The sequence below is a fragment of the Actinomycetota bacterium genome, from assembly GCA_030774015.1.
In the GTDB taxonomy this organism is placed as follows: Bacteria; Actinomycetota; UBA4738; order UBA4738; family JACQTL01; genus JALYLZ01.
In genome coordinates this window covers 1-40,605 of sequence record JALYLZ010000171.1, presented here as the reverse complement: position 1 = coordinate 40,605, position 40,605 = coordinate 1, and the positions used below count along the sequence as shown (strand labels likewise).

At 69.9% G+C, this 40,605-nt stretch carries 35 protein-coding genes and 3 tRNA genes; 19 read left to right on the top strand and 19 right to left on the bottom strand.

Annotated features, from left to right (window positions below; genetic code table 11):
- Nucleotides 1-95: 95 nt before the first annotated feature.
- The 3 genes from M3Q23_16840 to M3Q23_16830 form a co-directional block, all read right to left on the bottom strand.
- Entirely contained in the window at nucleotides 96-269 is a 174-nt protein-coding gene (locus M3Q23_16840) for a hypothetical protein (GenBank protein MDP9343720.1), read from the bottom strand.
- A gap of 79 nt (nucleotides 270-348) precedes the next feature.
- Entirely contained in the window at nucleotides 349-909 is a 561-nt protein-coding gene (locus tag M3Q23_16835; protein MDP9343719.1) for a hypothetical protein, read from the bottom strand.
- A 287-nt stretch (nucleotides 910-1,196) separates the two neighbouring features.
- A complete protein-coding gene (locus M3Q23_16830) occupies nucleotides 1,197-1,355 on the bottom strand; it encodes a helix-turn-helix domain-containing protein (GenBank protein MDP9343718.1) in 159 nt (52 codons plus the stop codon).
- Between the two features lie 1,307 nt (nucleotides 1,356-2,662).
- Here M3Q23_16830 and M3Q23_16825 point away from each other — a divergent pair.
- Nucleotides 2,663-3,679: a site-specific integrase gene (locus M3Q23_16825; GenBank protein MDP9343717.1), complete on the top strand. Its 1,017-nt coding sequence runs from the start codon at nucleotides 2,663-2,665 to the stop codon at nucleotides 3,677-3,679.
- A gap of 104 nt (nucleotides 3,680-3,783) precedes the next feature.
- Here the strand turns inward: M3Q23_16825 and M3Q23_16820 are convergent.
- The 3 genes from M3Q23_16820 to M3Q23_16810 form a co-directional block, all read right to left on the bottom strand.
- Nucleotides 3,784-3,857, bottom strand: a tRNA-Ile gene (locus M3Q23_16820).
- Between the two features lie 61 nt (nucleotides 3,858-3,918).
- On the bottom strand, nucleotides 3,919-4,428 hold the full coding sequence (locus M3Q23_16815; GenBank protein ID MDP9343716.1) for a peptidylprolyl isomerase: 510 nt from the start codon (nucleotides 4,426-4,428) through the stop codon (nucleotides 3,919-3,921).
- Between the two features lie 57 nt (nucleotides 4,429-4,485).
- A tRNA-Asn gene (locus tag M3Q23_16810) sits at nucleotides 4,486-4,558 on the bottom strand.
- An 86-nt stretch (nucleotides 4,559-4,644) separates the two neighbouring features.
- Between M3Q23_16810 and M3Q23_16805 the strand changes: the two genes are divergently transcribed.
- Nucleotides 4,645-6,156 carry a hypothetical protein gene (locus M3Q23_16805; protein ID MDP9343715.1) on the top strand — a complete coding sequence of 504 codons (1,512 nt, stop codon included), beginning with the start codon at nucleotides 4,645-4,647 and terminating at the stop codon, nucleotides 6,154-6,156.
- Nucleotides 6,157-6,249: 93 nt separating this feature from the next.
- A complete protein-coding gene (locus M3Q23_16800; protein ID MDP9343714.1) occupies nucleotides 6,250-6,558 on the top strand; it encodes a YtxH domain-containing protein in 309 nt (102 codons plus the stop codon).
- A gap of 47 nt (nucleotides 6,559-6,605) precedes the next feature.
- Here the strand turns inward: M3Q23_16800 and rpoD are convergent, their stop codons facing one another.
- The 3 genes from rpoD to M3Q23_16785 form a co-directional block, all read right to left on the bottom strand.
- Nucleotides 6,606-7,913 (bottom strand): RNA polymerase sigma factor RpoD, encoded by a 1,308-nt coding sequence (rpoD, locus tag M3Q23_16795; GenBank protein ID MDP9343713.1) that lies wholly within the window; start codon nucleotides 7,911-7,913, stop codon nucleotides 6,606-6,608.
- Between the two features lie 87 nt (nucleotides 7,914-8,000).
- A complete protein-coding gene (dnaG, locus tag M3Q23_16790) occupies nucleotides 8,001-9,818 on the bottom strand; it encodes a DNA primase (protein ID MDP9343712.1) in 1,818 nt (605 codons plus the stop codon).
- Between the two features lie 49 nt (nucleotides 9,819-9,867).
- Complete coding sequence (locus M3Q23_16785; GenBank protein MDP9343711.1) at nucleotides 9,868-10,869, bottom strand: deoxyguanosinetriphosphate triphosphohydrolase; 1,002 nt, start codon at nucleotides 10,867-10,869, stop codon at nucleotides 9,868-9,870.
- A gap of 107 nt (nucleotides 10,870-10,976) precedes the next feature.
- On the opposite strand from M3Q23_16785, the gene M3Q23_16780 reads away from it, so the two are divergent.
- Nucleotides 10,977-11,450, top strand: a complete 474-nt coding sequence (locus M3Q23_16780) for a cupredoxin domain-containing protein (GenBank protein MDP9343710.1) — start codon at nucleotides 10,977-10,979, stop codon at nucleotides 11,448-11,450.
- Nucleotides 11,451-11,490: 40 nt separating this feature from the next.
- On the opposite strand, the gene M3Q23_16775 is transcribed toward M3Q23_16780, so the two are convergent.
- The 7 genes from M3Q23_16775 to M3Q23_16745 all read right to left on the bottom strand — a co-directional run bounded on the left by M3Q23_16775 (nucleotide 11,491) and on the right by M3Q23_16745 (nucleotide 18,148).
- Nucleotides 11,491-12,099, bottom strand: a complete 609-nt coding sequence (locus tag M3Q23_16775; GenBank protein ID MDP9343709.1) for a YdcF family protein — start codon at nucleotides 12,097-12,099, stop codon at nucleotides 11,491-11,493.
- Nucleotides 12,100-12,180: 81 nt separating this feature from the next.
- Nucleotides 12,181-12,585, bottom strand: coding sequence for a hypothetical protein (locus tag M3Q23_16770; protein MDP9343708.1), 405 nt, complete (start codon nucleotides 12,583-12,585; stop codon nucleotides 12,181-12,183).
- 109 nt (nucleotides 12,586-12,694) lie between these two features.
- Nucleotides 12,695-13,177, bottom strand: a complete 483-nt coding sequence (locus M3Q23_16765) for a hypothetical protein (protein MDP9343707.1) — start codon at nucleotides 13,175-13,177, stop codon at nucleotides 12,695-12,697.
- On the bottom strand, nucleotides 13,174-13,698 hold the full coding sequence (locus M3Q23_16760) for a hypothetical protein (GenBank protein MDP9343706.1): 525 nt from the start codon (nucleotides 13,696-13,698) through the stop codon (nucleotides 13,174-13,176). Before M3Q23_16760 ends, M3Q23_16765 begins: the two co-directional genes overlap by 4 nt.
- 15 nt (nucleotides 13,699-13,713) lie before the next feature.
- The gene (locus M3Q23_16755; GenBank protein MDP9343705.1) at nucleotides 13,714-14,310 is read right to left on the bottom strand and encodes a M15 family metallopeptidase; all 597 of its coding nucleotides are present in this window, start codon (nucleotides 14,308-14,310) and stop codon (nucleotides 13,714-13,716) included.
- 151 nt (nucleotides 14,311-14,461) lie between these two features.
- A complete protein-coding gene (ppdK, locus tag M3Q23_16750; protein MDP9343704.1) occupies nucleotides 14,462-17,194 on the bottom strand; it encodes a pyruvate, phosphate dikinase in 2,733 nt (910 codons plus the stop codon).
- Between the two features lie 96 nt (nucleotides 17,195-17,290).
- Nucleotides 17,291-18,148 (bottom strand): DegV family EDD domain-containing protein, encoded by an 858-nt coding sequence (locus M3Q23_16745; protein MDP9343703.1) that lies wholly within the window; start codon nucleotides 18,146-18,148, stop codon nucleotides 17,291-17,293.
- Between the two features lie 56 nt (nucleotides 18,149-18,204).
- On the opposite strand from M3Q23_16745, the gene M3Q23_16740 reads away from it, so the two are divergent.
- The 11 genes from M3Q23_16740 (at nucleotide 18,205) to M3Q23_16690 (ending at nucleotide 31,293) form a co-directional block, all read left to right on the top strand.
- Nucleotides 18,205-19,017 carry a TetR family transcriptional regulator gene (locus tag M3Q23_16740; protein MDP9343702.1) on the top strand — a complete coding sequence of 271 codons (813 nt, stop codon included), beginning with the start codon at nucleotides 18,205-18,207 and terminating at the stop codon, nucleotides 19,015-19,017.
- A gap of 160 nt (nucleotides 19,018-19,177) precedes the next feature.
- Nucleotides 19,178-19,630, top strand: a complete 453-nt coding sequence (locus tag M3Q23_16735; GenBank protein MDP9343701.1) for a secondary thiamine-phosphate synthase enzyme YjbQ — start codon at nucleotides 19,178-19,180, stop codon at nucleotides 19,628-19,630.
- Nucleotides 19,630-20,583: a squalene synthase HpnC gene (gene hpnC, locus M3Q23_16730; GenBank protein ID MDP9343700.1), complete on the top strand. Its 954-nt coding sequence runs from the start codon at nucleotides 19,630-19,632 to the stop codon at nucleotides 20,581-20,583. The genes M3Q23_16735 and hpnC overlap by 1 nt, the downstream gene beginning before the upstream one ends.
- Nucleotides 20,580-21,425 carry a presqualene diphosphate synthase HpnD gene (gene hpnD, locus M3Q23_16725; protein MDP9343699.1) on the top strand — a complete coding sequence of 282 codons (846 nt, stop codon included), beginning with the start codon at nucleotides 20,580-20,582 and terminating at the stop codon, nucleotides 21,423-21,425. The genes hpnC and hpnD overlap by 4 nt, the downstream gene beginning before the upstream one ends.
- Nucleotides 21,422-22,777, top strand: a complete 1,356-nt coding sequence (hpnE, locus tag M3Q23_16720) for a hydroxysqualene dehydroxylase HpnE (protein ID MDP9343698.1) — start codon at nucleotides 21,422-21,424, stop codon at nucleotides 22,775-22,777. The genes hpnD and hpnE overlap by 4 nt, the downstream gene beginning before the upstream one ends.
- A gap of 22 nt (nucleotides 22,778-22,799) precedes the next feature.
- The gene (locus M3Q23_16715) at nucleotides 22,800-23,810 is read left to right on the top strand and encodes a polyprenyl synthetase family protein (GenBank protein ID MDP9343697.1); all 1,011 of its coding nucleotides are present in this window, start codon (nucleotides 22,800-22,802) and stop codon (nucleotides 23,808-23,810) included.
- A gap of 2 nt (nucleotides 23,811-23,812) precedes the next feature.
- Nucleotides 23,813-25,729 carry a squalene--hopene cyclase gene (gene shc, locus M3Q23_16710; GenBank protein ID MDP9343696.1) on the top strand — a complete coding sequence of 639 codons (1,917 nt, stop codon included), beginning with the start codon at nucleotides 23,813-23,815 and terminating at the stop codon, nucleotides 25,727-25,729.
- Nucleotides 25,726-26,841, top strand: coding sequence for a flavodoxin-dependent (E)-4-hydroxy-3-methylbut-2-enyl-diphosphate synthase (gene ispG / locus M3Q23_16705; GenBank protein MDP9343695.1), 1,116 nt, complete (start codon nucleotides 25,726-25,728; stop codon nucleotides 26,839-26,841). The genes shc and ispG overlap by 4 nt, the downstream gene beginning before the upstream one ends.
- Nucleotides 26,838-28,385 (top strand): 4-hydroxy-3-methylbut-2-enyl diphosphate reductase, encoded by a 1,548-nt coding sequence (locus tag M3Q23_16700; protein MDP9343694.1) that lies wholly within the window; start codon nucleotides 26,838-26,840, stop codon nucleotides 28,383-28,385. Before ispG ends, M3Q23_16700 begins: the two co-directional genes overlap by 4 nt.
- A 40-nt stretch (nucleotides 28,386-28,425) precedes the next feature.
- Nucleotides 28,426-29,433 carry an adenosyl-hopene transferase HpnH gene (hpnH, locus tag M3Q23_16695; protein ID MDP9343693.1) on the top strand — a complete coding sequence of 336 codons (1,008 nt, stop codon included), beginning with the start codon at nucleotides 28,426-28,428 and terminating at the stop codon, nucleotides 29,431-29,433.
- 141 nt (nucleotides 29,434-29,574) lie between these two features.
- The gene (locus M3Q23_16690; protein MDP9343692.1) at nucleotides 29,575-31,293 is read left to right on the top strand and encodes a 3-hydroxybutyryl-CoA dehydrogenase; all 1,719 of its coding nucleotides are present in this window, start codon (nucleotides 29,575-29,577) and stop codon (nucleotides 31,291-31,293) included.
- Nucleotides 31,294-31,305: 12 nt separating this feature from the next.
- Here M3Q23_16690 and M3Q23_16685 read toward each other — a convergent pair whose 3' ends face one another.
- Both M3Q23_16685 and M3Q23_16680 read right to left on the bottom strand, forming a co-directional pair.
- Nucleotides 31,306-32,028: a 5-formyltetrahydrofolate cyclo-ligase gene (locus M3Q23_16685; protein MDP9343691.1), complete on the bottom strand. Its 723-nt coding sequence runs from the start codon at nucleotides 32,026-32,028 to the stop codon at nucleotides 31,306-31,308.
- Between the two features lie 19 nt (nucleotides 32,029-32,047).
- Nucleotides 32,048-33,499 carry a type IV pilus twitching motility protein PilT gene (locus tag M3Q23_16680; GenBank protein ID MDP9343690.1) on the bottom strand — a complete coding sequence of 484 codons (1,452 nt, stop codon included), beginning with the start codon at nucleotides 33,497-33,499 and terminating at the stop codon, nucleotides 32,048-32,050.
- Between the two features lie 174 nt (nucleotides 33,500-33,673).
- On the opposite strand from M3Q23_16680, the gene M3Q23_16675 reads away from it, so the two are divergent.
- Together M3Q23_16675 and M3Q23_16670 are read left to right on the top strand one after the other, a co-directional pair.
- Nucleotides 33,674-35,404 (top strand): LLM class flavin-dependent oxidoreductase, encoded by a 1,731-nt coding sequence (locus M3Q23_16675; GenBank protein MDP9343689.1) that lies wholly within the window; start codon nucleotides 33,674-33,676, stop codon nucleotides 35,402-35,404.
- A gap of 49 nt (nucleotides 35,405-35,453) precedes the next feature.
- Nucleotides 35,454-35,526: transfer RNA gene (locus tag M3Q23_16670), tRNA-Glu, on the top strand.
- Nucleotides 35,527-35,599: 73 nt separating this feature from the next.
- Here the strand turns inward: M3Q23_16670 and M3Q23_16665 are convergent.
- The gene (locus M3Q23_16665; GenBank protein ID MDP9343688.1) at nucleotides 35,600-36,703 is read right to left on the bottom strand and encodes a site-specific integrase; all 1,104 of its coding nucleotides are present in this window, start codon (nucleotides 36,701-36,703) and stop codon (nucleotides 35,600-35,602) included.
- Between the two features lie 1,674 nt (nucleotides 36,704-38,377).
- On the opposite strand from M3Q23_16665, the gene M3Q23_16660 reads away from it, so the two are divergent.
- Entirely contained in the window at nucleotides 38,378-40,120 is a 1,743-nt protein-coding gene (locus tag M3Q23_16660) for a hypothetical protein (protein ID MDP9343687.1), read from the top strand.
- Entirely contained in the window at nucleotides 40,110-40,274 is a 165-nt protein-coding gene (locus tag M3Q23_16655; protein MDP9343686.1) for a hypothetical protein, read from the top strand. The genes M3Q23_16660 and M3Q23_16655 overlap by 11 nt, the downstream gene beginning before the upstream one ends.
- Nucleotides 40,275-40,605: the final 331 nt, after the last annotated feature.

The window sequence follows — 40,605 nt, the reverse complement described above, 5'->3', positions numbered from 1 at the left end:
TACGTTGACAAGGAGCCCAGGTGGTGGACCTCCCGCCTCAGAACTGCGGGATTACGTGAACGCGGGACTGGTGGATAACTTGAACGCGAGCCCTTTCAACTGGTGGTTTCCGTGAACGCCGACACCTCGTCGAGCCAGGCTGGGTCCGCGCCAGCCCCGACCTTCCTCAGGGCCCTCTCCCGGCGCGCGCCGGCATCGGTCGCAGCGTCTGTCTCGGGGAGTCCCTCACGGGCGCCCACGGGGGGCTCCCCCATGGTCACGCCTTCCACCTCGCCTCCTCCCGCTCGAAAGAACCAACGTGGGCTGGCTTCCCAGGTGCCGGCCGAGCCGTCGACTCCACCCAGCAGCTCATAGCCACTGCATCCAGAGCCAGGGCGGACCCCGCCAGTCCGCGATGTCGGCGGACGAGAGCTCGTGCAGCGGCACCTCGCCGTGGGCTAGTCCCATGAACCAGTCCCAGGCCTGGTGGAGCGCCTGGTGCACCATGCGAACGACCCTGGGCAGGAACCCCTTCGCCGTCCCATAGCGGTGGGCGCCGTCCGACACCACGATGCCGCGCTCCCTGAGCCAGTCCTTGTCGGACACGAACTGCTTCGTCACGTAGCTGGCGGCCGCGCGAGCGTTCTCCCGTCTTGACCCGTAACGCCTCCACCGGCGGACGTCCACCATGCCGTAGCCCCACCCCTTGGACAGGAGGGCATGGGGAATGGAGCGGTCGAGGAGCGCATGAACATGGAGCCCGTGACCGCCTGGATGGAGTTCGAGGACCCACACGTAACACAGCCGCTCCTCGGGCCTCAGGATGCCTTGGCGCCGAAGGGTGTAGCTGAGGCGGTCGAAGAACTCCCCGACCTCCCGCACCACGGCGCCCCAGTCGAAGCGCTCGTCGCGGAACGTCAAGGTGATCATGTCGACCAAGCCGTTGGCGGCGGCGACCAGACGGATTCTTTTCCGGGCACGGCGGGCCCACCGTCGGTGGTGGTCTCCATGGTCCTCGGGCAGATCGGAAGGGGGACTCCCCCGAGACGAGGAGGAGGCGGGCCAGGAGGAGGACGTGGCCCTCACCGCCGTGGCCTCGCCGGCGTCGGGATAGTACGTGGCTGACCAGGGCGTTCCGACTTCCGCCCCCTGTGTATCGAGGTCTTCCGGTTGAACTCCGTCGTGTAGGCGATAGCGTCCTCTCTGCCTGCCGAGCATCAGATCTCCCCCTGCTGAAGGCGGGCGACGTATTCGCGGAGAGACGTGACGGGAACTCGCCTCGCCTTCCCGATACGCACGGACTCGATCTCGCCTCTCGCGATCAGCTCGTAGGCGAAGGACCGTGAAATGCCGAGTGCGATCGCTGCTTCGGGCACTCGAAGCAGCAGGCGGTGAGGTGAACCGGTGCCTGACTCGCTCAACCCGTCCACACGGACAGGATGGACCGGTACCAGCACTAGGAGAACAGCTTGAAGTATTATCTATGAATTACGAACGTGCGGAGTGAGCTCGCCCAAACGTGGGACCTATCGGGGTTCACGGGGCCCTTCGGCGCAGGGCTCGAGCGCCCGGTGGAACTTCAGCCTTGGCCGATCCCGGAGACGGTCAAGACCGTAGGGCGGAGTCTCTTCTGGCAACCCCCACCACCCATTGACGTGACCAAGGCTTTCCAGATTGCGGTCGCTGACCTCGATGGGCCGTGGATGGATGAATTCCTAGCCCTTGCCGACGGGTCAACCGAACAGATCCGGGCGTTCGCCTCAAGACGAGGCGTCTTAGGGCTCTGCCGACACAGTCTTCCCTACACCCATTCCTTCGCGGGAGCGTCTGTTCCGGGCCTCGCCATCCAAGCCCTTGGAGTGAGCCGGATTCCGGCAGTGAACTCCGGGCGGGCAATGGGATCCACGTGTCATCCTTGGGGTCAGAACCTCGAGCGTCCGCGTGAGTCATCGGACAGGTGGCGCGACATTGCGCGGCGCATCACAAGCGTCTTGAAGATCGCATCTCGGCTCCAGGCCTCGGGTCTCGGCAACGCTACTCATGGGGACCCAGATGACTGGCGGACGCTGTTTGGAGACGATCCGTGGGAGGGCCAGCCCGTGACGAAGAGCAGCCTGGCATTCGTGAGGGCAAACTTGTCAATGATTCTTGACGGGTGGGTACAAATGGCTGGCCTCCGCCCCTACTTCTGGTGGGCCGAAGGGTCCCCGGAGCTCAGCATGCGGCCGAACTCACTGTTCGGGGGAATCATCATGAATGCGATCCTCGCGGTCGCCAGGGTAGATGGGTTGGCTATTTGCGACGCCTGCCGCCGCGTTTATATCCCGCCGGCCCGGCCGAGGAAGGACCGCAAGAATTACTGCAACAGGCCTAGCTGCGGTGAGAGAAGGGCCTCGCGACGGGCAGCGTCTAGGCGGTTTCGGGAGAAGGACCGTGGGAGAAGGGCAGAGCCCAGTCCGACAGCGAGCACGCGGAGTAACACGTGAGAGATCGACCTTCCCGTCTCGGTGCCATTCGTCTAGGGGTTTCTCGCTTGAATCGGTGTCAATGAGCTTCGGAAGGGGGGAAGAGGTCCGTGAGTAGGCGAGGGCAGGGTGAAGGATCCATTTTCAGGAGGACGGATGGTCGCTGGTGTGCCCAACTCGATCTCGGATGGGACGCCGGCCGCCGACACCGAAAGGCGGTGTATGGAAGAACCCGGGCGGAGGTCGCCCACAAGCTCCGGCTCGCCCAGCAGGCCGCTGCCGAAGGGAGACTCGTCCTCGATGAGAGACGGACACTGGGCGCTTACCTGGATTGGTGGTTGACGGAAGAGGTCGCCCTGCGCGTTCGTGAGTCCACTGCTGTGAGCTACAAGCAGAAGGTCCGACATATCCAACATGCGATCGGGCGGGTGCGGCTGTCGCGCCTCGGCCCTGTCCACGTCGACCACCTGCTCAAGGATCTCCACCAAGCCGGACTCTCACCGAGGGGAGTCCAATACGTACACGCCGTCCTACGGTCGGCTCTTCAGAAGGCCGAGCAGCTCGGACTCATCGGTAGGAACGTCGCAGGGCTGGTAAAGCCCCCGCCGGTCCCCCGGTTCGAGGTCCGGCCGCTCACGGTCGAAGAAGCGAAGGAATTGTTGAAGGCGGTCGATGGTCATCGTCTTTCTGCCTTGTATGCCGTCGCGTTAGCAGTTGGGCTTCGGGCTGGGGAGGCACTTGGTCTCTCGTGGGAAGACATCGACCTCGACGCCGGCACTCTTCGTGTCCGGCGGTCGCTGCAACGTTTGAATGGGCGGCTTGTCTACACACCACCGAAGTCAAAGAACGCCGCGCGCACCATTGCTCTGCCTCCGGCTCTCGTGGCCACCTTGCAGGCGCATCGAACTCGGCAAGCTGCGGAGCGCTTGAGAAGGGGCGACGGCTGGCGGGATCATGGGCTCGTCTTTCCGAGCGAGGTCGGTACGCCTCTCGAACCAAGGAATCTGACGCGACACTTCCACGAGACCTGCAAGAAGGCGGGACTCGACAGAAGAAGGTTCCACGACTTGCGCCACACGTGCGGGTCCCTGCTTGCAGCTCAGGGTGTACACCCGAGGGTGGCCATGGAGATTCTCGGACACAGTCAGATCAGGCTCACGATGGAGGTCTACACACATGTCGCATCAGAGCTTCAGAGGGAGGCGACCGGCCGAGTCCAGGATCTCCTGGGGTGATCGGAAGGGATAGGCTGTCAGTTTGGCTGTCATTAGGCTGGAGCTGCCAGATAAGCGAGACCTTCTCCGGCCGTGCCTGTGCCCGTGACCTGCTATTTCTCCGGTGGGGCGGGATGGACTCGAACCATCGACCGGCGGATTATGAGTCCGCTGCTCTGACCAACTGAGCTACCGCCCCCGGGCGGGTGTCACTGTACCGCCGGCCGGGGCTCGGCTCGCGGGCGCCCGCTTCCTGGCAGTTACTCCTCGATCTCGACGCGTTCCAGGACCACCGGCGTGGCGGGCCGGTCCCGGGAGTCGGTGTCGGTGCTCGCGATGGCCTGCACGACGTCGTAGCCCTCGGTGACCTCACCGAAGATGGTGTGCTTGCCGGTGAGCCAGGGGGTGGCGCCGACCGTGACGAAGAACTGCGACCCGTTCGTGTTCGGACCCGCGTTCGCCATGGCCAGCAGGCCGGGGCGGTCGAACGACGGCGCCCCCGGCGGGACCTCGTCCTCGAAGTTGTAGCCGGGCCCCCCGGTCCCCGTCCCGGCGGGGTCCCCGCCCTGGATCATGAAGCCGGAGATGACGCGGTGGAACACCGTGCCGTCGTACAGGCGGTCGCCCATGCGCTGCCGGTCCCGCGGATCGGTCCACTCGCGAGCGCCCGTGGCCAGCTCGACGAAGTTGGCGACGGTCTTGGGGGCGTGGTCGGGCATCAGGCGGGCCTTGAACGTGCCCAGGGACGTGACGAACGTGGCGGTCGGCATGGGGATCACTCCTTCCGTCGCCCACGGCAGGGCGATCGTCCTGGTGGTGCCACAGGGCTCCGGGGGCGAGACTCGAACTCGCAACCTTCGGCTTAACAGGCCGCCGCTCTGCCGGTTGAGCTACCCCGGAATGGGCCGGCTCGTCAGTGTAGCAGCGGGCTCCCGCGCCCCCGCCTTCAAGGCGGACCAGCCCGAATGCCGATACCTTTCACCTCGATGCGCCGGCCCGTCCTTTGCGTCTCGCTCCTCGCCGTGCTGACCGGCTGCCTGGCCATGGCCCCGCCCGCCCCGGCGCCCGTCGGCACGCCAGAACGGCCGGACACCCCGCCGCCCGGGACCACCTGCTCCGTGTTCCCCTCGGACAGCATCTGGCACGCCGACATCTCCAAGCTTCCGGTCGACGCGCACTCGTCGGCGTGGATCGATTCGATGGGCGGCGGGTCGGTCCACATCCATCCCGACTTCGGTCCCTCCGACGACACGGACACGGGACCGCCGTACGGGATTCCCTACAACGTGGTCGACGGCACCCACCAGAAGGTCTCCGTCAAGTTCCTGTACGCGAGCGAGAGCGACCCCGGCCCGTATCCGTTCGGCCCGGACATCACCATCGAGGCCGGCTCCGACCGGCACGCGATCATGGTGGACAAGGACAGCTGCACGCTGTACGAGCTGTTCGACGCCACGTACAAGTCGTCGGGGTCGACGGCCGGCTCCGGCGCCATCTGGAACCTCGCCTCCGACGCCCTGCGGCCGGCGGGGTGGACGTCGGCGGACGCGGCCGGGCTTCCCATCTTCGCCGGGCTGGTCCGCCTGGACGAGGTGAACGCCGGTCTGGTCGACCACGCCATCCGCGTGACGGCGTCCTGCACGGACACCAGCTACGTCTGGCCGGCCCGCCACCAGGCAGGATGCCGGAGCGACCCCAACCTCCCGCCCATGGGCGCGCGGTTCCGCCTGAAGGCGAACGTGGACATCTCGGGGTTCCGGCCGGACACCCAGGCCATCCTCCAGGCCATGAAGACCTACGGCCTGATCCTGGCGGACAACGGGTCGTCGTGGTTCTTCCAGGGAACGGCGGAGCACGGATGGCCCACGGCGATGCTCGACGAGCTGAAGACCATCCCCGCGTCCGACTTCGAGGCCGTGGACGCCTCCTCGCTCGAGGTAGACCCCAACTCGGGGCAGGCGGCCGCCGGGCCCGTCCCCGGCGCCACCGTCACCGTCTCGGACGCCGCGTTCACGCCGACGCCGGTCACGGTGAAGCAGGGCCAGGCGGTCCTGTGGAACTTCACCGGCTCGGGCCCGCACAGCGTGACCGATCCGACCGGCATGGGCCTGTTCGACTCGGGAACGCACACCGCAGGCGGCTCGTTCTCGTTCACGTTCCTGGGAGCGGGGACCTACCCGTACCGGGACTCGGTGAGCCACTTCTCCGGATCGGTGAAGGTCCCCATCGTCGTGTCTCCCGCCAAGGGAACCACGAGCACCGCATTCGCCGTGACATGGGCCTCCGCCGCGCTCCCGGCAGGGTTCGCGTCCGACGTGCAGGTGATGCGCCCGGGGTCGACGACGTGGACGAGCTGGCTGACCGGACAGACCGCCACCGGCGGGCCGTTCACTCCCGATGCCGGTGCCGGGACGTACCGGTTCCGGGCCCGGGTCCGCAACACCGCCAACGGGAAGGCGGGCGGCTACTCCCCGCCCGCCGCCGTCCGGGTCTCCTGAGGCCGCCGTTTCGCCGGCACGCGGACCGCCTGGTTTGCCACGACCCCCTGGCGGCAATGAGACTTCATGAGACGACGCGAGGAGGGACCGGTCATGGCTGGATTCAGGCGAGGGCTGATCGTGGGATTCGGGGTCGGCTACGTGCTGGGGGCCCGCGCCGGGCGGGAGCGCTACCAGCAGATCGTGACGTGGTGGAGGCGCGTGAGCGGGAATCCCGCCGTGCAGCAGGCCGCCGGGCGCGGCAAGGAGATCGCCGAGACCGCGGGCCGCAAGGGCCTGGGGATGGTCCAGCACGGCGTCCAGCGAGTCGGATCCAGCGTCCGAGGGCGGCTGGGCTCCGATGAGGAGGACGGGCAGTTCATGGCGGAGGGCTCGTTCGGGGCGAGGGGTCCGTCCGCGTAGACCGTGCGGACCCGCGGTTCCGCGGTTCCTGCGGTTCCGCGGCCGGCCTACTCCAGGTAGTCGCGGAGCTTCTGCGACCGGCTGGGGTGGCGGAGCTTCGACAGCGTCTTCGACTCGATCTGCCGGATCCGCTCCCGGGTCACCCCGAACTCCCGGCCCACTTCCTCCAGGGTCCGGGGATGGCCGTCCAGCAGTCCGAACCGCAGCTGGATGACCTTCTTCTCCCGCTCGGACAGCGTGTGCAGCACCGACTCCAGCTGTTCCTGGAGCAGGATGAACGAGGCGGCGTCGATCGGCACCACGGCGTCGGAGTCCTCGATGAAGTCGCCGAGGTGGGAGTCCTCCTCCTCACCGATGGGCGTCTCCAGCGACACGGGCTCCTGGGACACCTTCAGGATCTCCCGGACCTTGTCCGCCGGAATCCCCATCTGCTTGCCGATCTCCTCGGGCAGGGGCTCGCGGCCGAGGTCCTGCAACAGCTGGCGCTGCACCCGCACCAGCTTGTTGATGGTCTCCACCATGTGCACGGGGATCCGGATGGTGCGGGCCTGGTCGGCGATGGCTCGGGTGATGGCCTGGCGGATCCACCACGTGGCGTAGGTGGAGAACTTGTAGCCCTTCGAGTAGTCGAACTTCTCGACCGCCCGGATCAGGCCGAGGTTGCCCTCCTGGATCAGGTCCAGGAACAGCATTCCCCGTCCCACGTAGCGCTTGGCGATGGAGACCACCAGCCGGAGGTTCGCCTCGATGAGCTTCTTCTTGGCGAGCTGGCCGTCCCGCTCCACCTTCCGGAGGAAGTCCACCAGCTGCTCGCGGTTGCGGGACCGCCAGGTGCGGATGACCCGCTCCCGCCCGATCCCCTCCACCTTGCCGAACTTCTCCTCCTGGTGCTCCCGGATGTCGACCACGGCCTCCACCACCCGGCGGAGCCTCTTCTGGTCGACCTTGGACCCGTTGTCGAACACCGGGAGCAGCTCGGTGGAGAACTCCCCCGCCTCGATCCGCCTGGCCAGATCGACCTCCTGAGCGGCATTCAGCAGCGGGACCTTGCCGATCTCCTTGAGGTACATGCGGACGGGGTCGTTGGTGGGGGCCTTGAGGACGTCGTCCTCTCTCACCACCGCCTTCAGGTCCTCAGTCAGGTCGTCGCCGGGGACCTCGATGACCTCGATGCCCTCGCTGCGAAGGTGCTCCTCGACCTGGGTCAGGAAGTCCTCGACCTGCTCGGGCGTCAGGTCGTCGACCGGCAGACCTTCCAATAGGTCCTCTGAGGTGACGAAGCCACGCTCACGGCCGCGAGCCGCGATCGCTTCCTTGGCTTCCTCCAGACCGAGGTCTGTGGCCACTTCGCTCATCTGGCTGTTCCTCGTGTGCGGGGGCTGGGGTGTCCAGAGTGTACGAAACGAGAACGCGAACGACCCCTTTGGGCGGGAGGTTCGGGGTCAGGCCCCCTCGGCCTGGTCGTGGACCTTGCGCCGCTCCTCTTCCCGGGCGATGAGCTCCTCGAACAACGCCTCGTACTCCGGGCTGGTGAGCGGGTTGAGGCGCTGGAGCCGCGTGCGGATCTCGGCGATGCGCCGCTTCAGCAGGTTCTCCTGGAGGCCCAGGGCCAGCCGTCGCGCATGCGACGCGGTGAGCTCGCCCTCCACCGGACCGGTGGCGAGCGCGGCGAGGGCCGCCGACAGGCGCTCGTCGTCGAGCTCCGCCACCAGCGACCGCACGTCGCCGCGGCCCTTGACCAGGAGCTCGAACAGGCGGCGGTGCTGGGCCCGCTCGAAGTGTTCATCGGAGACTTCGCCCGCGACGGCCTCGAAGACCTCCTCGCTCTGGGCCAGCATCCGGAGCATCTGGCGCTCCACCCGGTCCTGCGGCGAGACGCGGGCCGCGGCCGGCGCGTCCGGGTCCGTTCGGGTCGCGGCGCCGGGTCCGGCCATGGGGCCGGCATCGGCCCGCCCGCCGTCCGACTGCTTCAGCTCGAGCATGACCGCCGACGAGCTGACCCCGGCCCGGTCGGCCAGGAGGTGGGCGTACTCCTCCCGCCGGACGGGGTCCGTCAGGCCGGCCACGAATGGCAGGCCCGCCCGGACGCCCCGGGCCCGGCCCTCCACCGAACGGAGGTCGTGGCCCGACAGGCTCCGGTCCAGCATGTACTCGACCAGGGGGATGGCGTCCCCGGCCAGCTCCAGGAACGCCTCCCCGCCCTTCGTTCGCACGAAGTCGGCCGGGTCGAGGCCCTCCGGCAGCACCAGGACCCGGGTCTCCAGCGGATAGGTCTCATGGAACTGGTAGGCGCGCATGGCGGCCCGGGCGCCGGCCTCGTCGGAGTCGAACGCCAGCACCACGCGCTGGGCGAACCGCGACAGCAGATGGAAGTGTTCCTCGCCGAGCGCGGTGCCGCACGTGGCCACCGCCGTCTCCACCCCCGCCCGGGCCAGCGCGATCACGTCCGTGTACCCCTCGACCACGACGGCCTGGCCCGATCTGGTCACGGCGGCCTTGGCCCGGTTCAGGTTGTACAGGACCTTGCCCTTGCGGTAGACGGGCGTCTCGGGCGAGTTCAGGTACTTGGGCTGGCCCTCGACGCTCGCCACCAGGCGGGCCCCGATCCCCACGGCCTGCCCGGACAGGTCGTGGACGGGGAACGTGATCCGGCCCCGGAACCGGTCTCGCACCGCGCCGGACCCGTCCTTCAGGGCCAGCCCCGCCTCGACCAGCGTGTCCGAGCCGAACCGCGGCGACAGCCGCCGCAGCAGGAAGTCCGGATAGCCGGGCGCGTAGCCGATCTGGAACTGGACCACCGCCTCCTGGTCGAACCCCCGGCCGGCAAGGTACGCGCGGGCCTCCGACGCCTCGGGGCCGTCCAGGAGCGTGCGGTGGTACAGCTCGGAGGCCTCCGCGTTTGCCCGGTGCAGCGACTGGCGCCTGGACTGGGCGCGGCGCTCGCCCGGCGACTCGGCCTCGTAGCGCAGGGTGATCCCGGCGTCGCGGGCCAGGCGCTCGATGACCTCGGCGAAGGTGAGGTTCTCGACGTCGCGCAGGAACCGCACCGCGTCGCCGCCGGCCTGGCAACCGAAGCAGTAGTAGACCTGCTTGGTGGGCGACACCGAGAACGAGGGCGTCTTCTCGGTGTGGAAGGGGCACAGCCCGACCAGCGAGTCGTGCCCGGCCTTCCGGAGCGTCAGGTACTGGGAGACGACCTTGACGATGTCGGTCCGGTCCCGGACCGCCTCGATGTCGTCCTGCCTGATCCTTCCCGCCACGTCCTCGTCCTCGTCCGACTCCGACTTCGACTTCGCGGAGCAGGGGCCGTTACAGCAGCCAGCCCTGGGGAAGGAAGAGCTGTTCGTAGATCCGTAGAGCGTACCGGTCCGTCATGCCGGCGATGTAGTCGGCCACGCGGGTCGGCGTGTCTCCCGGAGCGTGATCGTACTCCGGCGGGACCTGTTCGGGGTGGTCCAGGAAGTGCGCGAACAGGGTGCGCACCAGCGCGATGGCCTTCTCTTGCTCGATGCGAGCGTCGTCCCGAAGGTAGACGTGCCCGAACAGGAAGTCGCGGAGCTCATCGAGGGCCAGCGCGGTGGCGTCCGAGAGCCCGACCTCCGCCTGGTCCTCGCTGGAGTTCACGAGGTCGGTCACCAGCGTGTCGATGCGGTCGCCGTGGGTCCGGCCCAGCACGGCGACGGGGCCGGGCGGAAGCTCGCCGGGGTCGAGCACGCCCGCGCGGATGGCGTCGTCGATGTCGTGGTTGACGTAGGCGATCCGATCGGCGAAGCGGACGATCTGGGCCTCCAGCGTGGAGGGCTGGGGCATGGACCAGGTGTGGTTCACGATGCCGTCGCGGACCTCCCAGGTCAGGTTCAGCCCCCGGCCGTCCTTCTCGAGGTAGTCGATCACCCGGAGGCTCTGCTCGTTGTGGCGGAAGGGCCGGCCCAGGAACGGGGACAGGGCCTCCTCGCCGAGGTGGCCGAACGGGGTGTGGCCGAGGTCGTGGCCGAGCGCGATGGCCTCGGTGAGGTCCTCGTTCAGCTGGAGGGCCCGGGCCGCGGTCCGGGCGATCTGGGCGACCTCGAGGGTGTGGGTGAGCCGGACCCGGTAGTGGTCGCCCTCCGGCGCCAGGAACACCTGGGTCTTGTGCTTGAGGCGGCGGAACGCCTTGGAGTGGACGATCCGGTCCCGGTCGCGCTGGAACGCCGTCCGCATGGCGTGCGGTTCCTCGGGGCGCTCCCGGCCCTTGGTGGCGGAGGACAGCGTCGCTCGCGCGGACAGGGTCGCCCGCTCCACGTCCTCGATCCGCTCGCGCGGGGTGGGCACGCCGGTCACACTAGCATCCGAGACGCGCGACACCGCCGGTGACGGGACCGACTCCGCGCCCCGGGCCGAAGTACATGCGTCGGTCCGGACGAGCGAAAGGAGCTGCGATGACGGCTGGGTGGAGACGGGCCACCGTGGGAGGCGCCATGGCCCTGATGCTCGCGGGCACTGCGTGTGGGGGCGGTGGCACGACCACGGCCTCTCCGGCCGCGCCCGGTGGCCTGGCCACCACACCGGGGGGGCCGGCCGGTGGAGGTGGCACCGGTCCCACCGGCACCTCGGGCGCCACCGGGACGTCCGGTGCCACCGGCGCGACCGGGACGAGCGCGCTCTCCGTCACGCAGAACAACTTCCAGTTCGACCCGACCAAGATCAAGGTCAAGAGCGGTTCCACGATCACCGTTCAGAACCTGAACGGGACGACCCCCCACACCTTCACCATCAAGGGCTCGAACATCAACGTGGTGAACGATCACGGGCAGACCTCCCAGGTGAAGATCGACCTCCCGCCGGGGACGTACACGTTCTTCTGCCGGTTCCACGTGAGCCTCGGCATGAAGGGCACGCTCGTCGTCACGTGAGCCCGCTGCGGTGCCACGCCATCCGGCCGCTTCAACGTCCTCAACGACCGAACACGCGGTAGTACAGGTATGCGAACGTCTCCCGGACGTACCCGGCCAGGCGGGTGGCGGTGCTCCGCGCGGCCGAGTGCCACGTGGCGGACGCGTACGCCTGGATCCCCAGGTCGCCGGCCATTCGCTTGATCCGGAGGTTGTGCCACGGGTCGGACACGAGGAACGCCGAATGCAGGTCCATCCCTCGCATGAACCCCGCCGCGGCCTCCAGGCTCTCGAAGGTGGTGTTCCCCCTGGGTTCCGCGAACACATCCGCCGAGGGAAGACCCTCCGCGACCAGGTAGTCGCGGCCGGCCTGGGCCTCGGTGGTGATGTCGCCGGGCCGCTTGCCGCCCAGCACCACGATGGCTCCGGCCCGGCCCTGCTCGAACAGGAGCTTGGCCTGCTCCAGCCGCCCCGCGAACACGGGTGAGGGACGCCCCGAGTACTGCGCCGCCCCCAGCACCAGGATCACGTCGGCGTGGTCGATCCTGCGGGCGTCGTCGGTGTGCGCCGCCTGCCACACGGCCACAGCGGTCGCGAACAGCACCCCCAGGACCAGGACCAGCAGCACCCCGAGCGCCGTGATGACCGGGTGGCGACGAAGGAAGCCCACGCTTCGGCAATCTAGCAGCCGACTCCGCCACGACCCTCCTCCGGTACCGCACCATGACCCACACGCTCGAGACGCTCACCCTCACAGGATCCGGAGCGAGAGCGAGGCTCGATAGGGACCGAACGCGGCGGTGTTCGAGTACACACCCGGCTGACGGGCGACTGCATCGAACGAGTGCGTGCCCGGGAAGACCGTCGAGAAGGACCGGTAGTGCCAGGCCGGGCCGTACCCGGTCTCGGCGGGGCAGCACTCGTAGGACCATGACCCCGCCGGTAGATCACCCAGGGTCGGCTTGTCCAGGGCTCTGGCCGCCACCCAGATCTGCTCCCGGGCTGCCCCGGTGCCCTGCACCGAAACCGTGAACGCCACTCGCTGTCCGATGATGGCGGGATTGGGGCTCGCCTCGAACGTGACGGGCGACAGGGCCCACACCGGGCCCGAGATCAACGCCACCGCGGTGACGGCGGCCACGACGAACGCGCGCATCTGGCTCCTCCCTTCGCCGGGTCGGCGGGGGAGGTGCCTGACCCGCATGCGTGAAACGGTCGATGGAATGCCGACCGGCGAACGCTGACCGGCCCGGTGAGGTCGCGGCTCAGGTCCTCGGGGCGACCACCCCCGATCGTTCCAGCAGTCGCAGGAACCCGGTCCGATCGAGACCCCTGCCCACCACGGCCCGGTTCACGCAGGGAGCCGGGCCGGACCACAACAGGAACCACGCGGAGCCGCGTCCCAGCAGCCGCGCGCGCTCCCCGCTGGTGACCGAGACGGTACCGGCGACGGGCTCGCCCTCACCGAACTCCCCGGTGATGCCGGAGGCGAACACCAGGATCCGGCCGCGCCCGTCGGTGTACGAGATCCGCTTCCCCACGTGATCCGACTCCCGCACAGTGAAGGTTCCCCGGGCCGCGAATCCGGGCGGCGGCCGGAACTCGGGCTCGCATACCGGAACCCCGGTCCCGGCAGTCCGGCCAGGCGCCGTGGGCTCCGGCCCGGCGCCGCCACCACATCCCGATGCGATCAGGCCGAACCCGACCACCACCACCACCAGGACCCCGAGCGCCGGCGAGGACGTCACTGGAGCGCAGCCTGCTCCTCGGGCGACAGTGCGTGCAGGAGCGGTCCCTGGCCACTCGGGTCGGCTTCCTGTCCCAACCCGGCGTAGGGCCCACCCAGCGACGTCACCGGCCCGACGATGCGTGCCGGAGCGCCGGCCGATCCGGCCAGGGCAGCGAACTCCTCGGCGCCCGCTCGGGTCCGAAAGGCCGACGCGAGGACGTAGGAGGCGCCGCTCGGCAGGCTCGCCGACAGGCCGAGGTAGGCACTGGCGGGGACGACGTAGTAGCCCTGGATGTCACCGAACGAGAGCTGGGCGTCGGCGGACTCGGCCTCCTGCTGGGTCGCGAATCCTCCGCCCACCACGAGCAGGAGTTGCTCTCCGGTGCCGCTGTCCTCGGGAATCCTCGGCACGGAGGGGTCGTAGAAGGCCGGCGGCTCGGTCTGGCCTCCAGCGGCGCCATGGCCGGCCACGGCCAGCACCGCCACGCCGACCGCCGCCCCCAGCACCAGGCCGATCCCAATCGCGATTGCGCGTCGCATGGCTCCCTCCTTGCCCTAGTAGTTGGTCGCGTATTGGAAGTGCATGGGGTCACACCAGGCCAGGCCCCAGGTCCACCCGTGCGACTGGAAGATCGAGGAGAAGTTGTAGTTGGTCGTCGAGTAGCACTGGTGATTGGGCTCGTACTGCCACGAGACGTCGATGGCGATGCCCCACGCGTGGGTGCTCCACGCGCTCGATCCGCTCATGGTCCGGCAGGCATAGCTCCCCACGTCCGTCTTCACGTACTGGGTCAGGTGGTTGTTCTTGATGTGGCCGAAGACGTCGTTGTCCAGGTTGGTCGACGAGCCGCCCTTCCCGGACAGCATCTCGGTGGCCATGCCGCCCAGCTTCTTGTGGAACCACACCGTCTTGGTGACACCCGTGTCGGCCAGGGTCACGGCCATCCACACCGCGTGCGCGTTGCTGTTGCAGGGCTGCCCGAACGTGTTGACGATCTGGGTGTAGCCCGACGGCACCGGCGGGTACCCGATGTGATGGTCTCGCCAGCCTTGCTTGGCGTAGTGCCAGCCCGTCAGCGCCGGGAGAGCCAGCAGCACCGCCACCCCCAGGGGGAGGAAACGACCGCCCTTACGGCCGAACCTCACATGCACGTTCCACCTCCTTGGTCTGGAGGGGGAGATGGATTGCCCCGAGGATAGAGGAAACGAACGCGCGTTCGAATCCCCCGTTGGGAGGAAATCCGAGGGGTGGCCGGCGGATTCTCCCTAGCCGGGACGGGCTGGTCCCGCTATCGGTCCCGGCCTACTTCGACGCGGACTCGGCGGTTCCCACGGCGGCCTGCCCGGCCGCCAGCCGGGCCGTCTCCACCCGGAACGGGGAGCACGACACGTAGTCCAGCCCGATCTCGTGGCAGAACACCACGCTGGCGGGGTCGCCCCCGTGCTCGCCGCAGATCCCCAGGTGCAGCGAGGAGTTCCCTTTCCGGCCCTCCTCGACGGCGATCTGCATCAGCCTGCCCACTCCCGGCCGGTCGATGGTCACGAACGGGTTCGCCGGGACCAGCTTGCGCTCCTCGTACATCCCCAGGAACTTCCCGATGTCGTCCCTCGAGAACCCGAACGCGGTCTGCGTGAGGTCGTTCGTACCGAACGAGAAGAACTCGGCCACCTCGGCGATCTCGCCCGCGGTCACCGTTGCCCGGGGGAGCTCGATCATGGTCCCCCACTCGAGGTGCGACAGCGAGACGCCCTCGCGATCCAGCACCTCCCGAGCGACCGGCTCGAGCTCCTCGCGCATCTGGCGGAGCTCCTCCCGGGTCGCCACCAGCGGGATCATGATCTCGACCATGGGGTCGCCCCCTTCTTTCTTCGCGCGGCAGGCGGCCTCCACGATGGCCCGGACCTGCATGGCGTACAGGCCGGGCTTCACGATCCCCAGCCGGACGCCGCGAAGGCCCAGCATGGGGTTGGCCTCGTGGAGCTCCTCGACCTTCGACAGCAGCTCCTTGGCCTCGTCCAGCGACAGCGTCTCGTCCCGGAGCTTCACCTCGCTCTGCCCCGTCGCGTCGGCCACCGCGACCGCCGTGGCCAGGTCGACGTGGTTGGGCAGGAACTCGTGCAGCGGCGGGTCCAGCAGGCGGACCGTCACCGGCAGGCCGTCCATGGCCCGGAAGATCCCGACGAAGTCCTCGCGCTGGAGCGGCAGCAGCGCCTCGTAGGCCTCCTGCTCGTCGTTGCGCGTGGAGGCGAAGATCATCTTGCGGACCGCCGCCACGCGCTCCTCTCCCAGGAACATGTGCTCGGTCCGGCACAGCCCGATGCCCTCCGCGCCGCGCTCGCGTGCGTTCCGGGACTGGTCCGGCGTGTCTGCGTTGGCCCGAACCCGCAGCCGGCGGCCGGAATCGGCGTGCGACATCAGCCGGTCGAACGCCTTCCAGATCCTCTCCTGGCGCGCCTCCTCGTCGCCGGAGCGGGCCTTCTCCAGCCGGGACTCCTCCAGGGGCAGGTCGCCCAGGTAGACCGTGCCGTCGAAGCCGTCGATGGTGATGACGTCGCCCTCCGCGACCTTCGTCCCGTTGGCGGTGAAGGCCCGGGCCTTGACGTCGATGTGGATCGCGTCGGCGCCGCACACGGCGGGGATCCCCTCGCCCCGGGCGACCACCGCGGCGTGCGAGTTCGTGCCGCCGGCCGAGGTCAGGATGCCCTGCGAGCGGATCATGCCGTGGTAGTCGTCGGGCGTGGTCTCCCGGCGGACCAGGATGACGTGCTCCCCTCGCTCCGCCCATTCCTGGGCGTAGTCCGCAGTGAACACGACCTTCCCCGTCGCGGCGCCGGGCGACGCGTTCAGCCCGGTGGCAATGGGCTTCTCGCTGCTCTTCGCATCCTCCGAGACGACCCGCTTGAACAGCTCCTCCAGCCGGTTCGCGTCCACTCGCAGGAGCGCCTCATCCGAGGAGATCAGGCCCTCCTCCAGCATGTCGTAGGCCATGATCCACTCGGCGAAAGCCGTCCTCTTCCCCACCCGGGTCTGGAGGATCCACAGCACGCCCTTCTCGATGGTGAACTCGATGTCGCACATGTCGCGGTAGTGCTTCTCGAGGGTGTCCATGGTCTCGCGAAGCTCGCGGTAGGACTTCGGGTCGAGCTCCTCCAGCTCCGCCAGCCGGAGCGTGTTGCGGATGCCGGCCACCACGTCCTCGCCCTGCGCGTTCGGCAGGTAGTCGCCGTACGGCTCCTGCTCACCCGTCGCCGGGTTGCGGGTGAACGCGACGCCCGTTCCGGAGTCCATCCCCCGGTTCCCGAACACCATGGCCACCACGTTCACCGCGGTCCCGAGGTCGTCGGGGATCTTGTTCTGTCGGCGGTAGTCCCGGGCCCGCCTGCCGTTCCAGGACTTGAAGACGGCCTCCACGGCCAGCCGAAGCTGCCGCCGTGGGTCGGTGGGGAAGTCCTCGCCCACGTGCTCCCGGTAGATGGCCTTGAAGTCCTCCACCAGGGCCTGGAGGTCATCGGCCTCGAGGTCGGTGTCGGTGGCTTTCTCGCCCTTGCGTTCCTTGTGCTCGTCCAGCCTGTGCTCGAACTCGTCGCCGGGGATGCCCATGACGATCTTGCCGAACATCTGGATGAAGCGGCGATAGGCGTCCCACGCGAACCGCCAGTCGCCGTCGGACTGCTTGGCCAGGCCCTGCACCGACTGGTCGTTCAGCCCGAGGTTGAGGACGGTGTCCATCATCCCGGGCATGGAGAACTTCGCCCCGGAGCGGACCGACACCAGCAGGGGATCCTCGGCGTCACCCAGCCGCCTTCCCATGGCCTGCTCGAGGGTCCGCAGATGCTCCTCGAGCTCCGCCTCCAGGCCCTCCGGCCAGGTGTCCTTCTCCAGGTAGGCCAGGCAGGCCTCGGTGGTGATGGTGAAGCCGGGGGGGACGTGCAGGCCCATGTTGGTCATCTCGGCGAGGTTGGCGCCCTTGCCGCCGAGCAGGCCCTTCATGTCCCGGTTGCCCTCGTGGAAGTCGTAGACGTACTTGGTGGCCATGGGTCGCCCTCCCGGACGTTCGGATGGGATCAAGTCTACGGAAGGTGCGGTTGGCGCGGCGGACGAGCGTGTGATTGGCGCGGCGGCGGAGCGGCCCTACAGCTCGGGGGCGTTCGGCCGGTCGCGGAGCCAGGCCACGCCGACCACGCCGGGGCCGGTGTGGATGCCCATCGAGGGGCTGAACTCCACCACCATGGGGTCGCCGCCCAGCGCGGCGCGCAGCTCCTCGGCCCGGGCGGGCGAGGCGGCGTGGAACACCATGCTCGGCGAGGTCGCCGACAGCCCGCGCAGCGTCGCTTCCCTCCGGACCCGGCGAAGCGCGGCCTCGGAGCTCCGGGGCACCCCCAGGCGCTCGACCCGGCCGCCGTCCAGCCGGAACACGGGGCGCACGCCGAGGCGCTCGGCGAGCTCCAGGGCCACGGAGGGAACCCGGCCGCTTCGCCGGATGAACTCCAGGCTGTCCAGGACCCCCACCAGCTCGGCCCGGCGGGAGGCGTCCTCGGCCGCGCGGACCACCTCGGCCTCGCTCCCTCCGTCCGCCGCCACCTGCGCCGCGGCCATGACCACCAACCCGTGCGCCGCGGCCGCCGCGCGGGAGTCCACCACCGAGACGGAGCGCCCCGCCACCTCGGCGGCCAGCACGGCGTTCCGGTACATCACGGTGAACTCGATGGCCGGCGTGATGACGACGACCGACGGGGCGTCGGCTTCCTCGATCGCGGAGAGGTACTCCACCGTGGCCGGCGCGCTCGACTTCACGGGATCACCGGCCGCGAGCGCCTCGTACACCAGCTGAGGGGCCCGGGGCACGCCGTCGTGGATGTCCCCGGAGGGAAGGTGGATGGCGATGGGGAGGACCCGCAGGCCGAGGCGATCGGTCAGGTCGGGTGGGAGGCAGGCGCTGGAGTCGGTGATGAGGGCGACCCGGTTCTGCTGGCCTCGGCTTGCCACCATCCCTTTCTCCCTACTCGAAGAGGGCCATTCTATGGGAAGATCCTGGGCGGGTTCCCGTGCCTGACAGCGAGCGATTCCCGGTGCACGAGCTGGTGGCGAGGACGGGCGTGCCCGCCGCCACGGTCCACCACTACCTGAAGCTGGGGCTCCTGCCGCCCCCCCGACGGGCCTCCCCGAACCGATTCCTGTACGACGAGCGCCACGTGCAGGGCCTCCGGCTCATCCGGACGCTCCGGGAACGGCGCGGGCTGTCCCTTTCCGTGATCCGCACCATCCTCCCCGACCTCCTGGGACTGGAACAGGAACAGGCGTTCCGGCCGGAGATGTGGGACCGCGCCGTCGTGATGCATGCGGGCCGCGGGCGGAGGACCCCGGCCGAACGGTTGCTGGACGCCGCCGTGGACGCGTTCTCCCGGCGTGGGTACGGCGACGTGAACGTCGACGACATCTGCAAGGCCGCCCGGATCGCGAAGGGGTCCTTCTACCGGCACCACCGCTCGAAGGAGGAGCTGTTCTTCGCCGCGGCCGAGGCGGCGGCGAACGAAGTGGCCGAGTCGTTCGGTCGGGCCATGGCGGGGCGCCCCGTTCCGCTGGAACGGGCACCGGAGGTGCTCGCGCCGCTCATGGAGCGACGGGTCCCCGTGTTCATGGACCTGTTCACCCGGGCCATCCAGCGCCGTCCGGGCTATCCGACCACCGCCCGGCGCGTCTTCAGCGGCCTGGCCCTCGAGCTCGGACGGCAGCTCCAGGCGGAGGACCCGCTCCTGGCCGGGGCCCGGACCCTCCAGATGGCGGCGGCCCGGCTGTTCCAGCAGGCCCTGGAACCCTCTCCGCTGGCGGCGCTCGGCACCATCTCCGCCCGGGTTTGAGGGCAGCCGGCGGCCCGTCCGGGCGGGTTTGACTTCCCGCGCGCTCTGTCCCCAAGATGTAAACAACGAGTGTGACTGGGTAGTCACCCGCGTGCGTTGTCGGGGCGCTGGCGCGTCGGCGCCGATCGCCGGGGGGCTTTCTTCGTCGAGGAGGAGGCGGATGAGGTTCCTGCTCGAGAACCACAGCTTCACCACCAGCAACTGCGGACAGTTCATCGACGTCACCGAGGACGTTCGTGAGGTGGTCGACAAGAGCGGGGTCCAGAACGGCATGGCCCTGGTGTATTCACCCCACACCACGTGCGCCATCGTCATCAACGAGCGGGAGTCCGGGTTCATCCGCGACTTCACGCGGCTGATGGACTCGCTGGTGCCGCTGGACGGCACCTACCACCACGACGACATGGACGCCCGCACCGAGAACCTGGACGACGACCCGCACGACGTGCCGAACGGGCACGCCCACTGCCGCCAGGCCCTGCTGGGATCGGCGTCGCAGACCATCCCGGTGGTGGAGGGGCAGCTGCTGCTGGGCCGGTGGCAGAAGGTCTTCTTCCTGGAGCTCGATCGAGCACGAGACCGAAAGGTGCTCATCCAGGTCATGGGGGAATGATGGCCAGGGTCGCGCCCGCGACCTCCGGACGCCGCTCTGCCGAGCCCGACGTCCCCACCGTCTCCGCGGTCATGGAGAAGGCCGGGCACGAGAACTTCCCCGTCGCCTCCCGCCTGCTGCCGCGCCAGGACCGGGAGCACTTCCTGGCCATCTACGGGTTCGCCCGGCTGGTGGACGACCTGGGGGACGAGGCCGCCGGCGACCGGGGCCGGCTCCTGGACTGGCTGGAGGCCGAGCTGGAGCGGGCCTACGCGGGCGGCGCCACCCATCCCCTGATGGTCCGGCTGGCCAAGACCATCCGGGCCAGGGACCTGCCCCGGGAGCCGTTCCTCCACCTGATCCGGGCCAACCGGCAGGACCAGTCGGTGTCGCGGTACGAGACGTATTCGGAGCTCGCTTCGTACTGCGAGCTGTCCGCGAACCCCGTGGGACACCTCGTCCTGTACGTCCTGCGCGCGGCGACGCCCCAGCGGATGGGGCTGTCGGACGCGGTGTGCACCGGGCTGCAGCTCGCCGAGCACTGGCAGGACGTGGCGGAGGACTTCCACCGGGGGCGGATCTACCTGCCGCGGGAGGACCTGGAGCGGTTCGGGTGCTCGGAGGAGGACCTGGCGCGGTCGCGTCCGTCGCCCTCGTTACGGCGGCTGATGGCGTTCGAGGTGGCCAGGGCCCGCGGGCTCCTGGACCGGGGTGCGCCGCTGGCCGGAGACCTCGGTGGCCGGGCCGGGTTCGCGGTGGCGGGGTTCGTCGCGGGCGGGCGAGCGGCGCTGGACGCCCTCGAGGGTGCTGGCTTCGACGTGCTGGGGCGTACGCCGCGGCCCTCCCGAGGACACGGTGCCTGGGTGCTGGTCCGCACGGTTGCCGTGTCCTGGCGGCCGGCGTGGCCGCGGCGCGGCTCGGGTCGGCGGCGCGGCTTGCGGTCGCGGTCGCGGTCGCGGGGAGACGGCCGATGAACCTTCAGCGGGCCTACGCCTACTGCGAGAGCGTCACCCGGTCCCGGGCCGCGAACTTCTTCTACGGCATCCGCCTGCTGCCGCCGGATCGCCGCCGCGGCATGTGTGCCGTGTACGCCCTAGCCAGGCGGGTGGACGACATCGGCGACGGCGGCCTGGACGACGAGGCGAAGCTGGTCCGTCTGGCATCGGTCCGCCAGAGCCTCGAGCGCGTGTCGGTCGACAGCGACGACCCGGTGCTGGCCGCGCTGGGCGACTCCGTCCGGCGCTTCAATCTGCCGCTCGATGTCTTCGGGGAACTGGTGGACGGCGTGGAGATGGACGTCCGAGGCGCGACGTACGAGACGTTCGGGGAGCTGGAAGCGTACTGCCGCCGGGTGGCCGGCTCGATCGGCCGGCTGTCGGTGGCGGTGTTCGGGTCGACGGATCGGGCCCGCGCGTCGGAGCTGTCCGACGACCTGGGCGTGGCCATGCAGCTCACCAACATCCTGCGGGACGTCCGGGAGGACCTGGACCGCGGCCGGGTGTACCTGCCCCGGGAGGACCTGGACCGGTTCGGCTGCTCGGCGGAGGACCTGGCGGGGTCGCCGGCGGGAGCGGTGGCCGGCCTGGTCCGGTTCGAGGTGAACAGGGCCAGGGAGTGGTTCGGGCGGGGGCTCCAGGTGCTGCCGCTGCTGGACTCCCGGGCGGCCTCGTGTGTGTCCGCCATGACCGGGATCTACCGGCGCATCCTGGCGCGGGTGGAGCGGCGCCCCCAGGACGTCTTGCAACGGCGGATCTCGCTGCCCCCGTGGGAGAAGGCCTGGGTGGCCGCCCGCAGCCTGGCCGGGGCGCGGGCATGACGGAGCCCCGCGTGGTCGTGGTGGGAGGCGGGCTGGCCGGGCTGGCCGCCGCCCTGTCGTGCGCCGACGGCGGGGCCCGGGTCACCCTGTTGGAGGCGCGCCCCCGCCTGGGCGGGGCCACGTTCTCGTTCCAGCGCGACGGCCTGTGGGTGGACAACGGGCAGCACGTGTTCCTGCGGTGCTGCGTGGCCTATCTGCGGTTCCTGGACCGGGTCGGAGCGAGGGACCGGACGGTGCTCCAGGACCGGATGGCCATCCCCGTGCTGTCGCCGGGACGGACCACGCAGTGGCTCCGGCGCTCCGCGCTGCCCGCTCCGTTGCATCTTTCCGGCTCGCTGGCCCGGTACGGGTTCCTCCGTCCGGCCGAGCGGGCCCGCGCCGTGCGGGCCGCGCTGGCGCTGGCGCGGATGGACCCCCGGGACCCCGCGCTCGACAATCAGACGTTCGGGTCGTGGCTGGCCTCGCGGGGACAGTCCCCTGCCGCCGTCGACGCCCTGTGGAACCTGATCGCGCTGCCCACGCTGAACCTGGCGGCGGACCAGGCGTCGCTGGCCCTCGCCGTGAAGGTCTTCCGGACCGGGTTGCTGGAGCGGCGGGACGCGGCGGACATCGGCTACCCGCGTGTCCCCCTGTCGGAGGTCCACGGCGAGCCGGCGGCCCGGGCCCTGGCCGAGGCCGGAGCCGAGGTCCGGCTGCGCGCCGCGGTCCGGCGCGTCGAGCCCGCCGGAAAGGGCCTCGAGGTCGAGACCGAGGTCGACCGGGTGGAAGCCGACGCCGTCGTGCTGGCCGTGCCGCACGGTCGGGCCGCCGAGATCCTGCCCGCCGGCGCAGTGCGGGATGCCGCCGCGCTCGCGTCGCTCGGTTCCGCTCCCATCGTGAACGTGCACGTGATCTACGACCGGCCGGTGATGGACGTGCCGTTCGCGGCCGGGCTGGGCACGCCGGTGCAGTGGGTGTTCGACCGCACGGAGCAGTCGGGGCTGGACCGCGGGCAGTACCTGGCCGTGTCGATCTCCGGCGCCGACCGGGAGATCGCCGAACCCACCGCGGACCTCCGGGAACGGTACCTGCCGGCGCTGCCCGAGCTGTTCCCGCGGGCTCGAGGAGCACGGGTGGAGAAGTTCTTCGTCACCCGGGAGCCGCACGCGACGTTCCGGCAGGCTCCCGGCTCGGGCCGGCTCCGGCCGAGCGCGAAGACAGGGGTCCCCGGCCTGTCGCTCGCCGGCGCGTGGACCGACACGGGGTGGCCGGCCACGATGGAAGGGGCGGTCCGAAGCGGATTCGCCGCCGCGCGCGAAGCCCTGGTCTCGGTGGGGCGGACCCGCAGGCTTCCGGAGGTGGTGGCGGCGTGATCCGCCTCTCGGAGGTGGCGGCGTGATCCGCACGGTGCCCTCGTCGCTGCAGCGGACCCGCGAGCTGCTCCATCCGGCGCTTCAGGCAGCCGTGGACCGCCTGTCGCCGGAGGTCCGGCGGGTGGCGCAGTACCACCTCGGGTTCGCGGACGCGGACGGCACCCCGGCCAGGAGCGACGGCGGCAAGGCCGTCCGTCCCGCGCTTGCGTTCCTTTCGGCGGAGGCCGCGGGCGCGCCAGCCTCGGTCGGCCTGCCCGGCGCCCTGGCCGTGGAGCTGGTGCACAACTTCTCGCTGCTACACGACGACGTGATGGACCAGGACCTGGAACGGCGCCACCGGCCGACGGCATGGGCGCTGTTCGGTGTGGGTCCGGCCATCCTGGCGGGCGACGCGCTGCACGCCCTGGCCCACCAGGTGCTGCTGGACGCGGACCCGCGGGGCGTGGAAGCCGCGGCGGCGCTGGCCCGGGCCACGGCGGACATGATCGCCGGGCAGGGCGAGGACCTCGGGTTCGAGTCGCGGCTGGACGTGAGCGTGGAGGAGTGCCTCCAGATGGGCGCGCACAAGACCGGTGCGCTGCTGTCGTGTGCCGCCTCCATCGGAGCGATCCTGGCCGGTGCCTCGCCTCCGGTGGTGGGCGCGCTGGCGGAGTACGGGGTCCATCTGGGGCTGTCGTTCCAGGCCGTGGACGACGTGCTGGGGATCTGGGGCCGACCCGAGATGACGGGCAAGCCGTCGGCCAACGACCTCCGGCAGCACAAGAAGAGCCTGCCGGTGGTGGCGGCGCTCGGGGCGGGAGGCCCCTCCGCCGAGCAGCTGGCCCGGCTCCTTTCCAACGGAAACCTGTCCGAGGACGACGGGGCCTTCGGGGTCGGGTTGGTGGAGGAGGCCGGGGGCCGGCGCATGGCGATCTCCGAGGCCGAACGGCAGCTCGACCTCGCGCTGGCGGCGCTGGAGCGGGTTCCGCTTGAGCCGGGAGCCCGCGAGCAGCTTGCCGAGGTGGCCCGGTTCGTGGCGGCGAGGGAGTTCTAGCGATGGCCGTGCGCGCCGATTCGGTGACCAGGCTGACCGCGGAGGAAGCGCTCCGCCGCGCCCGCGAACACCTCCTGTCGCTCCAGGACAAGCAGGGCTGGTGGAAGGGCGAGCTCGAGACCAACGTGACCATGGACGCGGAGGACCTCCTGCTCCGGGAGTTCCTGGGGATCCGGGGAGCGGAGGAGACCCGCCTCGCGGCGAACTGGATCCGGAGCAAGCAGCGGGACGACGGGACGTGGGGGAACTTCTTCGGCGGGCCCGCGGACCTGTCCACCACGGCCGAGGCCTACGTGGCGCTCCGGCTGGCCGGCGATCCCCCCGAGGCGGCGCACATGCGCCGGGCGGCACGGTTCGTCGTGGAATCCGGCGGGCTGGAGCGGACGCGGGTGTTCACGCACATGTGGCTCGCGCTGTTCGGGCTGTGGTCGTGGGACGACATCCCGGCGCTCCCGCCCGAGGTCATCTTCCTCCCCGAGTGGTTCCCGCTGAACATCTACGACTTCGCGTGCTGGGCCCGCCAGACCATCGTCGCGCTGACCGTGGTGGGCGCGCACCGGCCGGTCCGCTCGCTCCACTTCGGGCTGGACGAGCTGCGGACGGGCGCGAGGAAGCCGCCCCTCGATCCGGTGACCACGTGGCGAGGGCGGTTCCAGCGCCTCGACCGCGCGCTGCAGTGGTACGAGCGGCATCCCTCCCCCAGGCTTCGGCGGCTGGCCCTGGCCCGCGCGACCGAGTGGATCCTGCGGCGCCAGGAGGCCGACGGCGGCTGGGGCGGCATCCAGCCCCCGTGGGTGGATTCGCTGATCGCGCTGCACCTGATGGGCTATCCGCTGGACCACCCGGCCATGCGGACAGGCCTTGCCGGCCTCGACGGCTTCACCGTCGTCGAGGGCGACATCCGGCGCCTGGAGGCGTGCCAGTCGCCGGTGTGGGACGCGGCGCTCGCCGTGATCGCGCTGGCCGACGCGGGCCTCCCTAGCGACCACCCGGCCCTGGTCCGTGCCGCGGACTGGCTGCTGGACGAGGAGATCCGGGTGGCGGGCGACTGGGCCGTACGGCGGCCGGGTCTCGACCCGGGCGGCTGGGCGTTCGAGTTCGCGAACGACAACTACCCGGACATCGACGACTCGGCCGAGGTCGTGCTGGCCCTGCGGCGCGTGGACCACCCGGATCGGGCCCGCCTGGAGGCAGCCATCGACCGCGGCGTCCGGTGGACCGCCGGCATGCAGTCGTCCGACGGCGGCTGGGGCGCGTTCGACGCCGACAACACGCGGGACCTGTGCCGCCGGCTGCCCTTCTGCGACTTCGGCGAGGTCATCGACCCGCCCAGCGCCGACGTCACGGCGCACGTGGTCGAGATGCTCGCCGTGGAAGGCGCGGCCGGCCAGCGGGCGGCCCGGCGGGGGCTGGGCTGGCTGGCCCGGAACCAGGAGCGCGAGGGCTCGTGGTTCGGCCGGTGGGGCGCGAACCACGTCTACGGCACGGGCGCGGTAGTGCCAGCGGCGATCGCGGCCGGGATCCCGGAAGAGGATCCGAAGATCCGCGCGGCCGTCCGCTGGCTTCAGGAGCACCAGAACCCGGACGGCGGCTGGGGCGAGGACCTCCGGTCCTACGAGGATCGGTCATGGATCGGGCGGGGCCCGAGCACGGCCTCCCAGACGGCCTGGGCGCTGCTGGCCCTGCTGGCGGCGGGCGAGCGCAGCTCCGCGGCGGCGGAGCGCGGGGTCGCCTGGCTGGCCGAAACCCAACTCCCCAACGGCACCTGGGACGAGCCCCAGTACACCGGGACGGGGTTCCCCGGCGACTTCTACATCAACTATCACCTGTACCGCCTGACCTTCCCCGTGATGGCCCTCGGTCGCTACGTCGGGGGGGAGAAGGCTCGGTTGGGACGCTACACCGGGGATGTGACATGAACGTCCCGGCCCGCTCGCACACGCCCAGATGGAGCACGACCGACCGGCGGCCCTCGCGGCAGGTCTCCATCGGCGGCGTGACGGTGGGCGGCGACGCCCCGGTCCGCGTGCAGTCCATGACCACCACCAAGACCCACGACGCGGCGGCCACGCTCGCCCAGATCGAGCGGCTCGCCTCGAACGGCTGCGAGCTGGTCCGGGTGGCGGTGCCGTTCGACGAGGACGCGGCGGCGCTGCCCGAGATCGCCCGGCGCTCCCCCATCCCGGTCATCGCGGACATCCACTTCACGTGGCGCCACGCCCTCGACGCCCTCGAGGCCGGCATTCCCGGGCTCCGGTTGAACCCCGGCACCATCGGCGACAAGAAGCGGGTCAAGCTCATCGCCGACGAGGCCAAGGCCCGCGGCGTGCCCATCAGGATCGGGGTGAACGCCGGCTCGCTCGACCCTGAGCTGCTCCGGCGATACGGCTCCCCCACCGCCGAGGCGCTCGTGGAGAGCGCGCTGCGGGAGGCCGCCGCCCTCGAGGAGCACGGGTTCACCGACGTCAAGCTCTCGGTAAAGTCCGAGGACGTGCACATGTGCGTGGAGGCGTACCGGCGCCTGGCCGAAGCGTGCGACTACTCGCTGCACCTCGGCGTCACCGAGGCCGGTCCACCGCCCCAGGGAGTCGTCAAGAGCTCCATCGCGCTGGGGACGCTGCTGCTGGAAGGGATCGGCGACACGCTGCGGATCTCCCTGACCGCGCCTCCCGAGGAGGAGGCGGTGATCGGGTGGGAGATCCTGAAGGCCGTCGGGCTGCGGCGCCGCGGGGTCGAGATCGTGTCCTGTCCATCGTGCGGCCGGGCCGAGGTCGACGTCTTCGCGCTGACCCGGGCGGTCCAGGAACGGGCCGGCGAGATCCCCGAAGGGATGAAGGTCGCCGTGATGGGCTGCCCCGTGAACGGTCCCGGCGAGTCCCGCGGGGCCGACGTCGGGATCGCCGCCGGCATGCACCAGGGCCTGCTGTTCGTGGGCGGGAAGTCGGTGGCCCGGTTCTCGGAGGACCGGCTGGTGGATGCGCTGATCGACGCGGCCCGCGAGTACCACGCGACGAACGGAGGCGACCGGTGAGCCGGACCGCCGGCGGAGGCCGGACGTCCGAGCCCAGCGACATGCTGGTCCTGGCTCCCCTCGGCTTCGAGGCCAGGGCGCTCCGGCGCGGCCTCCCCGCGTCCGGCGTCCTGGTCGAGCGGACCGGGATGGGTGCAAAGCGCGCCGCGCGAGCGGCCATCCTGGCCGCCGAGATCCCGGCCCGGGCCGTCGCCATCGCGGGGGTCTGCGGCGCCCTCGATCCGTCCCTTCGCCCCGGCGACGTCGTCGTGGCCAGCGAGGTTCGCGGCCCCGGCGGGACCAACATCACCACCATTCCCGGAGCCGGCCTGCTGCTCTCGGCGGTCCGAAAGCTCGGCCTGACCGCCACCATGGGTCCGATCCTCTCCATGGACCACCTGGCGTCACGGCGGGAGCGCGAACAGCTGGCCTCCACCGGCGCGGTCGCCGTGGACATGGAATCGGCGTGGCTGGCCCCGGCGGCCGCCGGCCGGCCCCTCGTCGTCCTCCGCGTGGTGTCGGACACGCCGGACCGGCCGCTCTACCGCGTCGCCGCCACGGTCTCCGGCGGGCTGACCGCGCTGCGTACGCTCCGGCAATCCGCCCCCGCTCTGGCCTCCTGGGGCGCCGCGGCCGGGCCCCGGACGGTCCTGCTGGCCGGCCCGCGCTCGTTCTGCGCCGGCGTGGAGCGAGCGATCGAGATCGTCGAGCGGGCCCTGGACCGCTACGGCCCTCCGGTGTACGTGCGCAAGCAGATCGTCCACAACGTGCACGTGGTGCGAGACCTCGAGGAACGCGGCGCCATATTCGTGGACGCCCTCCACGAGGTGCCGAAGCGCGGGCTGGTGGTGTTCTCCGCCCACGGCGTCTCGCCCCAGGTCCGCAGCGAGGCCCGCGAGCGGAGCCTGAAGGTCATCGACGCCACTTGCCCGCTGGTGACGAAGGTCCACAGCGAGGCCAAGCGGTTCGCCCGGGCCGGCTACACCATCGTGCTGGTCGGCCACGAGGGGCACGAGGAGGTCGAGGGGACCACCGGCGAGGCCCCCGAGGCCATCCGGCTGATCGAGCGCGCCGACCAGATCGACGACCTCGAGCTCCCCGACGGCGGCGGCCGGGTCGCCTACCTGACCCAGACCACCCTCGCGGTGGACGAGGTGACGGACGTGGTCGAGGCGCTCCGCACCAAGTTCCCCCACCTCACCGGCCCCGGCTCCGACGACATCTGCTACGCCACGTCGAACCGGCAGGACGCGGTGAAGGTCCTGGCCCGGGAGTCGGACGTCATGCTGGTGATCGGGTCGGGGAACTCCTCGAACTCCAAGCGCCTGGTCGAGGTGTCGGCCAGGGAGGGCTGCCCGGCCTGGCTGGTGGACGACGAGACCGAGATCGACCCCGCCTGGCTGGTGGGAGCGCGGACGGTCACCGTGACGGCCGGCGCGTCCGCCCCCGAGGTCCTGGTGGACCGGGTGGTCGGCGCGCTCCGCGGCCTCGGCCCCGTCACGGTGGAGGAGCGCCAGGTCATGGACGAGAGCGTCCAGTTCACGTTGCCGATCGAGCTGAGATGAAACGAGCGAGCAGGAGCGACTAGGAAGCGGGAGGCGAGCGATGCCGGTTTCCGTCAGGCAGCAGGTCCGGGTGGGCACCTACCTCTTCAAGCAGAAGCTCCGCAAGCGCGAGAAGTTCCCGTTGCTGGTGGAGCTGGAACCGCTGTTCGCGTGCAACCTGGCCTGCGCGGGCTGCGGGAAGATCCAGTTCCCGGCCGGGATCCTCAAGCAGCGGATGTCGGTGCAGACGGCCGTCGACGCCATCGAGGAGGCCGGCGCGCCCATGGTCTCCATCGCCGGCGGCGAGCCCCTCATCCATCCCGAGATCCACGAGATCGCGGGGGAGCTCGTCAAGCGAAAGAAGTTCGTCTACCTGTGCTCGAACGCACTCCTGATGCACAAGAAGATGGACCTGTTCAAGCCGTCGCCCTACTTCGCGTGGGCGGTGCACATCGACGGCATGCGCGAGCGCCACGACGCGTCCGTCTGCCAGGACGGCGTATTCGACAAAGCCGTGGACGCCATCAAGGAGGCGAAGTCGCGCGGGTTCCGGGTCACCACCAACACGACCTTCTTCACCACGGACACCCCACGGACGGTCCGCGACGTCCTCGATTTCCTGAACGACGAGCTGAAGGTCGACGCCATGATGATCTCGCCGGCCTTCGCGTACGAGAAGGCCCCGGACCAGGAGCATTTCCCCGGCCCCGAGGAGACCCGGAAGCTCTTCAGCGCCGCGTTCGCCGGCGGCAGGCGCAAGAGGTGGCGCCTCAACCACACGCCGCTGTACCTGGACTTCCTGGAGGGGAAGGTCGACTTCCCGTGCATGCCGTGGGGGATCCCGTCGTACTCGATCTTCGGGTGGCAGCGGCCCTGCTACCTGATGTCGGACGGCTACACGACCACCTACCGGGAGCTCATCGAGACCACGGACTGGTCCAAGTACGGCCGCCAGAGCGGGAACCCGAAGTGTCAGAATTGCATGGCCCACTGCGGATACGAGCCGACCGCCGTGCTGGCCACCATGGGCTCGCTGAAGGAATCCATCCGGGCCATGGTCGGCGTCTGAGGCCTCCCCCGCCTTCCGAGCTCGGTTTGCCTGGGGCGATGTGACGGGATAGATACATCCGGGTGGTTCGGCCCGAGGAGGATCGACATTCCGGAAGACGAGGGTGCCGTCCGCACGGTCGGGGTGGTGGGGTGCGGGACCATGGGCTCGGGCATCGCGGAGGCCTCGGCCCGATCCGGGTGCGGCGTCATCGTTCGGGTGCTGGACGAGACGCACCTGAAGGCCGGCCGCTCCCGCATCGAGGACTCGCTGGGCCGGGCCGTGACCCAGGGCCGGCTCGACGCCGCCGAGCGAGACGCCGTCCTCCAGCGCATCAGCCTGACGGCGGACCCCTCCGACCTCCAGGCCGCCGACCTGGTCGTCGAGGCCGTGCCGGAACGGCTGGAGAGCAAGAGACAAGTGTTCGCCGAGCTCCAGTCGGTGTGCCGGCCCGACGCCATCCTGGCCACGAACACGTCCTCCCTGCCGGTCATCGAGCTCGCCGCCGTCTCCGCCAGGCCGGAGCAGGTGGTCGGCCTGCACTTCTTCAATCCCGCCCCGGTCATGCGGCTGGTGGAGCTGGTCGAGACCGTGGCCACGGCGCCGGACGTCCTGGCGGGGGCGCGCCGCTTCGCCGAGTCCCTGGGCAAGACCGTGGTGGCCTGCCGGGACCGGGCCGGGTTCATCGCGAACCTGTTGCTGTTCCCCTACCTGAACGAGGCCGTGGAGCTGCTCGACTCCGGCCACGCCACGCGGGAGGACATCGACGCCGCCATGCGGCTCGGAGCGGGCCATCCCATGGGCCCGCTGGAGCTCGTGGACCTGATCGGCCTGGACGCCTGCATGCAGGTCCTGGAGTCGCTGCACCACCAGTTCGCCGACACCCGCTACGTTCCCTCCCCCGTGTTCCGCCAGCTGGTGACGGCGGGCTTCACCGGCAGGAAGGCCGGTCGCGGCATCTACTCGTACGCAGAGGACGGCGCCAGCCAGCGTGACGGCCGGCCCGGGCACGACCTCCCGGCGGCCGAGGCCGAGGTGACCCGGATGGGCGTGGTGGGGACGGGCGTCGTGGCCTCCGGGATGGTCGAGGTCGCGGCCCGGGCGGGCCTCGAGGTGGTGTGCTGGGGGCGGTCGGAGGAGTCCATCGGACGGGCCCGCGCCGCCGTGGACCGGTCCACCGGCCGGGCCATGGAGAAGGGGAAGCTCTCGGCCGAGGACCGCGACGGGCTCCTGGGACGGATCTCGCTGACCACCGAGCTGGCCGACCTGGGCCCGTGCGAGGTGGTGGTGGAGGCCGTCGCCGAGGACCTGGAGATCAAGAAGGGGATCTTCCGCGACCTGGCCGCGGCCACGCCGGAGACCACCATCCTGGCCACCGCCACGTCGTCGCTTCCCGTCATCGACCTGGCCGCCGAGACCGGCCGCATCGACCGGGTCCTGGGGATCCATTTCTTCAACCCCGTGCCGGTGATGAAGCTGGTCGAGCTGGTCCCCACGGTGGCCACCGCCGGTTCCGTGCTGTCGACCGCCGTCGCGCTGGTGGAACGCCTGGGGAAGTCGTGGGTGTTGTGCCGGGACCGGTCGGGGTTCATCGTGAACCGGCTGCTGTTCCCGTACCTGAACGATGCCGTGCGGATGGTGGAGGAGGGCTACGCCACGACGGAGGACATCGACGTGGCCATGACCCTGGGTTGCAACCACCCCATCGGGCCGCTGGCGCTGGTGGACCTGGTGGGGCTCGACGTCACGCTGTCCATCGTCCGCTCGCTGCACGCGGAGCTCCGCGAGCCCGGTTACGCGCCGGCGCCGTTGCTGGAGCACATGGTCCGGGCGGGGTTCCTGGGGAAAAAGTCGGGCCGCGGGTTCCGCACGGCGGGCTGAGCGCCCGCGGCATCAGCCCCGCAGCGACCGCAGGGCCGGGATCTCCGAGATCTTGTCCTCGGACAGGTGCTCCCACAGGATGCCGCGGGGCCGCCGGACCCGCCGGCACCGGATCACCTCGTCGGGAGTGACGATGCGGTCCACCCGGAAGTCGTGCTCGGTCTCGGGCAGGTCCTCCTCCATCACCTGGAGCGGATGCACCGTGGTGACGATGGAGGTCGCGCCGTCGATCCGCCGGGCCTCCGCCAGCAGCGCGAACTCGAGGTCGGAGAACCCCCCGCCCTTGCCCACCCGCGCCCCCCGCCGGTTGACGGCCACGGTCCCGCACACCACGAGGTCCACCCGTTCGACCTCGTCGATGCCGACGGCCCTCCCGGCCGACGCTGCGCCTCGGATGGAGGCGGCCCGGCGAGGGGCCGTCCCCAGCCGGGTGCCGTCGAGCAGCAGGAACGGCTTCTCCTCCCGCAGGCGGGGCACCGCCATGTACAGGACCTTCCCCTCGGCCAGGGCTCGAGCCCGCACCGGCAGCTGCGGAGCGTCGGGGTTGGCCTTGATCACCCGAGCCTCGCGCCATTCAGGAAGCGTCGCCAGCGTCTCGGCGGCGCGCTCCGCCCCCACGAAGTTGGGGATGCGGCCGCTCGCTCCTGGGAACCGGGCCGCGCCGGCCTGTTCCAGGGCAGCCCAAACCCGCTCACGGATTCGCTGCTTGTCCCGGGAGACCCGCTCCAGGCTCACCCACCGAGCGTAGTGCGGATCAGGAGTCCTGGCTCTGGCCGCCCGCCGGCGAGGCCTCATCACTGCCCTGGAGACCCTGGCCGCCGCCCGGGTGGCCCGGCGGCTGGTACGTCCCTCCGCCGTAGCCGCCTCCGGCCTGGCTTCCCATGGCCGCGGGCCTGGCCGCCGAGCCCAGCAGGCGCGTGAACATGTCCGGGTCGTGCGCGGCCAGCAGCCCGGCGGCCTCGGTGATCACGCCCTCGACCACGCGGTCGGCCAGACAGGAGTCCATGGTGTGCATGCTGAACTTCCGCCCCGACTGGATCGCCGAGTAGATCTGGTGCGTCTTGCCCTCGCGGATGAGGTTCCGGATGGCGGGCGTGACCACGAGCACCTCGCACGCCACCACCCGGCCGGCGCCGTCAGCCGTGGGGACGAGCTGCTGCGCCATCACGCCCTGGAGCGTGATCGACAGCTGCACCCGGATCTGCTGCTGCTGGTAGGCGGGGAACACGTCGATGATCCGGTCCACCGTCTGGGCCGCGTCCTGGGTGTGCAGGGTGGCGAACACCAGGTGCCCGGTCTCGGCGGCGCTGATGGCGGTGGCGATGGTCTCGAGGTCGCGCATCTCGCCGACCATGATCACGTCGGGGTCCTGCCGCAGCGCGTGCTTGAGCGCCGGGGCGAACCCGTGGGTGTCGTAGCCGACCTCCCGCTGGGAGACGGCCGAGTTCTTGTGGCGGTGGAGGAACTCGATGGGGTCCTCCACCGTGAGGACGTGCGCCAGCCGCTCCTGGTTCACGATGTCCACCATGGCGGCCAGGGTCGTCGACTTCCCGGAACCGGTCGGCCCCGTCACGATCACCAGGCCGCGCCGAAGCCTGGCCAGCTCGGACACCACCGGAGGCAGCCCCAGCTCCTCGACGGTCTTGATCCCGTAAGGGATGAGCCGGAACGCGGCGCTCATCGAGCCCCGCTGGTAGTAGACGTTGACCCGGAACCTGCCTCGGCCCCGCAGGGAGTAGGCGCAGTCGAGCTCCAGGTCCTCGACCAGGCGCTCGCGCTGGGACTCGGTGAGGATGGCGTGGATGAGCTGCTTCACGTCGTTCGGGCCCAGCACGCCGTAGCTGGTGAGCGCCTCGAGATCGCCGTTGACACGGATCAGTGGAGGGGTCCCCGCCAGCAGGTGCAGGTCGGAGGCCTCCCGGTCGAGCACGGTCTCCAGCAGCTCGGCGATGGCCAGCCCGGGGTCCCAGGGCTGCTGTCCGTCCGGCCGGGCCGCCCCCCGCTCCTCGAAGTCGTCGACCACGGAACGGGCCGGGATCGCCGCCTCCTTGACCATCTGCGGCTCGCCGGCCTGCTCCATGGTCCGGGGATCGTCGGGGCGTTGCGGCGCCTGGGAGGGCGTGTACGGGGAAGCCAGCGCCGCGCCGGCACGCGCTTGCTCGCCGGCCGGCCGGCCGGCCGGCCCGGCGAGATCCTCTTGGCTCATACGACTCCTCAGCCGAAGGCTGGGCCGAACCTTCCGTCCGGCCTTGCTTCCAGCATCGGTTCCCCGCTCGACCCCCTTGAGGAAGCCGAGCGGGAAGGCCGGCGGGCGACCTCGGCAGGGCCGGCGGCCGTAGTAGTGTTCGGCTCCGGGACGGCGATCCGAAAGGCGCGGGTGATGCGGTTCGGGCTGTTCTACGAGCATCAGCTTCCGCGCCCCTGGGAGGAGGACGCCGAGGCCAATCTGCTCCGGGACGCCCTCGAGCAGGTCGAGCTGGCCGACCGGCTGGGGTTCGACCTAGTGTGGGAGGTGGAGCACCACTTCCTAGAGGAGTACTCCCACTCCAGCGCCCCCGAGGTGTTCCTGGCCGCGGCCAGCCAGCGGACCCGGCGGATCCGCCTGGGGCACGGGATCGTGCAACTCCCGCCGGGCTACAACCACCCCGCCCGGGTCGCCGAACGCATCGCCACGCTCGATCTGGTCTCCGGCGGCCGGGTGGAGTTCGGCACCGGCGAGTCCTCGTCGCAGATGGAGCTGGGCGGGTTCGGGGTGTCGCGGGAGGACAAGCGCGCCCAGTGGGAGGAAGCCCTCGACGCGATCACGCGGATGTTCGTGGAGGACCCGTTCGCCGGCTACCAGGGGCGGTGGATCCGGATGCCGCCCCGCAACGTCGTCCCCAAACCCTTCCAGAAGCCCCATCCGCCGCTGTGGATGGCGTGCAGCCGCCGCGACACCATCGTGCTGGCCGCCCGTAAGGGCCTGGGCGCGCTGTCGTTCTCGTTCGTGGAGCCCGAGGACGCGAAGCAGTGGGTGGACGCCTACTACGAGACCATCGCCTCCGACCAGTGCGTCCCGGCGGGATTCTCGGTCAACCCGAACGTGGCCGTGGTGGTGCCGTTCATGTGCCACCAGGACGAGCAGACCGCCATCGACCGGGGCATCGACGGGGGCCACTTCTTCGGGTACTCGCTGGCCCACTACTACGTCTTCGGGCAGCACCGGCCGGGCCACACCCACGTGTACGAGGAGTTCGAACGGAACCGCGCGTCGTATGGGTTCGCTCGCGAGTTGATCCGTGCGGAGGACGCGCCACTCGCCGTGAAGCTGTTGCAGCAGGAGCTGGGATCGCTGCGGGGCGCCGTCGGCACGCCCTCCCAGGTCGCCGACCTGTGTGCCCGGTACGAGGCCGCAGGCGTGGACCAGGTCATCTTCGTGTCCCAGGCCGGGCGGAACCGCCACGAGCACATCTGCGAGTCGCTGGAGCTGTTCGCGAAGGAGGTGTTGCCGCGGTTCGCCGGGGAAGCGGAGGACCGGGACGCGGCGAAGCGCGACCGCCTGGCCGAAGCCGTCGACCGGGCCCTGGCCCGGCGCGAACCGGCCCGCGTCGCCGACCCGGCCTACCTGGTCACCTCCCAGGGCGAGCCCTTCCTCGCTACCGAGGGCCCTGAAGCGGCCATGGAGTCGGAGGCGGCGCCTGGGGCCGGGGTGCGCGAGCGCCTGCGGGGGCGCGGCGAGGAGGCGTTCCGGGCCCTGCTGCGAGGCCGCTCCGACCGCCAGATCGAGCGGATCATCGGGAACCGGGTGGGGATGCGGGCCATCTTCCGGGGCGTGGAGCGCTCGTTCCACCCGGAGCGGGCTGACGGGTTCCGCGGCGACATCCAGTACGAGCTGGAGGGCGAGCGGGTCATCCACCGCTGGGTGGTCCGGGTCCAGGACGGCCGCGCCGAGGCCATGCCCGGGTCCGCGCCGGCGCCGGTGGTCACGCTTCGGATGAGCGTCCCCACGTTCGGGCGGATCCTGTCCCAGGAGATCCAGCCCGGCCTCGCGCTCATGGAGGGCAGGCTCGGCGTCGAGGGGGACCACACCTTGGCGGCCCGGATCGGCTACATGTTCGCGCCGGAGGGCTGAGCGGAGGCTTCGGTACACTAAGCCTTCGGCGGCCCCGGCCGCCCCCCGAGGTCCCATCGTCTAGTGGCCCAGGACACCACCCTCTCAAGGTGGAGACACGGGTTCAAATCCCGTTGGGACTACTTGCGCTGACCAGCGTTTCCAAGGGAAGGCCGTGAACCTGGCCCCGCGTGGAACCCCGTGGTGGAACCCCTGTCAGTCGGCGAGCAAGGCCTCGAGGCGCGCCGAGGCGTCGGCGAGCAGCTCGGGGACGACCTCCTGGTAGCGGCGCAGGATGCGGGTGTCGGCATGCCCCATGATCTCGATGACGACTCGGTCCGGCACTCCGGCCGCGAGCAGAAGGGTGGCCGTCCCGTGGCGTAGGCCATGGAAGGTGACTTCGCCAAAACCCTGGTCCTCGGCCCACCGGGCCCAGTAGGTCGAGAAGCTGGGGGGAAGCCACGGCCCGCCGTCCCCCTTGTCCACCACGAGGTCGTCGATGGCCCCCTCGAGCGGCCAGGACTCGCCAAGGAGGAGCCGGCGCCTCAACTGTGCGGCTCGATGGCGCCGCAGCGCCTCCGCGACGAATCCTGGGACGGGAAGGTCCCGTTTCCCCGCGGCCGACTTTGGAGGACCCCAATGAAGCGCCCGACCCGCATACGTGAGGGTCCGGCGAACCCGCAGGATTCCTGCCTCAAGGTCGACGTGCTCCCATCCCAGTCCGAGGACCTCCTCGCGGCGCAGAGACATGCCCAGAGCTAGGTGAGCAGCAACGTCCCATGGGTCCGCGCTCCGGGCCGCTCGGAGTATCCGCTTGCCAAGCTCCGGTGTGACGACGGCGAACCTCGACGGCTCACTCGCAGGACGGTTCACGATAGCCGCGTCGGCATGGTTCCGCCCGATCAGCCCCCGGGCCGTCGCCTTCGCCAACGCTTGCGCGAGGACCCTGAGGATGTCGCTGACAGTCTGGGGAGCAAGCCGCCCCGAAGCGAGCAACTCCTCGCGAAGTCGCTCGACGTGGGAGGCTCGGAGCTCCGCCAACCGGACCTTGCCGATGCTGATCGTGATGCGCCGGACCGCCTGCTCGTACCGAGCCTGCGTGGTGGGGGCGAGCGGCCGACCACGCTTGGATACTTTCACCACCGCCGGAAGCCATTCCCGCTCCAAGTACGTCCCCAGGGTGATTCCCCGCGCCGACGCGAGGGACCCGGCGTCCCGCCGCCCGAGCAACTGACGTTCATCGCGCTGGGCTCTAGCGTTGAGCCGGGTCCACCCTCCATACACGACGGTCCACCGGTCGGCGTCGTCCTTGACCTTCACACGGGCACGATAGGACGCCCGGCCGCGCGCATCGGTTCGCTGCTGAATCATTGACTCCCCTCTCTCAGGCCCGGCCGTCGTGGACCCGTGGCATGTGCCTCACCAGGGCGCTCCAGAAGCGAAGCTGTCGTTGCTCTGGCCACCCGGTGACCCGCCTCGCTTCGGATGGGTAGGTCCGAGATTCTCGGGAGTGACGGGGTGGTCTCCCGAACCCCGGCGCCGTCCTGCCCAAGAGAGAGCCGATCCGGTGATCCGCCTGTAGGCTTGGCGGCAATCTCGACTGAACAGACGTACATCCGCATATGCATCTTGGGGACAGCGCCTGTTCCAGTCGGCCATAACCTCCTCCCAAGTGCGACCGTCGTTTCGCTCCGCAGCGAAGACTCCGAGTTCCGCATGCTTCTCGGAAATGGCCCGGTCCCGATCGTTAGCGGCCATCTCTGTGCGGGCCTCGGAATAGATGGCGGCGACCTCCCGGGGGCTCATTCGGACGTTCACCTCCAACCGAACGGTTCGCTGGGCTGGGAAGAGCCACCGCGGCTCACCGTCAGAACGCCAGTAGGTCTCGACCGTGGCCAGCGGAAGCCATGGAGTACGGCCAGCCAGGATGAACAGCACGGCCCCTCGCTCGGTCCACGAGCATTGGTCCGAGAGTTTCTTGGCAAGCTCTCTTAGCCGCTGGAGCGGCCCCGAGTTCCAGCCCTCAGTCACGATTACTGGGCCCTCGCCTGGCGGATGCCAAAAGAGCCCCAGCTCAGGGTCGTGCCATATCTGCTCGGTGTCCCCGTGCTCTCGCAGCCACTCCCCTACGTCCTCCTCTTTCACGAGGACGCCATCGAGTTCATCTCGACGGAACGCGGAGACTCCGGGCAAGCGAGCTGCCTCGATCGCCAGGATTCGGGTGAGGGCCCGATGGCGATCGTCCGGTGGAATGTCTTGTCGCGCTTTGGGGCTTGCCTGGGCGTTGCGTTTGCTCGCTTCTGCGGTCGTTGTTTCTAGGCGCCGGATCGCCCGGACGAACTCATCCATCAAGCGCGTGAAGCTTCCACCGCGCTCCACATCCTGGCGGATCTGATCTGGCCAACTCTCTTCGACTAGATGTTGCCAAATGGCAGGATGGATCCTCCGGCCAAGCCTTCGCTCGGCCTTACTTCGGATGTCTTCTTCGTCCATATCACTCTTAGGGCTTGTTATCACGCCACATATAATGGGACATGATACCGTGCGACCTGGGGCGAGGCAATGGCCCGGCCATGTAGGCAGGATGAAAAGGTCCCATGCTGTCCCCCTCGGGCGGCTCCGACGCCCCAGGATGTTTGCGCCGTCGAGGGCTGAGCGTGGGAGAGCCCCTTGTGTTCCGTGGAGTTCGGGCCGCCGCTCGCGAGACGGGAATCCCGAGGGACCTCCTATATTCAGCGATCCGCGATGGCCGGCTCCGTATCATCCGCTCGGGGCGCACCGCGCTCATACCACGGGCCGAGCTCCAGCGGTGGATCGAGGCAGAAGCACGCAGGTCGCCGTGAGACGCCGAGGCGAACATCTCCGGCCATCTCGCACCGCCGCACCCGCAGAGGCCTGGATGGCCATTCCCACATCCCAGCCGCCGAAGAGTCCCCGCTATCCGCCCGAGCCGTCATTCGTCGAGAGCCCGGAGAATATCGGGAGGTCCTTCTGATGACGGGGAACGACGACGATATCGCTCGGTCACGGCGCATCGTGGGCGTCGACCGGTCGGTCCACCTGAGCCTCAAGCAAGTCTTCCAGGCAATCCGGAACGTGGTAGGGCAGGAGCCCTTCGAGTACGGCGAGGCTGAGTGGTTCGTGGGAGGTTGCCCGCTCCACAGCGTGGACTGCAACCTGACAGTGAAGGCACAAGCCGCCGATCAGCTCTGGGTTAGCTGTAATCGTGAGGGTGATCCCAAGGATCTTCTTGCGGCCCTGGAACTGCTCCCGGCATCGGCTCGCCGAGCGGCTGGGCCAACGATCTCTCTCGATACCGTGGCGAAGGGATTCAACATCTTCGTTGACCAGGCCGACCGCGTGTTCGGCTCACCAGCGTGGGAGCCAGGCCCCTGGCTCCCGCTCCGATCCAAGCGGTTCCCTGCCCTCCTCCGCAGGTGGGTGAGCAACAAGGAGAGGGAACCCCTCCTGCGCTCCGGCACGGTGCGCGATCTGGTGGACGCCCTGGAGGCGATGGCCTTGGACCAGGCACCCCGCGTCGACACGGCTGTGCGTGTTGCCGGTGCGGGCGGGGAAGTCTGGATCCACGTGGACCCCGAGGTGGCTGCACACGTGACACGCTCGGGATGGGAGCTTGGTCCACCGCCGGAGAGGCCTCGGCTGTGGACCCCGCCCGGCTGGAAACCGCTTCCGTCCCCCTCGAGGGAAGGTGATCTGGACGACCTCCACGGATTCGTCAACCTCCACCGCGAGGAGGACTTCAGGCTCCTCGTCGCGTACCTCGTGTTCTCCTTCAATCCCACGGGCCCGTACCCCGTGTTGTTCCTGGTCGGCCCTCCAGGCGCTGGCAAGTCGACCGCAGCCCGGCTCGTCAAGGATCTGATCGACCCGAGCGCGTCCGGTCCGCAGCGGCCACCCAGGAACGAGGACGACGTCATCGGTGCAGCCGCTCACTCGTGGCTTCTCTCGTTCGACAACGTCACCAAGCTGGAGCCGTGGCTTGCCGACGTCGTGTGCCGGCTGGCTACCGGGGAGGGCATCCGCAAGCGGAAGCTGTACACCGACGTCGACGAGGTGATCATGAGGCAGTCCCGACCGGTCATGCTGAACGCGATCGGGGACCCGCTCGCACGACGGCCCGATCTGGCTGACCGTGCGGTCGTCATTGACTTGCCCCGGATCGGACGCTTCATCCCAGAGGCGAACCTGAGTCCGCGCTGGGAGCAGGCGTGTCCGGGGATCCTGGGTGGTGTCCTGGATGCCCTGGTCGGCACACTTCGGGAGTTACCGAACATCTCCTTCGAGCATCCCCCGAGGATGGCCGACTTCGCTGTGTGGGGCGTCGCATTGGAGCGGGCGCTTCAGTGGCCCCCCGGATCCTTCATGTCCGCGTACCGGGCCAGCATGGATCGGGCTGCTTCGGCCGAACTCGAGGATGATTCGTTCGCCGCTGCGCTGGTGGCTCTTGTCGAGCGGCAACTTACCGATTGGCGGGGCTCCCCCAAGGACCTCCTGACGGAGGTGAGCATGTACGATCGGAAGGCGGCGGAGAAAGACCCCGAGTGGCCTGGTAACCCGCGGGCCGTGACGGCCAGGCTGAATGCGCTACAACCGGTGTTGGAGTCCCATGGGATCACGATCAGGTTCGTGCCCGGACGGTCCAGACAGCGGAACGTGGTCATCACCCGAGTGACGGAAGGCTACCTGGAGGCCGAGGAGGTCCTCGGTGGACGTTGACCTCCTGTGGGAACTCCTCCTCGGGGCCGAGGAGGACTACGCGGAAGCGATCGCCCGAGAGGACTGGATTGACGCTGAGCGATGCGCTGAGCTCGCACAGGTCCTCGACCACCTGGTGACCTCGTCAAAGGGATTGGGGCCGGGATCTGGATGAGCCTAGCCGCCGGGGAGAGCTGGGTGGACAGCAATGAATGGCTGGGGAACTGAGTGCATCCGAGAGGAGGAGGTGGCGTCGGTGATGTTGGTGACGTGGATCTTCTCTTTTCCCTCAACTTAGCTAAGTGGTCGCCACCATAATTACACCGACGTAAGTTGTAGGCTATGGTTTCCTCCGAGAGGAGGGTGCCATGCCGAGGAAGAGCCCGTACAAGATCGTCCTCGACCCGGCCACGCGGAGGACCCTGGAGACGCGAGCTCGGAAGTATACGTCGGCGTATCGAGATGTGGTCCGGGCGCGGATCGTTCTCATGGCCGAGAAGGGGATG

Excerpts from the sequence above, each read along its gene's own strand:
- M3Q23_16835 (MDP9343719.1), bottom strand. The coding sequence starts at position 909 with ATGATCACCTTGACGTTCCGCGACGAGCGCTTCGACTGGGGCGCCGTG.
- M3Q23_16815 (MDP9343716.1), bottom strand. The coding sequence starts at position 4,428 with ATGCCGACCGCCACGTTCGTCACGTCCCTGGGCACGTTCAAGGCCCGC.
- M3Q23_16805 (MDP9343715.1), top strand. The coding sequence starts at position 4,645 with ATGCGCCGGCCCGTCCTTTGCGTCTCGCTCCTCGCCGTGCTGACCGGC.
- M3Q23_16800 (MDP9343714.1), top strand. The coding sequence starts at position 6,250 with ATGGCTGGATTCAGGCGAGGGCTGATCGTGGGATTCGGGGTCGGCTAC.
- rpoD (MDP9343713.1), bottom strand. The coding sequence starts at position 7,913 with ATGAGCGAAGTGGCCACAGACCTCGGTCTGGAGGAAGCCAAGGAAGCG.
- M3Q23_16780 (MDP9343710.1), top strand. The coding sequence starts at position 10,977 with ATGACGGCTGGGTGGAGACGGGCCACCGTGGGAGGCGCCATGGCCCTG.
- M3Q23_16770 (MDP9343708.1), bottom strand. The coding sequence starts at position 12,585 with ATGCGCGCGTTCGTCGTGGCCGCCGTCACCGCGGTGGCGTTGATCTCG.
- M3Q23_16760 (MDP9343706.1), bottom strand. The coding sequence starts at position 13,698 with ATGCGACGCGCAATCGCGATTGGGATCGGCCTGGTGCTGGGGGCGGCG.
- ppdK (MDP9343704.1), bottom strand. The coding sequence starts at position 17,194 with ATGGCCACCAAGTACGTCTACGACTTCCACGAGGGCAACCGGGACATG.
- M3Q23_16745 (MDP9343703.1), bottom strand. The coding sequence starts at position 18,148 with ATGGTGGCAAGCCGAGGCCAGCAGAACCGGGTCGCCCTCATCACCGAC.
- M3Q23_16735 (MDP9343701.1), top strand. The coding sequence starts at position 19,178 with ATGAGGTTCCTGCTCGAGAACCACAGCTTCACCACCAGCAACTGCGGA.
- hpnC (MDP9343700.1), top strand. The coding sequence starts at position 19,630 with ATGGCCAGGGTCGCGCCCGCGACCTCCGGACGCCGCTCTGCCGAGCCC.
- hpnD (MDP9343699.1), top strand. The coding sequence starts at position 20,580 with ATGAACCTTCAGCGGGCCTACGCCTACTGCGAGAGCGTCACCCGGTCC.
- hpnE (MDP9343698.1), top strand. The coding sequence starts at position 21,422 with ATGACGGAGCCCCGCGTGGTCGTGGTGGGAGGCGGGCTGGCCGGGCTG.
- shc (MDP9343696.1), top strand. The coding sequence starts at position 23,813 with ATGGCCGTGCGCGCCGATTCGGTGACCAGGCTGACCGCGGAGGAAGCG.
- ispG (MDP9343695.1), top strand. The coding sequence starts at position 25,726 with ATGAACGTCCCGGCCCGCTCGCACACGCCCAGATGGAGCACGACCGAC.
- hpnH (MDP9343693.1), top strand. The coding sequence starts at position 28,426 with ATGCCGGTTTCCGTCAGGCAGCAGGTCCGGGTGGGCACCTACCTCTTC.
- M3Q23_16690 (MDP9343692.1), top strand. The coding sequence starts at position 29,575 with ATGGGCTCGGGCATCGCGGAGGCCTCGGCCCGATCCGGGTGCGGCGTC.
- M3Q23_16680 (MDP9343690.1), bottom strand. The coding sequence starts at position 33,499 with ATGAGCCAAGAGGATCTCGCCGGGCCGGCCGGCCGGCCGGCCGGCGAG.
- M3Q23_16675 (MDP9343689.1), top strand. The coding sequence starts at position 33,674 with ATGCGGTTCGGGCTGTTCTACGAGCATCAGCTTCCGCGCCCCTGGGAG.
- M3Q23_16660 (MDP9343687.1), top strand. The coding sequence starts at position 38,378 with ATGACGGGGAACGACGACGATATCGCTCGGTCACGGCGCATCGTGGGC.